The 57,671-nt window shown below is 38.1% G+C and carries 50 protein-coding genes (1 of these 50 running past the window's edge); 8 read left to right on the top strand and 42 right to left on the bottom strand.

The features are described 5' to 3' along the window. The 10 genes from OQZ33_RS20960 to OQZ33_RS20915 form a co-directional block, all read right to left on the bottom strand. Positions 1-2,457, bottom strand: partial view of a glycosyl hydrolase gene (locus OQZ33_RS20960; RefSeq protein ID WP_265801374.1) — the 5' portion only. The gene continues 315 nt to the left of window position 1, outside the view; the window shows 2,457 of its 2,772 coding nt (coding positions 1-2,457); the start codon lies at positions 2,455-2,457; its stop codon lies off the left edge, out of view. A 5-nt stretch (positions 2,458-2,462) separates the two neighbouring features. Then, positions 2,463-2,771 carry an L-rhamnose mutarotase gene (gene rhaM, locus OQZ33_RS20955; RefSeq protein WP_265801372.1) on the bottom strand — a complete coding sequence of 103 codons (309 nt, stop codon included), beginning with the start codon at positions 2,769-2,771 and terminating at the stop codon, positions 2,463-2,465. Between the two features lie 245 nt (positions 2,772-3,016). Further along, positions 3,017-5,464 carry a glycoside hydrolase family 31 protein gene (locus tag OQZ33_RS20950; protein ID WP_265801371.1) on the bottom strand — a complete coding sequence of 816 codons (2,448 nt, stop codon included), beginning with the start codon at positions 5,462-5,464 and terminating at the stop codon, positions 3,017-3,019. 21 nt (positions 5,465-5,485) lie between these two features. Then, entirely contained in the window at positions 5,486-6,613 is a 1,128-nt protein-coding gene (locus OQZ33_RS20945; RefSeq protein ID WP_265801370.1) for a glycoside hydrolase family 88 protein, read from the bottom strand. A gap of 100 nt (positions 6,614-6,713) precedes the next feature. Beyond that, a complete protein-coding gene (locus OQZ33_RS20940; RefSeq protein WP_265801368.1) occupies positions 6,714-9,620 on the bottom strand; it encodes a sugar-binding domain-containing protein in 2,907 nt (968 codons plus the stop codon). Positions 9,621-9,874: 254 nt separating this feature from the next. After that, the gene (locus OQZ33_RS20935; RefSeq protein ID WP_265801367.1) at positions 9,875-10,669 is read right to left on the bottom strand and encodes a rhamnogalacturonan acetylesterase; all 795 of its coding nucleotides are present in this window, start codon (positions 10,667-10,669) and stop codon (positions 9,875-9,877) included. A gap of 55 nt (positions 10,670-10,724) precedes the next feature. After that, positions 10,725-11,492 (bottom strand): rhamnogalacturonan acetylesterase, encoded by a 768-nt coding sequence (locus OQZ33_RS20930; RefSeq protein WP_265801366.1) that lies wholly within the window; start codon positions 11,490-11,492, stop codon positions 10,725-10,727. Between the two features lie 71 nt (positions 11,493-11,563). Further along, on the bottom strand, positions 11,564-13,432 hold the full coding sequence (locus OQZ33_RS20925; protein ID WP_265801365.1) for a rhamnogalacturonan lyase: 1,869 nt from the start codon (positions 13,430-13,432) through the stop codon (positions 11,564-11,566). A 25-nt stretch (positions 13,433-13,457) separates the two neighbouring features. Next, positions 13,458-15,881 carry an MG2 domain-containing protein gene (locus OQZ33_RS20920; protein ID WP_265801364.1) on the bottom strand — a complete coding sequence of 808 codons (2,424 nt, stop codon included), beginning with the start codon at positions 15,879-15,881 and terminating at the stop codon, positions 13,458-13,460. 6 nt (positions 15,882-15,887) lie between these two features. Next, on the bottom strand, positions 15,888-18,305 hold the full coding sequence (locus OQZ33_RS20915; protein ID WP_265801362.1) for a glycoside hydrolase family 95 protein: 2,418 nt from the start codon (positions 18,303-18,305) through the stop codon (positions 15,888-15,890). 351 nt (positions 18,306-18,656) lie between these two features. Between OQZ33_RS20915 and OQZ33_RS20910 the strand changes: the two genes are divergently transcribed. Genes OQZ33_RS20910 through OQZ33_RS20895 form a run of 4 tightly spaced genes read left to right on the top strand, consistent with a single transcriptional unit; the run spans position 18,657 to position 24,116 of the window. After that, complete coding sequence (locus tag OQZ33_RS20910; protein WP_265801361.1) at positions 18,657-20,642, top strand: alpha-L-arabinofuranosidase C-terminal domain-containing protein; 1,986 nt, start codon at positions 18,657-18,659, stop codon at positions 20,640-20,642. An 11-nt stretch (positions 20,643-20,653) separates the two neighbouring features. Continuing rightward, positions 20,654-22,195, top strand: coding sequence for an alpha-N-arabinofuranosidase (locus tag OQZ33_RS20905; RefSeq protein WP_265801360.1), 1,542 nt, complete (start codon positions 20,654-20,656; stop codon positions 22,193-22,195). Between the two features lie 12 nt (positions 22,196-22,207). Next, positions 22,208-23,143, top strand: coding sequence for a glycoside hydrolase family 43 protein (locus OQZ33_RS20900; RefSeq protein WP_265801358.1), 936 nt, complete (start codon positions 22,208-22,210; stop codon positions 23,141-23,143). Between the two features lies 1 nt (position 23,144). Beyond that, positions 23,145-24,116 (top strand): glycoside hydrolase family 43 protein, encoded by a 972-nt coding sequence (locus OQZ33_RS20895; protein WP_265801357.1) that lies wholly within the window; start codon positions 23,145-23,147, stop codon positions 24,114-24,116. A gap of 168 nt (positions 24,117-24,284) precedes the next feature. Here the strand turns inward: OQZ33_RS20895 and OQZ33_RS20890 are convergent, their stop codons facing one another. The 32 genes from OQZ33_RS20890 to OQZ33_RS20735 form a co-directional block, all read right to left on the bottom strand. Further along, complete coding sequence (locus tag OQZ33_RS20890; protein WP_265801356.1) at positions 24,285-26,630, bottom strand: glycoside hydrolase family 127 protein; 2,346 nt, start codon at positions 26,628-26,630, stop codon at positions 24,285-24,287. A gap of 9 nt (positions 26,631-26,639) precedes the next feature. Further along, positions 26,640-27,965, bottom strand: a complete 1,326-nt coding sequence (locus OQZ33_RS20885; RefSeq protein WP_265801355.1) for a rhamnogalacturonan acetylesterase — start codon at positions 27,963-27,965, stop codon at positions 26,640-26,642. Between the two features lie 14 nt (positions 27,966-27,979). After that, positions 27,980-29,347, bottom strand: a complete 1,368-nt coding sequence (locus OQZ33_RS20880) for a glycoside hydrolase family 28 protein (RefSeq protein ID WP_265801354.1) — start codon at positions 29,345-29,347, stop codon at positions 27,980-27,982. 154 nt (positions 29,348-29,501) lie between these two features. Continuing rightward, a complete protein-coding gene (locus OQZ33_RS20875; protein ID WP_265801353.1) occupies positions 29,502-31,934 on the bottom strand; it encodes a DUF4982 domain-containing protein in 2,433 nt (810 codons plus the stop codon). 233 nt (positions 31,935-32,167) lie between these two features. Beyond that, complete coding sequence (locus OQZ33_RS20870) at positions 32,168-33,211, bottom strand: NAD(P)-dependent alcohol dehydrogenase (RefSeq protein WP_265801352.1); 1,044 nt, start codon at positions 33,209-33,211, stop codon at positions 32,168-32,170. Between the two features lie 185 nt (positions 33,212-33,396). After that, positions 33,397-34,044 carry a hypothetical protein gene (locus tag OQZ33_RS20865; RefSeq protein WP_265801351.1) on the bottom strand — a complete coding sequence of 216 codons (648 nt, stop codon included), beginning with the start codon at positions 34,042-34,044 and terminating at the stop codon, positions 33,397-33,399. Continuing rightward, a complete protein-coding gene (locus OQZ33_RS20860; RefSeq protein WP_265801350.1) occupies positions 34,041-34,748 on the bottom strand; it encodes a hypothetical protein in 708 nt (235 codons plus the stop codon). The genes OQZ33_RS20865 and OQZ33_RS20860 overlap by 4 nt, the downstream gene beginning before the upstream one ends. A gap of 27 nt (positions 34,749-34,775) precedes the next feature. Further along, positions 34,776-35,600 (bottom strand): hypothetical protein, encoded by an 825-nt coding sequence (locus OQZ33_RS20855; protein ID WP_265801349.1) that lies wholly within the window; start codon positions 35,598-35,600, stop codon positions 34,776-34,778. A 12-nt stretch (positions 35,601-35,612) separates the two neighbouring features. Next, positions 35,613-36,050: a hypothetical protein gene (locus tag OQZ33_RS20850; protein ID WP_265801348.1), complete on the bottom strand. Its 438-nt coding sequence runs from the start codon at positions 36,048-36,050 to the stop codon at positions 35,613-35,615. Beyond that, positions 36,040-37,014 (bottom strand): hypothetical protein, encoded by a 975-nt coding sequence (locus tag OQZ33_RS20845; protein ID WP_265801347.1) that lies wholly within the window; start codon positions 37,012-37,014, stop codon positions 36,040-36,042. Before OQZ33_RS20845 ends, OQZ33_RS20850 begins: the two co-directional genes overlap by 11 nt. Positions 37,015-37,018: 4 nt before the next feature. Continuing rightward, positions 37,019-37,396, bottom strand: a complete 378-nt coding sequence (locus OQZ33_RS20840; RefSeq protein WP_265801346.1) for a YcxB family protein — start codon at positions 37,394-37,396, stop codon at positions 37,019-37,021. A gap of 382 nt (positions 37,397-37,778) precedes the next feature. Beyond that, positions 37,779-38,420, bottom strand: coding sequence for a hypothetical protein (locus OQZ33_RS20835; RefSeq protein WP_265801345.1), 642 nt, complete (start codon positions 38,418-38,420; stop codon positions 37,779-37,781). Between the two features lie 130 nt (positions 38,421-38,550). Then, positions 38,551-39,489 carry an XAC2610-related protein gene (locus tag OQZ33_RS20830; protein WP_265801344.1) on the bottom strand — a complete coding sequence of 313 codons (939 nt, stop codon included), beginning with the start codon at positions 39,487-39,489 and terminating at the stop codon, positions 38,551-38,553. Between the two features lie 243 nt (positions 39,490-39,732). Beyond that, positions 39,733-40,110 (bottom strand): hypothetical protein, encoded by a 378-nt coding sequence (locus OQZ33_RS20825; protein WP_265801343.1) that lies wholly within the window; start codon positions 40,108-40,110, stop codon positions 39,733-39,735. 31 nt (positions 40,111-40,141) lie between these two features. Next, positions 40,142-40,561 (bottom strand): hypothetical protein, encoded by a 420-nt coding sequence (locus tag OQZ33_RS20820; protein ID WP_265801342.1) that lies wholly within the window; start codon positions 40,559-40,561, stop codon positions 40,142-40,144. A 140-nt stretch (positions 40,562-40,701) separates the two neighbouring features. Next, the gene (locus OQZ33_RS20815) at positions 40,702-41,772 is read right to left on the bottom strand and encodes a DUF6688 domain-containing protein (protein ID WP_265801340.1); all 1,071 of its coding nucleotides are present in this window, start codon (positions 41,770-41,772) and stop codon (positions 40,702-40,704) included. Between the two features lie 101 nt (positions 41,773-41,873). Further along, positions 41,874-42,269: a hypothetical protein gene (locus tag OQZ33_RS20810; protein ID WP_265801339.1), complete on the bottom strand. Its 396-nt coding sequence runs from the start codon at positions 42,267-42,269 to the stop codon at positions 41,874-41,876. Between the two features lie 5 nt (positions 42,270-42,274). Further along, positions 42,275-42,595 (bottom strand): hypothetical protein, encoded by a 321-nt coding sequence (locus OQZ33_RS20805; RefSeq protein WP_265801338.1) that lies wholly within the window; start codon positions 42,593-42,595, stop codon positions 42,275-42,277. Further along, positions 42,592-43,416: a hypothetical protein gene (locus OQZ33_RS20800; protein ID WP_265801336.1), complete on the bottom strand. Its 825-nt coding sequence runs from the start codon at positions 43,414-43,416 to the stop codon at positions 42,592-42,594. Before OQZ33_RS20800 ends, OQZ33_RS20805 begins: the two co-directional genes overlap by 4 nt. Before the next feature lie 4 nt (positions 43,417-43,420). Next, the gene (locus OQZ33_RS20795) at positions 43,421-44,323 is read right to left on the bottom strand and encodes a hypothetical protein (protein ID WP_265801335.1); all 903 of its coding nucleotides are present in this window, start codon (positions 44,321-44,323) and stop codon (positions 43,421-43,423) included. 25 nt (positions 44,324-44,348) lie between these two features. Next, positions 44,349-44,729, bottom strand: a complete 381-nt coding sequence (locus tag OQZ33_RS20790; RefSeq protein ID WP_265801333.1) for a hypothetical protein — start codon at positions 44,727-44,729, stop codon at positions 44,349-44,351. Positions 44,730-44,746: 17 nt separating this feature from the next. Then, positions 44,747-45,481, bottom strand: a complete 735-nt coding sequence (locus tag OQZ33_RS20785; RefSeq protein ID WP_265801332.1) for a DUF6882 domain-containing protein — start codon at positions 45,479-45,481, stop codon at positions 44,747-44,749. A gap of 54 nt (positions 45,482-45,535) precedes the next feature. After that, complete coding sequence (locus tag OQZ33_RS20780; protein WP_265801331.1) at positions 45,536-46,357, bottom strand: toxin-antitoxin system YwqK family antitoxin; 822 nt, start codon at positions 46,355-46,357, stop codon at positions 45,536-45,538. 17 nt (positions 46,358-46,374) lie between these two features. After that, positions 46,375-46,737, bottom strand: coding sequence for a hypothetical protein (locus OQZ33_RS20775; protein ID WP_265801330.1), 363 nt, complete (start codon positions 46,735-46,737; stop codon positions 46,375-46,377). Positions 46,738-46,883: 146 nt separating this feature from the next. Further along, positions 46,884-47,552 (bottom strand): hypothetical protein, encoded by a 669-nt coding sequence (locus OQZ33_RS20770; RefSeq protein ID WP_265801329.1) that lies wholly within the window; start codon positions 47,550-47,552, stop codon positions 46,884-46,886. Then, a complete protein-coding gene (locus OQZ33_RS20765; protein WP_265801328.1) occupies positions 47,552-48,259 on the bottom strand; it encodes an XAC2610-related protein in 708 nt (235 codons plus the stop codon). Before OQZ33_RS20765 ends, OQZ33_RS20770 begins: the two co-directional genes overlap by 1 nt. Before the next feature lie 11 nt (positions 48,260-48,270). Beyond that, complete coding sequence (locus OQZ33_RS20760) at positions 48,271-49,017, bottom strand: DUF2931 family protein (RefSeq protein ID WP_265801327.1); 747 nt, start codon at positions 49,015-49,017, stop codon at positions 48,271-48,273. Between the two features lie 134 nt (positions 49,018-49,151). After that, a complete protein-coding gene (locus tag OQZ33_RS20755; protein ID WP_265801326.1) occupies positions 49,152-49,325 on the bottom strand; it encodes a hypothetical protein in 174 nt (57 codons plus the stop codon). Positions 49,326-49,336: 11 nt separating this feature from the next. Further along, positions 49,337-49,912 carry a peroxiredoxin family protein gene (locus OQZ33_RS20750; protein WP_265801324.1) on the bottom strand — a complete coding sequence of 192 codons (576 nt, stop codon included), beginning with the start codon at positions 49,910-49,912 and terminating at the stop codon, positions 49,337-49,339. A 164-nt stretch (positions 49,913-50,076) separates the two neighbouring features. Continuing rightward, on the bottom strand, positions 50,077-51,834 hold the full coding sequence (locus OQZ33_RS20745) for a hypothetical protein (RefSeq protein WP_265801323.1): 1,758 nt from the start codon (positions 51,832-51,834) through the stop codon (positions 50,077-50,079). A gap of 59 nt (positions 51,835-51,893) precedes the next feature. Beyond that, complete coding sequence (locus tag OQZ33_RS20740) at positions 51,894-52,322, bottom strand: hypothetical protein (RefSeq protein ID WP_265801322.1); 429 nt, start codon at positions 52,320-52,322, stop codon at positions 51,894-51,896. A 4-nt stretch (positions 52,323-52,326) separates the two neighbouring features. Then, complete coding sequence (locus OQZ33_RS20735; protein WP_265801320.1) at positions 52,327-52,632, bottom strand: hypothetical protein; 306 nt, start codon at positions 52,630-52,632, stop codon at positions 52,327-52,329. A 222-nt stretch (positions 52,633-52,854) separates the two neighbouring features. On the opposite strand from OQZ33_RS20735, the gene OQZ33_RS20730 reads away from it, so the two are divergent. The 4 genes from OQZ33_RS20730 to araA all read left to right on the top strand — a co-directional run bounded on the left by OQZ33_RS20730 (position 52,855) and on the right by araA (position 57,567). Then, the gene (locus tag OQZ33_RS20730) at positions 52,855-53,079 is read left to right on the top strand and encodes a CDGSH iron-sulfur domain-containing protein (RefSeq protein WP_167296247.1); all 225 of its coding nucleotides are present in this window, start codon (positions 52,855-52,857) and stop codon (positions 53,077-53,079) included. Positions 53,080-53,291: 212 nt separating this feature from the next. Then, positions 53,292-54,992: a ribulokinase gene (locus OQZ33_RS20725; protein ID WP_265801319.1), complete on the top strand. Its 1,701-nt coding sequence runs from the start codon at positions 53,292-53,294 to the stop codon at positions 54,990-54,992. Then, on the top strand, positions 54,989-55,687 hold the full coding sequence (locus OQZ33_RS20720; RefSeq protein ID WP_265801318.1) for an L-ribulose-5-phosphate 4-epimerase: 699 nt from the start codon (positions 54,989-54,991) through the stop codon (positions 55,685-55,687). Before OQZ33_RS20725 ends, OQZ33_RS20720 begins: the two co-directional genes overlap by 4 nt. A 389-nt stretch (positions 55,688-56,076) precedes the next feature. Beyond that, positions 56,077-57,567, top strand: coding sequence for an L-arabinose isomerase (gene araA / locus OQZ33_RS20715; RefSeq protein WP_265801316.1), 1,491 nt, complete (start codon positions 56,077-56,079; stop codon positions 57,565-57,567). Positions 57,568-57,671: the final 104 nt, after the last annotated feature.

Below are 57,671 nucleotides of genomic sequence, written 5' to 3'. Positions count from 1 at the left end.
CTCTTTAGCCGTTTTTGCTTTCAAATTAAATTTGGTGGTGTAAACTCCAGTCCCTGAAAACGCATCGAGCTTAGGGTCTTTCAATTTTGTCCAGGAAACCAATTGATTTAGTTTTTGATCCGAGGGAAGTTCTGGTCCTCCTGCGGTAAAGTGTAATGACCATGGCTGGGTAATGGCAATTGGCAGCCCGCTTTTATTCAAATACCTCCAGGAAATATTGTCTGATTGATTTTTGGACATATTAAGAAATAGCGCCTCTCCTGATTTAATCTGCACACGAACATTTTTTCCCTTCATTGCAGCTGAGCCAATAAGTCCACTTTGTGGATCCAAAATGATAGCTTTTCCATCCGCGTTTATAGGAATCTGGGTATCGATATCTTTAGCCGTATGGTTTACCAAATAGTAATAAGTATCGTTATTCGCTTTTCTTCTGATGAATTGCAAACCCGAATCGGTTAAAGCTTCTCTATTGATTGCAAGATGCGAAAGCGCTTGGGAAATATCAGCTGACAAAAGCACTTTACCCGCACCTAAAGTATAAGTAAGTGAGCCGTTTTTTGAAGGCTTAAACACCATTTTAGACAAAGATGCCTTCAACTCAGTTCTTCTATTTTCAAGGTTAGCTAAACCCGGGACATCTTTAGGCAATTCCTGAAAAAGAACCGTTGCACCATTTTTCGCCAATTGTACGATATTATCCAAAGTTTCAGGACTCATCAAATTACAAGAAGGGATGATCAAAACCTTAAATGGCGAAGCATTTTCTGCGGTACGAAGCACTCCATTTTCTGCTTTAGTTTTGGCCAATATTCTATCTGAGGCGAAATCGAACGAATAACCGGATTTTGAAAGATTTTTAGCCAATTTATAAAAAGCAGTTGGATGTAGCCATTCATCAACATCATGAACCTTTAAAGCCATATCTAGTCCCTTCGCTTTGTTCCAAACATCGTAAACAGGCCAGTAAATCAGCAGTTCATTATCAGATGTACCCGATTGTAAAATAGATTGACAACGAGCTAAGTAATTATTTAATCCTTGGGCATGTGGCCATAAACTGTTATTTGGATTCATTTCAACAGAGGCGTAAAACAGCCAACCCGGCCAAGGCACATTTTCAGGAGAATTTGTGGTACCGTGATAAAAAATATGATTCACTCCAGATAAGAACAGTTGTTCGGCTTCAGGCTTACATTGCGAATAGGAGGTTTTAAAATGTTCGGTAAGCCAGGTGAAAGTTTCAGACGATACTAGTTTTTTCCCACCGGTGTGCGCTGCTGAAGATGCAAATTTACTCATCATCGGATCAGGGTCTACATTTCTAATATCAGCAGAATCTCTTCTCAAACCAGGAATATCGAAGGCACTAGAGCCAAAAGTTTCGGTTTCCGGTATATCAACAGCGCCATACAGATCAAGTAAATTGCCAGGTGAACCATGAGATTGGTTCTTGGTTAATGATTTTAACGCATGCGCCCAGTTGGTCCAATTTTTTGTGAAATTTTCTAGCAGCAATTCATCCATCGTTTCACGATAGTCGGACTTTAAACGAGCAATATTTTCATTTGTTGAATCTTTGCTTACCAAATCTTTTAGGTGCATGGCTAAATCATAACCCCTGTTCTTTTTAAATTGGGTAAAAAAAGTTGGCGTCCAGGTGGCGCCATACACTTCATAACTATCGTTAAAAAACGACCTTACGCCCTGTGGCTTATTGCGAAATGAATCTGTAAAGTGTTTTAAGTAAACATCTACTGAGGGTTTATCGAGGTGATCTAGTGTAAACCCCTCACCGCCAGGAGCAGCACGTTTTACCATTTGGCGGGTTTTACCAGCGAAAGCTGCGTAAATTTGCCAAACGCCCGATTTTGGCGACCAGCTTAAAGTACCATCTTGATTAACAGCAGCAAATAAATCTGCTGTTTCACCATTTGGCCCGTAAGCAGTAACCGCCTGCAACTTTGCGAAATCCTGTTTAGTTTCCTTAACTTTTATTACCTCATTCAGCTTTTCGCCAGCAGTTAGTTTATATTCTTGAACAATTAATTTTGATGCGGCATTTTCTGGCTTTACCTGCGGGCCACCAAAAGGCCAACCTGTTCCAGTATTCATATCTACGCCCATTCCAAGGGAATTAGCTTCCTTAACGGTATATTTTAAAGCGTTTATCCATTGGGGCGAAAGGAACGACAAATATTGCTTTTCATAACCCATGGCACCATAAATCGGCGTAATCTCTACTCCACCCAAACCTGCAGCGGCATATTTTTGCAAAACGATTTTCAGGTTCTTTTCATCTACAGCATTTCCCATCCACCACCATCTGGTCCAGGGTTTCATTTGACTCTCTATTTTAGGCCAGGTTACTGCCTTTTTAGATGCAGACTGAGCATTAGCTATATGGTAAAATAAAATGCTGGTAAAAAGCAGCGAGACGAATCGTTTAGTTTGCATGGTTTTTAATCTAAATGGAATACCTGTTCTAATGGAATTGATACGGGAGATTGGTCGGCATTAGTTTCCATGATATCGGCCATGTATGCCCACCATTTCTGAACGATTGCTGTACTGCCCAAATCTTGTGATGAATTTCCATTTTGCTGTTGTACGGCAAATAAGGTATCGGTTTCTTCATCTAAAAAAATGGAATAATCACTGATGCCATTTTCTCTAAGCAATACAGCCAACTCTGGCCAAATTGCATCGTGACGAGCTTTATATTCAGCCTTAAAACCAGGCTTAAGTTTCATTTTAAATGCAATTTTCATCTTTTTCTATTACTATGTTTTAGGATGACAAAACCCCTCGCTATCATGCTGAGGGTTAATTTATTTCAAAAAACAATATGAGCGGCGTTTTAGGACGGTCGTCATTGCGAGGGAGTATTTCACGACCGCGGCAATCTTCTCTTTTACGAATGAGATTGCTTCAATCGATGAAAAATCAATTTCGCAATGACGAAAATAAAAACATCAATGGTAGATACGAAGCATCCTTACCTTTCATCCCCACGTTAATTTACTTTCAAACTAATATCCCTGTCATTATTGCCAGCCGATTTTATCCAAATCACATTTACTTTAGCATCATAGTACCAACCAGCAGCTTTATCCAACGAATCGACAGATTTCAGGTTTTCCACCATATTCCCATTTTCGGAAATTGATTTTGGAGTTGTTCTACCATTCCAACGAATCTTTGCTAAATAGCGGTGATTACTGGGCTTAAATGCCCCAGAAGGTTTTGCAATGTTTAATGTCAATTGGCTATCTTTTAACGACGAGGTAATTTTAGTAATCGAGAAGTTTCCTGTTTTATACTTTGAAGTGAGGTTATCATCTTCGTAAAGATCATATTTTGAATCTGCGTAAGGAAAAACATCCAATGTGATTACATCAACAGGTTTTTCTCCAGCGTAAGTCATTTCTGGTTGCATGGGAATAATGCTTCCAGCCTTTACAAAAAGTGGGATTGTATCTAATGGAGCCACTACATGATGGTAACTTTTGCCGGCAAACTTTTCTCCGCTGTAATAATTAAACCAGGTGCCTTCTGGTAAGTAAATAGACCGCGTAATCGCACCTTTAGTAGTTACCGGGGCAACCATAAAGTTGTCGCCAAACATATATTGATCGCCAATTTCGTAAACATTTTCATCATCCTGATGGTTCAAAACCAAAGCCCGCATCATTGGCAAGCCTGTTGCATATTGTTGATGCATGCTGCTGTATAAATATGGAAACAAACGGTAGCGTAGCAGATCATATTTTTTAAAATTCTGCAAAGCCTGCTCACCATAATTCCAAGGCTCTTTATAGCCGGGATGGTCCATCCCAAAAACAAGTGCAATAGGACTAAATATCCCAAACTGAACCCAACGGATGTATAGTTCAGGATCGGCCTGATGTTCGAAACCGCCCATACAATGTGCCCATGAACCCACACCTGAAAGGCCAACATTTAAACCTGCCTTTATTACGGGTGCAAAATACTGCCATTCACTAGGCCAATCGCCGGCAAAAATATAAGGATAACGTTGGATACCTGAATAACCCTCACGAGTTTGATTCAATCCACGAAAACCATTTAGCTTTTCAAATTCCAGAAAAGGTGCTTTGGCATAGGCCACGGGAAATAAATTATGTAATCGTTCTGCTTCTTTACCTGTTGGCCCAACTTTTTCACTCTCATTTGCCAGTGCACCAAAAGCACTTCCTTCATCGGTTTTAAGAAATTTCGCACCTAATTTCGCTACCCGCATCACCCCGTTATCCCACCACCATTGGGTTGACTTTTCATCGAAAAAGTTAACGAATTCTCCTGGTTTTCCATTTTCTGGATAGGTAAAGCCTTTCTCCTGTGCTTGATCTAATAGATTTAATTTCTTCGCATTATCAAACCGCGGACGAAGATGTAATCCTACCATTTTGTAGTTCATGGCATAAATACTGTCAAACATTCCCTTTGGATTTTTGAAGGTTTCCCGCCATTCGAAAGAGGTTGCACCTTTCCCTCCCTTTTCGCCAAACAACCTCCAGGTAGAATCTAGCCAAAGCAAATCAACCGGAATGCCCAGCTCTCTATATTTTCTCGCCAATTCAACAACGTATTGGTCTGAAGTTTTATCCTCATGTCCCCAGGTTCCTCCGCTATATGTTCCTGCATGTAAACCAAGGGCAAATTGTGGTAACATAGGCGATTTACCAGTAATGGAAGTATAAGAATTTAATATTTCAGGAAATGTTGGTCCGTAAATAAAATAGTAATCCAGTTCTCCATCAGCAGCCTTAAAACTGTACTGATCTTTGTTTGATGCGCCCATATCCCACTCTGTGGCAAAAGAATTGTGGAAGAAAATGCCATAACCTTTTGTGCTCATGAAAAACGGCACCGGACAGTAATTTGCCTCCAAAATATTATAGGCGCCAATGGCATGGGGCAAACCTTTACCACGACCAACATTTAAAGTAACTTTTTTAAACCGACGGTCCATAAAATCCATCCTTTCACCAAAGCCGAAAAAATGCTCATCGGCCTGAAGCTTTTTAGTTACGCCAACTTTTGTAGCAGCTTTAGCAATTGCCCCATTATTTTCAGCGCTCAAAAGTTTTCCTTTTAAATCAAAAACATCGATTTTAAATGGAGTTTTATAAATTTTAATTAAAACTTTGGCTGTCGAGATTGTAAACTGATCTTTCTTTTCCTCCACTTTAGCAGTAACATTCGGCCAGCTATATTTAATGACCATCAAATTTTCATTTACCTCGTATTTTCCGTTCCAGCTTGATCTGATTCGGAACATTTCCGGGGTACAAAAATCAAGCTTAACCTCGCCGTTTGTAGTTAGAAATGAAATTGTGTTGCCGTCTTTTTTAAAACCTGATTTATAGTTTCCAATGGTTTGAGAGGAAGCTGTAAACGAGAACAAAAGAAGAGCAAAAGCCAGATATTTTTTCAACATAGTATTTGTGATGGAGTATTGCTATTTCTTCAATTTATAAATCTCGGTACCGGCCAATAAAAAGCAGCCCAATCCATAATCCTCAAAATCTGGCTTGCTGGTATAGGTTACCGGTTGTCCATCTTTCGGCTCTTTACCTGTACCCTGCGTATACCCAAGGAAGCCATTTTTTTGAACAGCGTATTTTGCCATACCATTCCATGCTTTATTGATAATTGGCAAATAAGTTTTCTTATCTAAGATACCTTTGTTAACGCCCCAGGCCATTCCGTAAACAAATAAGGCGGTTCCTGAAGTTTCTTTACCTCCAAAGTGATTCGGATCATGTAAACTTACATTCCAAAATCCGTCTGTGCGTTGTAATGGAACCAAAGCTTTGATCATTTCATGGTAGGTTTTCAAATATTCATCATAACCAGCGGCATTTTTTGGCATAATATCCAATACCCTAACCAGTGCTGCAACTACCCATCCATTTCCTCGCGACCAATAACAATCTTCGCCATTTGGCTCTTTATAAGGCGGAACGAAATCCTTATCTCGCCACCAAAGGCCATCCTTTGCATTGTATAAACCGCCACCCTGCACATTTTTGCTGTGTAAATACATTTTATACATGTAATCATAATAGCTGTTATCGTTGTATAAGTTACCCAACTTCGCAAAAACAGGCATTCCCATTTGCAAAGCATCAATCCAGGTCCAATCGTCTACCTTACCAGATTTAACCATCATATCAATTGAGGCTTTAATATCTTTGATACGCTCTGGTTTTTTATCGATATTATAAAGATCAATGTAGGTCTGGCCACAAGCATGATTGTCTGCATCTCGTGTTTTCACACCATCTCTTAATCCCCAATGGTTCTTTTCGCCCCATTGAACGGCGTAGTCATAATATTTCTGTTCACGATTAACTTCATACAAAGCCATTAATCCTTCATAATAAACTGCCCGGGTCCAAAGGTTACTTGGCCTTTCTTTATTGGTGATGATGGACTTGCCAGCATCGGGCCATTTGTTCATGAAATAGGTATTGGTTAATTGCATGGCGCTTAAAACCGCTTTTTTATTTGGAATTTTCTGCGCAAAAAGTAGCTGCGCTGACAAGCCAATGATGAGGGAGAAAAGGAATGTGAATTTCTTCATTATTATTAATTTATGGTTATCATAAGGTTTAAAGCAGAAACAATCTTTTGCAACGCTTGTGCTTTCAGATCGCCTCGCTCGCCTCTACGACAATTGTTTTCTAATTTGAATTTGGTTTAGGCTTTAACTCATCGGGACTATCTTTTGTAAAAGTATCGAACTGAATTTTAGATGGACTTTCGAAAATATCTTTTACGGTATTATAGGCGACCTCATACTTCGGTTTAAAGTTGTCAGACATCATGTATCGTTGCAAGCTAAAATAAAGTTGTTGTGCCGCTGGCGAATCTTTTAAATCGGGACTTAGATTAGCACTGGAGATAATCAATTTGCCTTTACCCACTTTTGCCTCTAAAACTAAAGCCAGTTTACGATTTAAAAACCAGGTATCGATGGGTTGAACGATCGGCTTAAATCCTTTAGGAAAATCTTCCAAATTCATTACCTGCGCTTTATTTACAATTTCCCACCATTGCATATTGCTGTGGCTTTCAGTTGGGAAGTTTTCGAAGGCCGGATTTGCCGGATCGCAAAGAATCCCTAATGTATGCGGCGGACGCATTTTAAACCAAGATGTATTCCAGAAAACAGGCAAAAATGTTTGAACTACCTCCTTGCCCTTAATTACTTTGCCTGCTGCGTTTAAGAACACATTTCCGCCTTCATCCAATACTTTTTTTGCCTGATCATCCAATTTGCCAGTATAATAAAAACTGGTTTTAAATTTTGGAAGTTCTGCCGGATAAACCCAAAAACTCCAATCGTTGGCAAATTCGGTACCTTCAATGCTTACCTCTACATTTAACCTGGTGGCTTTTTGAATAGTATTCAAATCGAATTTGATATCTCCAATTACAGTTCCATTTGCAACAGGTAATGTTTGTGGGCTAAAAGCGCCCTGAGCCAATGTTGCTCCCGAAGCTTCTTTTATTGTCCATAAAACTTTCGCATCTTTTAACGGCGCTTTGCCAAAGTGCGCAACTTGAACAGCTGCAGTTAGAGTTTCGTTGTTGGTGTAAACAAATTTGGGAACGTTAAGCAATGGAACGGTGCTGTTCGAAAAACGCCTAAATTCTTTAGCGGTGATGTATCCTTTTTCATCCCAAAAGGCATCCAAAACACCAACCAAAGCTGTTCCCTGGCCAGGATAATCATTTAAAGAAAGTAATTGATAACCATTGTAATTTGGTGTTCTTAAAGCTTTCTCGATTTCATTTTTATAACAAAGAGCTTGTAATTTTCCCGAAGCCATTAAAAAATCTTTTGCCTGATCGGCCATATCATGATCGGCTAAATCTTCTTGAAACATCTCGAAGTTTTTCGGCTTGTAAACACCGGTATATTTTTTCATCTCCTCAAAATTTGGAAATGCACAATATTGCCCCATTTCGTGGGCTACAAAAGGAACAGTGAATTGTTCAATTTGCTTGGCATAGGTAGAGATGCTCTCCGGTTTTTTACCCCAATCTAATCCGCGGGCACCAGCACGAACCATGTACTCATTATTTGGAATTACCGGCCAACTGCCCCCTACTGATGCTCCTGTGTATAATCTTCTCGAATCTTTTGCTTTCCAATAATTATTAAATTTTGTTAGATATTCTACCTGTCTGCCTCGAGGTTCATTGCCATAGGCCATCATACAAAACGAAGCGTAGTTGCCGTAGTTTTTCGCCATCCGATTCGTTTCATCGTAAATGAATTGGTCAATTGGTTTCCCTTCTCCTATTGATGTACCATGGTTGGCCCAACTTGGCCCTTCAGGTTGTAAATAAAATCCAGCTAAATCTGCAGCAATAAAAGCCGCTTCAGGCGGGCACCAGGAGTGAAAACGCATGTGGTTTAATCCATGTGCTTTTGATATTTTGAAAATTCGCTCCCACGCAGCAACATCCATAGATGGATAACCAGTTAATGGAAATTCACAATTGTTAGCTGTTCCGCGTAAAAATACCGGGCGGCCATTAATTTCAAAACTTCTGCCGACAGCCTTAAACTCACGCATGCCAAACTGAACATTTTTAGTGTCTTTTTTACCATCATTGGCAATTAGAGAAGCTGTTAATCGATATAAGGCGGGATCAAATTCATCCCAAGTGGCAATATTATCGCCCATTGGCAATTCGATTTCTAAAGTACCAACTCCATTTTTAATCTGGTAAGGAGCCGTTACCGGCTTTACACTGATAATATTTTTGGTATTAAAACTTTTTGCAGATAAGGTAATCTTCCCGTTGGAAGAGATGTTGGACCCTGCCTTTAGTTCAATTTTTACTTTTGCTGATTTTTTCTTTAAGTCTGGATAAATCTGAACATCTTCAAAATATACAGGAGAACCTGCCCGCAAAAACATCGTGCCCACTACACCATTCCAGTTTCCCTGTGTATGGTCGGTTAAACTGTGAGAATCCTGACCGACATTGATGGCTTTAATCCGATTGTCAATCAACAGTGTAATGGTGTGTTTTCCTGGTTTTAAATTTGCTGGCAACTCAAAATTTTGTGCCACCACAAAGGTGTATTGCGTGCCAATTTCCATATCATCAATCCAAACATGTGTTTCTGAGTGGGGATATTCCAGAGATAAAACCACCCGCTGCCCTTTCCAGTTTGCCGGAATTTCAACATCTTTCTGATACCATGCGGCACCTGTATAATGTTTTGCAGGGGTTAACCAGAAAGGAATTTTAAGGTTTCCAGGTTTACGATATTTTTCCAAACGGGGGTGATAAAAATAAGAACTATCGTAAATACTCCCCGTCCATTTTGTTTTAAGCGTAATGTCGTCGCCTTTTAAATTTTCTGCCATAGAACCTGGTAAGTTGATGGTTTCAGGCAATTTGGTATTGTACCATTTCGCCTTGACACCTTCGTCACCAGCATCAATCTTAAACCTCCACTTCCCTGCAACAGAAATGGTTTGACTGAAGCTACTCCTAGAAAAAACTGCTATAAAACATATAGCCAGTGCTACACATTTTGCAAACGACAATATTTTTATCTGCATAATTTTATCTGAAATGAATGCTAAAGCATTCTATATATTTGGTTAAGGGCACTATAATAGCACTAAATATAAATATGGGCAACCTGTAGTGTCCTGTTAAACCAGTTTTTTATTCATAGTGATCTTGAACAATATCCATTGTAAGATTGACATTGTTCGAGAACTTATTAATGAGTTTTACCTGGAATGAGATCTCTCCGCTGTGAAAAACAGCCTTAGAAATGACGATCAATTAGAAATAAAAACCATCCCCTCTACTTCAAGTAAGCTTGTAGCTTATTTTTTTTCAATAATTTCAAGCCCTCCACAACTAGTGCAGCATTCACTTTTGCTCCATCTTCATTGGTGTGTGTATGGTCCTTTTCAGTGAAATAGCTTTTAATTTGATCTGCTGATGAAACCGAATACTTATCTTTAATCAATTGGTTTAAGGGAATAAAATCTACGTTTTCAGCCTTTGCAACTTCTTGCGCCCATCCAGCATAACTATCATTAACTAAAATTACTTTACCATCTTTTACCGGATTTCTGGGAATCGACGAGCAAATAATTGGCGTTGCGCCTTTAGCCTTGATATCTTTTATAAACTTCCGCATATACCAGCCATAGGTATAAACAGTTTCCTGTTTCTTTTTGATGGGGTTGAAAGTATCTTTGCTTTCCATGCCAATACCTTTTATAGTACCACGGGCACGAGCAGTATCATCAAGCGGACTGCTGTCATTGTGTCCAAACTGCATCATCACAAAATCACCTTTTTTAACCTTTGCTAATACCGCATCCCATAAACCATTGGTTTGAAATGTTCTGCTACTTGTTCCGCCCAAAGCATCGTTTTCAATGTTAATTTTTTCGGTATCGAAAAAATTTTCGATGAAGCTTCCCCATCCCCATAAGGCACCATCTCCTTTACCCTTTCCGTTTTTTACGGTAGAATCTCCAATGAGGAATAGTGTAGGTTTCTGTTTTTGCTTCAATATCATGCAAGAAGAAAAGACGATAAAAGCACCCATTAAAATAAGGGTTAGATATGTTTTTTTTGATTTCATAAGAATATTAATTTATAACTACCGAGATGGTATAGATTTTTAGACTGATTAATTTTTACAATAAATAATTTTTCAGTTTACATCCATTCAATTTCTTTATTCCTTCTACTACCGATTGTGCATTTAGTTTAGCGCCTTCCAAATTGGTATGTGTATGATCTCCGGGAAAAAATGATTTAACTTTTTCAGGTCCCATCGCGTCGTACTTATCGCCGGTAATTTTGTTGAGATCGACAAAAAAAGCTTGCTCTTGCTGTGCTACTTCTGCGGCCCATTTTCCAAAGCTTTGATCAGCCCGGAGCACTTTTCCATCTTTAAATTGATTTCTGGGAATCATAGAAACCACAATTGGCGTGGCGCCTTTGGCCTTCGTTTCGCGAACGAATTTGCGGATATACCAACCAAAAGTATGCACAGTTTCCACTTTTCCATCAGGCCAGGTTAGCACTTTTGTTTCTTCGCCAGTCCCTTTCAAAACACCTCTTCTGCCTGCTTTTGTGGTGTCGGGTTCGCTACCATCATTATGCCCAAACTGCATCGTTACAAAATCCCCCGGCTTTAATGTTTCCAAAACTTTGGCCCATCTTCCTTCTGAAAGAAAAGTTCTGGTACTTCTGCCCGCCATGGCATTATTCTCCACATGAATTTTGGTGGTATCAAAAAGTGCGGCAATCGGTGTTCCCCAACCCCAGGTTTCTTTGTTTGAGTTACGCACTGTTGAATCGCCAATGGTATGAAGTGCTGGCTTTTCGGGTTTAACAAATGCTGAAGCAATGATGAGTATCGCTGCAAATACAAATAATTTTATTGATGTTGATTTCATGAGTTTATATTTTTTCAAAATTTTGAAATATTAGACTGAATCGAGCCTTTTATTTTGAACGTTGATTCCAATCATTTTAGGTTTTTAAGTGCAGGCTTAACAAATATAATATTTGGTTTGGGTGCCTTTTTCATCCCATGTCCGAAATAAAAACCAGTATGCGGCGGCTGGTTGTAGCCAACATTTTGCCAGGCAATGCTAAGGCGGTATTGGGGATCATGCATTAAGGTGTAATTTCTATGCTCCGTTGGAATAGTGGTGGTGTAAATTCGGAGACTTTGATTGTCATACGATCGAAGAATGAGCTCTTCACGCCAATCGCCAAAAAGATCTGCACTTAATGTTGGCGTAGACTTCGTCCAGTTGTTCGCAATAGCACCATCAGCGGTCAAAAGTCTTCCACCATTGTATTTATCGATATGATTGCCATCTAAAAGTTCCCGCGAGAGATCTCCATCCCAGTAAATCAAAAAATTGGTAGATCGCGGCTGTGCTCCAATTCTATTGCCTTTAATATCAAATAAACCATTTGAACCCGACCACCACATTTGTGCACCCACTCGGGTATTATCTATGTTATCTGCAACGCCTCTACCCACATCTTCATCTTCAGATCCATACCATAATATTTCGCCAGTTTTTGCATCATAAACTGCCACTCCCGGTCCTTTTGTTCCTTCTTCAATCTCGTGGACACCAAAGACCTCGAGTCCGGGTCTTTCCGGATCGAGATCGGAAACATGCAAAGCATCACCATGACGCAAACCAGTTGTGTATAAACCTTTTCCATTATCGTCCACACACATTGATCCGAAAATGATCTCATCTTTTCCATCACCATCCACATCGGCTACGCTTAAATTATGGTTTCCCATTCCTGAAAAGGGATTTCTTCCATCCTTTGAGTCAAAAACCCATCGGGAGGTAAGTTTGCCGTCTTGCCAATCCCAGGCTGCTAAAACAGTTCTACCATAATATCCTCTGGCCATCACAACACTCGGGTGGATGCCATCAAGGTAGGCGATACATGCTGTAAAACGATCAACACGATTTCCGGAATCATCATTTTTGCCGTTACCACCTTTTCCACCCCAAGCGCTAATATCGCCTCTAGAAGGAATGTAATCTGTAGTCGCCAAAGCTTCACCCGTTTTGCCGCTAAAAATGGTAAAAAATTCCGGTCCCTCTAAAATCCGTCCATTGCGATTACGATAATCTTTTGTTGACTCCCCTATTACCTTTCCTTTACCATCAATAGTACCATCAGCAGTTTTACAGGCGAATTCGGAAATTCCATCCCCATCTAAATCGTAAACCATAAACTGCGTATAATGAGCACCTTCTCTGATGTTTTTGCCTAAGTTAATTTCCCACAAAAATGTGCCATCAACTTTGTAAGCCTGAAAAATTGGTGGATCAGTTATTCCATTTGATGAATTATCACGACTTCGACCCGTTTGGTGCAAAACAATATCATATTCTCCGTCTCCATCAAGATCACCTACCGACGCATCATTAGGCGTGTATCCGGCTGGAGTCTTCAATGGAATAGTCAGGTATTGATTTGCAGCACTTTTAGCCTTCAATAAAAATGGTTTACTCGCTTCTTGCTCCTGATTTTTAACTATTGCTTTCACAAAATAGCTATTATCCAAATCAGGATTTATGCCAACATCAACAAAATTTGTTCCTTTAGATAGCGGAGTTTGGTTAAGCTTTTTAGCTGTTGTATTGGCTGTTTTGCGATAAAGATTAAAAGTGATGTCATCAGGTTCAGTTCCTAAAATCCTCCAGCTGATAAATACAGAATCAGCACCCTGGCGAACGGCAACCACACCTCTCCCCAGGTTTTCCATTTGGCGTTGGGCAGAAACATACAATGATGAAACGGTCAGCAGCAGCAGCAATCCGAATTTCAAAACGGTTGGTTTACCTTTCATGAAGTTCTTTCCGTTTGGTTTAATTTTACTGAACAACATATGTACTTTTAGCGGCAACTGCCGAGCCTTTTTCTGTTATTCCATCAGCCTTTACTACAATTGTTCCTTTATTATCGCCATTGTAGAAAACTACATTTGCCTCACCTTGGGCATTGGTTTCTACTCGTGGCGCCCAAAAAACGGTAGTTCGCAGATCTTTATTTTTATTTGCAGGATTGCTATAATTGGGAGAATAAAAGGTTCTTGCGTTGTAATATCCAGTTAAGTCGAGGTTAAGTAAATGAAGATTTGTTGCGCCAAGCGCATCATCTTTTAAGTTAAGACTTATCACATAGACATCGGTACCTGAATTGTTAATGAGGTGCTGCACCTTTACCTGACTAATTTTATCCATACTCAAACTATAATAATCCCGCCTTTCTCCTACCAGCTCTTCCCGATTATTAACTCTTATTATTGGCGAGATCTTTTTGCCATTTGAAATAAACGAAATCCCTTCAGATCCTACTGAATCTATATCTTCGCGAGGGTAAGCGCCACTAACCTTAGTGAGCAGAAAATGTTCGAGGCCGTTAAAAGAATAATCGGCAGCAGTGATATTGAAAATCTGTTCTGGATAGCCAAATGTCATCATGGTTTCATTAAAGAGTACTACTTTCTTTTTGCTTTGCTCTGCCTTAATTTCAATATCATTTAAGGTTATCGAATCGCCGAATTTATAAGTTCTATTATAATCCATGCGTTTACTGATTTCTGCATCAATATTTGTCGCAAAATCTTGCAATCCTCTTTTAAAGGTGATGGATATAGGTTTAGCTGACGAATCAATTTGAAGCCAGCCGCCCTTTTTCCCTTTTGCATCCTGCGAAGAAATTTTAATCGGTTGATCACCATACCACTTTAGTCCATCAATAAAATAATTTCCATTTTGATCTGTTGTGGTGGTAAATAACTTGTCGCCAGTAAAGCCCGAGCCAAACAAAGTGATGTTCATATTTGCTAGCGGTTTGTTACCGACTTTTTCTCGTACAAAGCCTTTTACTGATAGGGCTGGTTCCGGTAAATAACTCACAGCAATGGCTGTATCGGCAAATTTTCGCCATAAATATTCTCGCCAGCCTTGTGTTAGCAAAAGCAAATCCAATTGTTTTAAACCTGAAGGATTTTTAACATCAAAATATTGATCCGGATTTTTAATCTCGCCTTTAATTTCTGATTGAAGCAAGAGGTAGGCGCAAATATTAGTTCCATCATCTGGAATCAAGCCATCAACAGCAGCCAATGAGAAATGGGTTTTTACCGGCATGCCGAAAACATCAGTAGCTTTTACCTTAAGTACCACTTTTTCGCGAGCTTGATAAGCCCGTTTGTTGGGTTTAAGGGTATAGGATATTTTTTTTTCGTCAGAAATAAAAATCAAACGTTCACAGTGCGGTTTCCCTAAATCATCGACTAAAGTAACTACCGCAATACCAGCTGGAAAACCTTTGCTTGGAATAGAAACTGAAATACTTTGCTTAACCATTTTAACTGCACCTGTGTAGATCTTATCTCCTGCATGTTTAACGACAACAGATAAGGTTTTTCCAGAAACTTCATTAAACATCATCTCATTAGCTGTAATTGATGCTTTTATGTAGAGCGAATCAGCGCTTACATGTAACGACAAACCTTTTTTAAGCACTTCTGGAAGTGTCGTCGAAAATTTCTCGTTCCCGAAAAAACCAACAGCTCGATAGGTTTCATTTATTTTTGGCGTAAAAGTAAATAGTCCCATTCCTGCAGCCGTGCTTTGAAAACTCGTTATTGTATCGCCTTTGTTAGAAACGATGCTACCTGATGCTTTAAGACCGTTGCCTAAATCATCATTCGTTTTAAAAGCCACCAAACTGTTTACACCCTCAACAAGTGCCCCACCCTCAGGAAAAAATGTGATTGTCTTCTTATTTTCACTTTCGCCACTGCCAATTGGTTTTTTGTTTGCGCTACGCGTAGCATAAGTGGCATTTTCTTTCAGGTTGTTTGTGATATATATACTTTTCCGAAATACGAATTCATTGCCAAAATTCCGCATCCAGTTCGTGTAAGCACGTATGTTATACCAGCCCGTAGCCATCGAATCTGGTAATTTGAAATCGCCATTCCCTAACCCTTTGCTTAATAAAATCGTTTTTTTATCTAATATTCCCGAATGGGGAGAAACAAGTTCTACATATAAATTAGCACTACTCGATGTAAGACTTGTGCTTTTTCCGTTCACCAAATAGGCACTATACCAAACATCCTCACCAGCACTGAAATAGTTCCTGTCCGTTTGCAGGTAAACCTTTTCAAAGAATAATTTCATGGTTTTCGCATCTGGAAGTGCCTTGACAGATTTTTCCTGTGCCATACCCAACCAGGAATAGCAACTCACCACAATAAAAACAATGATATGTTTGATCTTCATAAGAGCTTAATTAGAATCAGTTGTGAAATTATATACTTTCCCTGTAACCGTTTTCAATGTATTATAGTACAATTTGCCCCGCCTTGTTTGCCTTGCGTTTTCAGCTTGGAGGCTAACATCGGTTAAAAGGTTTAATTGATTACCTTTTTTAGATAAAATAGTTGCTTTGATTAACTTTCCTTTATCCCAGTATAAATCGACAACAAAGCCGCCGCGGGCTACTAAACCTTTTACATAACCCTGTTTCCAGGCAGATGGTAAAGTAGGCAATAGTTGTATCTGTGCTAGATGACTCTGCAAGAGCAGCTCAGCAACACCTGCAGTTGCACCAAAATTACCATCAATTTGAAAAGGCGGGTGTGTATCAAAAAGATTATTTAAGGTAGAATGTTTAAGTAGTTCCTGATACATTTTATAAGCATGGTTTCCATCAAGTAATCTTGCCCAAAAGTTAATTTTCCATGCTTTGCTCCAGCCCGTTCCTTCGTCTCCTCTTACCATTAAAGTTTTAATAGCTGCATTAGAATAAATGGTATCAATTAAAGGAGAAATTTCTCTTCCTGGATGTAAACCAAACAGATGAGAAACATGACGATGTTGTGGTTCTTCATCTTCAAAATCACCATACCATTCTTGCAAGTTGCCTTTTTTACCAATTTGCAAGGGTCTCAGCCGATCACGTTTTGATTTTAGAAGATTAGCAAATTCCTGATCAGTACCTAAAACTTTAGCAGCATCAATCATATTATTAAACAGATCTCGAATAATCGACAAATCCATTGTTGAGCCGATGGTTACAACCTCTTTGGTCCCATCAGGCAATAAATAGCTGTTTTCTGGAGAGGTGGAAGGAGCTGTAACTAAATAACCGTCTTTTTCTACAAGCCAATCGAGGCAGAAAAGTGCGGCACCTTTCATCAAGGGATATGCCGTCTCTCTTAGGTATGTCTTATCGCCTGTAAAAAGATAATGTTCGTACAAATGCTGCGAAATCCATGGGCTTCCCAATGACCAGTTTGCCCACTTCGGATCGCCTGTTCCTTCGCCAACTGGATTTGTTTGTGCCCAAATATCAGAATTGTGATGCAGGGCCCATCCTCTTGCGCCATAGTAATTTTTAGCTGTTTTTTCACCATTTATAGCCATGTGTTTAATTTGCGTAATCAACGGCTCTGTTAACTCGGATAAATTAGTCACCTCCGCCGGCCAATAATTCATCTGTAAATTTATATTGGTGGTGAAATTGCTTCGCCATGATGGCCGGATAGAGGCATTCCATATCCCCTGCAAATTGGCTGCTATACCACCCGGACGCGAACAAGAAATTAACAAATATCTTCCAAACTGAAAATATAGTTCTTCCAAACCGAAATCCGTATTCCCGCTTTTATAGAGGTTCAAACGCTCATCTGTCGGTATATTTGATAAAGAGTCGCCGGTATTATTTATGGAAAGTACAAGGCGGGTAAAATATTTCTGATAATCGTTAATGTGCGATGTTTTAAGCGAATTATATTGTTTTTTCTCTGCTTTACTCAAATAGTCTAATGCCTTTGCATTTTCATTAATCCCATCCTGATCGGGATATTTATCAAAGCCATTGTAGCTGGTTGCTGCAGATACAAGCAATAGAATTTCGGAGGCATTTGTAATATTCAACAAACTATCTGCGCTTAGCTTTCCGTCTGTTTTAATTACTTTAACCCGGGTTTGATAACGCATTCCATTTCGGTGAAGACTATCTGAATATATTAATGGTTTTTGATTTCTTCGCTCATCAGATGTAATACGTGCCTTACCCTTTAAAATAATTTCATTCCCTTCTATTTTAACTGCATGATCAAGTTCGGCGCCTAAACCCAAACTGATATTTAACGCCTGCTTTTTACTGGAAGTTAAGCGGATAACAATTACCTGATCAGGAAAAGAAGCAAATATTTCGCGTTTGAAATCAGTGCCATTAACCTGAAAAAAAGTTGTTGCAACGGCCGAGGAAATATCAAGGCTTCTCTTGTAATTGCTGACAGATCCGTTTAGCTTTTGCTTTAAAAACAGATTTGCCAAAGGCTGATACATATTGGTATTGGGCCCTTGCATTTTTTTCATCAGCTTTACGGCCTGCCCGTTTTGTCCTTCAAAAAGCAATTTCCGCACTTGTGGTAGGTATTGAATAGCCTCTGGGTTCGGGTTGGCATCAACAGGACCTCCCGTCCAAAGGGTTTCTTCGTTAAGCTGAATCAGTTCTGATTCCACTCTGCCAAATACCATGGCGCCTAATCGCCCGTTGCCAATCGGCAAAGCTTCATCCCAATTTTTTGCCGCATTTTTATACCATAATGTTTTGCTTAAGTTTTGCTGCTGCCCATACGAAACCGCACAGAAACAGATCATCATTAACAAAAGATTGATGTAAGGGAACCTCATATAAGTGATATTGGTTAGAAAAGCGCTTCTTAATTAAATTTAAAACGCCCTTTAAGTCGACAATTTAGAGACTAAATTATAAACTGGCATCCTGTGGTATCCTGCAATTTGATGTTAACATGCTACAGTAATGGTTTGAACCCGTTAAAGCTGTATGAAATTAAAATTGCGATATAAATGTTACTTAATCGTTGGGATACATCTTTTCAATGATAGCAATAAGAACAAACCATGCAAAACCAAGCATGGCAATATTGTAGAATATTATTCAAAAAAAAAATAATCGTACAATTAACGTTTATTATTTTAAAAACTTTACATTTACAATTAGTACTGACCAAATATTATACAATGAAAATTATTGCACCTGTAAAGAGCGTTTTAATTACATGCTTAACAGCATTTTTTGCTATTCCGTTAAATGCACAACAGTCAAAAATCGTCAAAGTTAAGTTAGATCAACCCATCGCGAAAGTTCAGCCCAATATGTGGGGTGTATTTTTCGAGGATATTAATTTTGGTGCCGATGGCGGAATTTACGCGGAACTAATTAAAAACAGATCTTTCGAATTTGCTAAACCTCTAATGGGCTGGTCGATTTACAGGAACAAGCAGAGAGAAGGTGAAGTGTTGGTTGTCAATCGCAAAGAAGCCAATGAAGCGAATCCTCGCTATCTTCAGATTAAAAAATTAACTGATGATTTTGAACTCATTAATGAGGGTTTTAAGGGCATAGGCGTTAAAAAAGGAATGCGATATGATTTCTCAGCGATGTACCGTCAGTTGCAACCTGGCGTGAAAATGGTGTTGATTTTGAAGGATGAAAATAGAAAAATTATTGGTCAAGGTAGTTTCATTCCTGAAGCAACCGGTAGCGACTGGAAAAAGCAATCGGTAAGTTTTTTAGCAACCGAAACCAACCCGAAAGCAAAATTCGGGATTATCTTTCAAGGGAAAGGAAATATCGATTTGGATATGATTTCGCTATTTCCTGGCGATACCTGGAAAAATCGTAAACAAGGGCTTAGGGCTGATATGGTTCAGTTGCTGGCAGATATGAAGCCAGGGTTTATCCGTTTTCCGGGTGGATGCATAGTGGAAGGTACTGATTTAGCGAACCGCTATCAGTGGAAAAATACAATTGGCCCTATTGAAGAGCGGAAACTACTTATTAACCGTTGGAACACCGAATTTGCCCATCGCCCTGCGCCAGATTACTATCAAACTTTTGGATTGGGATTTTTTGAGTATTTCCAGCTGGCTGAAGACATCGGATCGGATGCACTGCCGATTTTAAATTGCGGAATGGCCTGCCAGTTTAATACTGGCGAAGTAGTGGCTTTAGATGAACTACAACCTTATGTTCAGGATGCACTTGATTTAATTGAGTTTGCAAATGGCGATGTGAGTACAATCTGGGGAAAAAAGCGAGCTGAGCTTGGTCATCCAAAACCATTTAACCTTAAAATGATGGGAGTTGGCAATGAAAACTGGGGACCCCAATATTTAGAGCGCCTGGCTATTTTCACAAAGGCTATCAAGACAAAATATCCCGATTTTAAATTGATTAATAGCTCCGGAACTGATCCGGATGGCGATCGTTTTAATTTACTCAATACCTCACTGCGTGAAAATAAAGCCGATTTTATAGATGAGCATTACTATCGCCCGGCAGATTGGTTTTTGAAAAATGCAGGCCGTTACGATAATTACCCAAGAAACGACACCAAAATTTTTGTTGGGGAATATGCCGTTCATGCCGATAAAAATGTAATTGGCAGCAATCGGAATAACTGGGAAAGCGCACTGGCCTCGGCTTCATTAATGACAGGATTAGAACGCAATGCTGATGTAGTTCAAATGGCATCGTACGCACCGCTTTTTGCTCATATTGATGGCTGGCAATGGGCACCAGATATGATTTGGGTCGATAATTTAAATTCGTATGGTACGCCAGACTATTACGTTCAGAAACTATTTTCTACCAACAAAGGCACCGATGTGGTTTCCATCACACTCGACGATAAAACCATCATCGGACAAGATGGTCTTTTTGCATCATCCGTAATCGACAAAACAAAAAAAGAACTGATCATTAAGATTGCAAATAATACCAAAGAAAGCCAAAACGTAATATTCGATCTGGAAGGAAAAACAAAATTGAAAACCAAAGGAACGATTGATGAATTGGCAAGTGAGAACTTAAATCAATTAAATTCTTTCGAAAACCCGGTTGCTGTGAGCCCAAAAACATCTGCTATCAGTATAAAAGACAAAAAGCTGAGTACCTCTCTAAAGCCAAATTCATTCAACGTAATTAAAATCCCATTTAACTAATACGCAAAACCATGAAGAAACTAATGCTCTCCTTCGTAATGCTTTGCATTACCTATTTTGCAAATGCACAAAACGAAACATTATTAACCGTTAAGCCTGCTGGCAATCAAATCGTTAGCAAACATATCTATGGTCATTTTTCCGAACATTTAGGGAGATGTATTTACGATGGATTTTGGGTAGATGAAAATTCCCCTATCCCAAATAAAGGTAGAATAAGATTGGATGTGGTAGCGGCTTTAAAAAAAATCAATGTACCTAATCTACGTTGGCCAGGTGGTTGTTTTGCCGATGAATACCATTGGAGAGATGGTATTGGACCACGAAATGAGCGTCCGAAAATGGTTAACACCAACTGGGGCGGTGTAACTGAAGACAATAGTTTTGGCACACATGAATTTCTGGAGCTCTGCCAAATGCTAAACTGCGAGCCATACATTGCAGGAAATGTGGGTAGTGGAACGGTTGAGGAAATGGCCAAATGGGTAGAATATCTTAATTTCGATGGTGCTAGCCCGATGACGGCAATTAGAAAACAAAACGGAATGGATAAACCCTGGAAAGTTTCATTTTGGGGTGTAGGAAATGAAAGCTGGGGTTGTGGCGGTAACATGACCGCTGATTACTACAGCGATTTATACCGTCGATATGCTACTTATGCCCGTGATTATCCTGGTGCTCCGTTGAAAAGAATTGCCAGTGGTGCTAATGCAGAAGATTACCGTTGGACGGAAACCTGCATGAAAAACATTGGTCCAAATAGAATGTGGGGCTTAACACTCCATTATTATACCATCCCAACAGGGAACTGGGGCGTAAAAGGATCGGCAACAAAATTCGATGAGGCACAATACTTCAATACGATGAAGAATTGTATTCGCATGGAAGAGATTGTGACTAAACATTCGGAAATTATGGACAAGTATGACCCCAAGAAAAAAGTTGCTTTGATTGTTGATGAGTGGGGAATTTGGACTGATGTAGAACCGGGAACCAATCCGGGCTTTCTTTACCAACAGAATAGCTTACGTGATGCGCTAATTGCAGGCATAACCTTAAATATTTTCAATAACCATTCTGACCGGGTGCGAATGGCAAATTTAGCGCAAACCGTAAATGTTTTGCAGGCCATGATTTTGACAGAAAAAGATAAAATGCTGCTTACTCCTACCTATCATGTTTTCGACTTATTTAAAGTACACATGGATGCTAAGTACCTTCCTATAAATTTTACTAGTCCGGATTATGTAATGGGTGATCAAAAAATTCCAGCATTAAATGTTTCTGCTTCGCAGGATTCAACCGGAGCCATTCACGTTTCGCTGGTAAATCTCGATCCGAAAAATAAAATCTCTATCAATACAGATTTAGGTGATTTGGAATGGAAAACAGTAACAGGCCAAATTCTTACTTCGGCGAAACTAACGGATATCAACACTTTTTCTAATCCAAATAAAATACACAACGCAAAATTTAATGGCGCAAAAAAATCAGGAAAAGCATTGAAAGTAGATATCCCCGCCCAATCTGTGGTTGTGCTTGAGCTGAAATAAACCGGCATCAATATGAAGAAGATATATATCCTTTTGGCAGCAGTGATTTTTTGCGCCTCCAACCTCCTTGCACAATCAAATAACGAGGTATATCTCTTTGCCTATTTTAAAAACAATGGTAAAGATGGTCTACACTTAGCCTACAGTAAAAATGCTTACCAATGGACTGCCCTAAAAAATGATTCTTCTTTTTTAAAACCAACAGTAAGTAAAGATCAATTGATGAGAGACCCATGCATTATTCGTGGCGCAGATGGTTTATTTCACATGGTTTGGACAGTAAGCTGGAAAGATAAAGGAATTGGATATGCAAGCTCAAAAGATTTAATTCATTGGAGCGAACAACAATTTTTACCTGTTATGGCTAAACAAGAAGGAACTAGAAATACCTGGGCACCCGAAATTACGTATGACAAAACTACTAAAACCTATATCATTTATTGGGCAAGTACCCTAACAGGGAAATTTAATGAAACAGCTTCGAGCTTAGAAGATGGTTATAATCACAGAATTTATTTTGTAAGCACTAAAGATTTCAAAACCTATTCGGAAACAAAACTTCTTTATGAGCCAGGTTTTAACGTAATCGATGCAACCATTGTGAAGGATAAGGGAAAATTTATCATGTTTTTGAAAGATGAAACCCGCGAACCTGCTCAAAAAAACATCAAAATTGCAACTGCCGACAATTTGACTGGTCCTTACTCAGAAGCAAGCCAAGCCATAACCGGAAAATACTGGGCTGAAGGGCCAACGGCAATCAAAGTAGGCAACGAATGGCTTGTTTATTTTGATAAGTATCGCGATCATCAATATGGCGCCATCTTATCGTCAAATTTAAAAAACTGGACTGATGTTTCGGACAAAATTTTACTACCGAAAGGTTTGAGGCACGGAACCATCCTCACTATAAAACAAAAAGAACTCGAAAAATTATTAAAGCAATAATATGATGTTAACACGATTAGGCCTATCAATAGTAATGCTTTCAGCGATACAATTTGGCATAAAGGCCCAGGAGAAAATTATCGTAGCGAAAGGCAATCCGATAATAACGGATAAATATACGGCAGACCCTGCGGCTTATGTTTACGGCGATTCGGTTTACTTATACACCGGACATGATGTCGCCCCGAAGGGAAAAGAGAATTACGAAATGCATGATTGGTTAGTGTATTCTTCAGCAGATATGATTAATTGGAAGGAACATCCTTCACCGCTAAACGTTAAAAACTTTGCATGGGCAAAAAACGATGCCTGGGCCTCACAAGTAATTGAACGCGATGGGAAGTTTTATTGGTATGTGGCTATTTCTCACGGAACTATACATGGAAAATCTATCGGAGTAGCGGTTTCTGACAGTCCTCGGGGACCTTTTAAAGATGCAATTGGTAAAGCGCTGATCACAAATGATATGACTACTGATGTCAAAATAAGCTGGGATGACATTGATCCATCAGTAATCATTGATGATGATGGACAGGCGTATTTATTTTGGGGCAACCAAAGGTGCTACTATGCCAAGCTTAAAAAGAATATGATCGAATTGGATGGCCCGATAAAGAAAATTGACATCCCCGAATTTACCGAGGCACCGTGGATACATAAACGCAAAAACTGGTACTACCTTTCTTATGCTTCAGGTTTCCCTGAGAAGATTGTTTACGCCATGAGCAAAAATGTAAATGGACCATGGGAATATAAAGGCATTTTGAACGAAATAGCTGGAAATTCGAATACCAATCATCAAGCGATAATCGATTTCAAAGGAAAATCATATTTCATTTACCACAACGGCGCCATTAATACTGACGGTGGAAGTTTCAGAAGATCTGTTTGCATCGATTATTTGAACTATAATAGCGACGGAACGATAAAAAGGATAGTAATGACCAGCGAAGGAGTAAAAAAAGCAAACTAGTCGCCTCGGTTAATGGTGATGATGATTATTTCGCTTTCGCTGAAGGTACTTGAACTATTTTTGCTAAAACTGCTTCTTTTTCTTCCGATCATGCGAAAGAGAAAGAAGCAGATAAATAAACTTCCTTAACTAGTTATTGGTTGCTAAGATTTGCTAACATTCGAAATGTTATCGCATCAATCTTACTTCGTAAATATTAGCAATCCTGGCGCCTTTACTTGCTTCAAATCTTACGGTGATTTCCTTGGTCAATAAAGATTCTGGAATTAAAATATCTTTTGAGAAAAAAGCATTTCCATTACTTCCATCCATTGAGATTTGCGTTACAAGTTTGCCATTAGTAAACACATCGAAAGTTCTATTTTTTTCAGCGCCATACAATAACAGCCTCACTTTACGAGCTTGTAAATCCTTGTTTTTCAGCACATAACTGAACCAGCCAGATCCGTTTCTAAAATGCTGATCATTGAAGGTTCCATTATCCGTTTTCTCTCCTTTAAAATCATGATCAGACTCGGGTTGCTGTTCACCAGTATTTACAATGTCAATCGTTTGCAGCTCTAATGCCTGTTTCTCTTTTTCTGCAAGCTGAATGGCCTTCGCACGTTCGGGCAAACCTTCTATCGTAGCGTAAGGGAAATAAATGACGTATCTTTTTTCCTCTAAATTGTAAAAAGGAACCAGCTTTAAATCTTTGTATTTCGGTTGATAAATCAATGTTGAAGCACTAAATTCCAATGTATTGTTCGGGAAAGGTTTTACCTGATTGGCAAGGGTGCTCCTAGTTCCAGTTACTAAAGGCGCTTCGTTTATCGGCAAAAGCTTGCCTGATGCAATATGTCCCATTCTGCTTCCATCGGCAGTGATATTCGGCTGATCGAGGGTATCTAATGCTGCTGCCAGTACCACCGGGCCATGCACAAAGGAAACCCAGTCCGATCCATCAGGCATAAATTCGGTTGTGGTATGCATTGGTAAGATTACTTTTATCCGATCGCCTGTTGACCATAGTCTGTTAACGCTTACATAACCGGTTTTTAAATCTTTCACTTCAACAGGTTTTCCGTTAACAAAAACCTGCATTTTATTTTTTTCAACCCAGGAAGGATAACGCAAGTTCACAGCGAATTGCTGTTTTTTTGTCAACGAAATTTCAAGAGTGGTAAAATTAGTGTTTGGAAAAGACGTTCTTTGAATAGCCTTTATCCCGCGTTCCTTCCATTCAACTTGCGATGGAATAAACAGGTTCACAAACAAGTTTTTTTCATCATGAGCATAAATCAACTCACCGTATTTACCGTGATTTTCCAATCCTGATCCCACACAACACCAAAAACTTTCCTGAGGATTTGAATAAGTTCGATAATGCCCCGGACGCATGGGGGTAAAATAAACAAATCCGCCTTTGCTACGTTGTGAAGTAAGAATATGGTTATAAAGCGTTCGTTCGTAATAATCTAAATAAGTGTTCGATGGATTGGCAAGAAATAGCTGCTTGGTGAGCTTCAGCATATTGTAAGAATTACATGTTTCCGGTCCTTCCCTCGATTCAAGCATCGAAGAAAAATCGTTTGAAGGATGAAAGTGCTCCCTTACACTATTACCCCCAATGGAAGTAGTTCGGTGGTTTACAACTGTCTTCCAAAAAAAATCTGCAGCTTTTGCCATTGCGGTATCGGCTGCTACCAGTGCAATTTGCTCAAACCCAATCACCTTTGGAATTTGAGTATTGGCATGTAAACCATTTAAAGAATCTTTCTCGTCTTCAAGTGGATTTAAAATAGAGTTATCTGAAAACTGTCTGGCCAATTTAAGATATTTTTTATCTTTAGTAATTGAATATACGTTGGCAAAAACCTCATTCAAGCCTCCATGTTCACTTTTTAATAGAGTTTGAATTTGCTGATCGGTTAAACCCGATACCAAATCAATGCACCAATCGGTAAGCTTAATGAGCATTCTTTTCGCCTCGATGTTTCCAGCAATAGCATAAGCATCGTAAAGGCCCGCGTAAATTTTATGAATGTTGTACAATGGAACCCATCTATCATTTAGCGAGAAACTTGATGATTTTATGTTGCCTGCTTTAATCTGCTCCCAAATTTTCTTTCCGTCAGGCACCCCCGAAAGATAGCCGTTACCATTTTTGGTTTGACATTTCTCCAGCTCATCGATCATATAATCCAGCCGCTGCTTTACTTTTAAATCGCCTGTTGCGGCATACATTAATGAGAGTGCCGAAACGTAATGGCCACCAATGTGCCCATCCAAGCCCGTATTTTCCCAGTTCCCATACGAACTTGATTTTGGTGTTAAGCCAGCCTCTGTAAGGTATGGTGCCAAAAGTTTATCAGCATCAAGCGAAAGCATATATGTTCGGTCGGTTTGCTGAGCGGCTAAAAAAGGACTTTCTAACAAACGAACATCGCTCAACTTAAATGCGGTCAGTTTTTGTTGCGCAACACAAAATACGGTAAAAGTAGAAAAACAAATAAGGGATAGAATGAATTTCATGATCGTGTCTTAATTGCCATCAGGTTTAATTAGGCTACTGTTTGGGCTTTCAGGCCATTTCCAAACCATTGGATCATCAGGTTTTGATGGATCGAAATCAGTAAAATCATTCACAATATATTTTGCAATACCAAGTTGTTGGGTTTTAATTCCCAAAACCACGCACTTTGCAATTTCATAAGCACCGTAAGGATTAAAATGGGTATTATCAGCTAATGGTTTATCTTGGTCAGGATAGCTATTTGCGGGATAATGAACAAAGGCCTTTTTAGATTTTTCCTCGCCCAATGCATCGTATAATTTAGCTGTCATCATATTAAGATCGATCAAAGCAATGTTTTCTTCTTTAGCCACCTTTCTTGCGGCATCTGGAAAATCGCCGAGGGTATTCTGTGTTTTTCCATCTGCTCCGAAAGATCTTCTGCTAGTTGAAGTAACAATTACAGGGATTCCCCCAATTTTCTTGAATTCAGAAACAAAGATTTTCATCCGCTCCGTATAGGATTTATAAGCCCCATCATTGGCGCCTTTTTCCTTTTGATCATTGTGACCAAATTCTATAAACAGGTAATCGCCTGGCTTTGCAATACTCAGAATTTTATTTAACCTTCTGCTACCCTGAAAAGAGCTCAACGTGAGACCAGATTCTGCATGATTGGCAATGGCGACGCCAGGTTTAAAAAACCGCGGAATCATTTGTCCCCAGGATGCCCATGGCTCATTTTCCTGATTTACAACCGTAGAATTGCCAGCCAGAAAAACAGTAATCTGATCTTCAACTTTTGTAAGCTCCAAGCCTGCCAATGCGGTTTGATGGTCAAATTCTAACGTTAATTTATCGTCCCAATCTAGTTTGGTAAGCTCTCGGGGTTTCAACCCTACAATTCTACCATCTTTAATGTTTTTGCTTTTAACATTTACAATGAACGATTTGACCACATATTGGCCTGCTTTAGTTTTAACATCCTCCAGCATCAACCTTCGAGATTCTGCTTTAACCGTAGTTAACGCTGCTTCTTTCGCGTCGCCCAATATTAAAGTTACCTTATAATTGCCCTCTGGCACCTGTACCGAAAAATAGAATGGCTTATCGCTTCGAACCAAATCGGCATTGAGCAGGTTTTTGCCTCCACGGTCGATTCCTTGTACCTCACTATCAAAATCGAAACCATATTTTTTGTTATCCACAAAGCTGGTTTTTGGTAAAATTTTGATGTAGTTTTTTGCTGCCTTGCCTGGCCCAAAGTCAAACTTATAATCAATTGTACTTTGCGCTTTTAATTGGTGGCAGAAAAACACAACGCCGCTAATTAATATTAGTTTTTTAAAATTCATTTGCTTTTTGCTGGTTATTTTTTGCTAGTAAATGCTACCACGTTTTGATGAATATCTTCAGATTCAGTTACCTTTTCTGCCGATACGTTTTTAAGGGAAACATTTTTAACAGGTAAGGTTTTTTCTCCCAATATCCTCGATATAAACTTAACCTCTCTGGCTTTCACATTATCCAAAACAATGTTACTGATTGGCGTAAGCCTCACTTCAACTGTTGGCACAAGGTCTTTCCATTGATATAACACGTTTGTTTCAATTCCGAGGATGCCTAAATCTATTTTGCCGGCATTTATGTTTTTGGCGTAGATATTCCGCACATAGCCGCCCATCCTTTCGTTTGTTTTGATAAATATTAAGTGATTAAGTTTGGCTCCATCGTTCACTTCGCAGTTTTCAACAAGCACATTCTCAATTCCGCCAGAAAGTTCACTGCCAATGGCAACCAACTGATGTCCATTTTTAACCAAGCAATTTCTAATGACGATATTTTTTGAAGGGGTTTTTAGCCGCCAACCTTCTGGGTTCCGACCAGATTTAATAGCAATAGCATCATCACCCTGGTCAAAAACGCAATCTTCGATTAAAACGTTTTCGCTCATCTCTGGGTCTACACCATCGTTATTGTGACCATGGGCATAAACCTTTAGCTTTCTAATGACAACGTTTTTTGATAAGTATGGATGGATTGTCCAAAATGGACTATTGGTAATGGTAATTCCTTCCAACAATACATTTTCACAGCGATTAAATTGTATAAACTGAGGTCGAAGATGAGCGGTATCGTTAACCATTTGCCGGTCCTCTATCGGACTGTATGCCGCAGCTAAATTGTACAAACGCTTTATACTTTCCATGTGTGCCTTTGGGCGTGCAAACCAGGTTTTCCAAATTTCCATTTTGGCCTTAACCTCACCCTCGCCTGTAATGGCTATGTTTTTGCATTGGTAAGCATAAATTAAAGGAGCATAGTTGTAACATTCCATGCCTTCCCAACTGCTGTGTACTGCAGGCAGATAATCGTTTGGATCTTCGGAAAACAAAAGCACAGCACCTCGATTTAAATGCAGATTAACATTGCTTTTTAGTTGAATTTTGCCAGTTAGCCATTGGCCTTCTGGAACCACTACAATACCCCCATTTTCTCGATTAGCCTGATCAATTGCGGCGGCTATCGCTTTAGAATTTTTAATTTTATCGCCAAGCACAGCCCCAAAATCGACAATAGAAAACCGCTTAACACCTGTAAAATCCGGGTACTTTACGGCTGGCATATTAAAAGGTGTTTGTACTTTGATTGCCTTTATCTTAATGGTTTCCGTTTTGCGACTAAAAGAAAGCGCAAAAATTGATAGAAAGCTCAGAAATAAAATTCTTTTACTCATAAATTGAATGGTCGAACCGCAATCGGCACTAGGAAAAACATATTTGGTTAGGCAACTGAAAACTCAATTGCAACCAAATATGCAGAAACAATTTTTATTGACCATCCTGTAGCCACCCGCTAAACTTAATCGAGAAAATACTTCAAGCTCAAGCTTATTTGGTTTTAGAAATAATTTCTGTCTGCGCTGACTTTAAACCACCACCATTTACGTTTAATTTTATTTTGCCTGGAATAACGGTTGACTCTACCAGAACCACCACTTTTCCGCTGAACAATTTCATTGTAGGTTTCTCGAAACTTTCTAAAGATGTGGCATCGCCATTACACACTGCCTTAAATTTCCCATTACCGTTCACTTCAAAATTGAGTTGTTGGGTGGCTGTAGGACATGGATTTCCGTTTTTATCGACCACTGAAACGGTAACGAAAGACAGATCTTTTCCATCGGCGCTAATTATACTTCGGTCTGGAGTAAGTACAATTTTATAAGGTTTAGCCGCAGTTACTATTTTTTCTTCCGCAGCTGGATTGCCCTGTTCATCAAATGCAACAACTTTAAGCGTTCCCGGTTGATATTTGACATCCATCCACATCAATCTGTATCTATTTTGGGGTGATGTTTTGTCTTTCTTACGAACACCGAGGCTTTTGCCATTCAAGAAAAGTTCAGCGCTATCATAGTTGGTGTAAACAAAAACAGGTGTTGTCTCTCCAGTTCTATTTTCCCAATTCCAATGCGGAAGTAAATGCAGTGTTGGTTTAGTTTTGTTCCATCTGCTTCGGTATAAATAGTATCGGTCTTTTGGTAGACCCGCTAGATCGGAAATCCCGAAATAAGAACTCCTTGAAGGCCAGCTGTTGTCGTAAGGGGTAGGTTCGCCCAGATAATCGAACCCAGTCCATACAAACTCCCCTATCACCCAGGGTTTATCATCCTGCATTACAAAATCATCATCTGGAAGATTAGACCAGCTGCAGTATTCCATATCGTAGGATGAAGATTGAAAATCATCATACTGCTTATCTTTGGCCTTAACCACGGGAAATTTATAAACCCCTCGCGAACTTACTGTAGAAGCTGTTTCAGAACCTAAAATAAAACCTTGCGGAAAAGCTTTATTGGCCTCCTCGTAAAGATGCACCCGATAATTTAGCCCTGGGATGTCTAAAAGTGCACCAAAGCCCGATTGCATGGTGGCCTTAACCTGATCCATACCAACCGTTACCGGACGAGTGGGATCTTCACGATGGAAAATTTCCTGTAACCATTTTGCCCTTTTAACACCTTCTGCCCCAAATTGATCTGGCACCTCATTTCCCGAACTCCACATCACAATACTTGGGTGGTTTTTGTTTGCCTGTACAAGATTTACGATATCTTTCTCAGCATCAGTATTGAAATACAAATGATAACCATTTTCTACCTTTGCTTTTGCCCATTCATCAAAACTTTCTGCCAGGAACATAAATCCCATTTCATCGCAAAGCTCCAATTGTTCGGGTGATGGCATATTATGCGAACTCCTGATTGCGTCGCAACCCATATCTTTCAAGATGGTTAGTTGTCTGCGTAAGGCTGCAACATTAATCGCGGCTCCGAGCGGACCTAAATCATGATGTAAACAAACCCCTTTAAATTTTCGCACTTGTCCGTTTAAACTGAAACCCTCATTGGCCTTAAAACTAATGGTTCTGATGCCGAAACGAGTTTTAACGATATCTTTTACCTGGTCACCATCATATACCGTAGAAACAAGCGTGTACAGATATGGGTTTTCAGGGCTCCATAACCTTGGTTCGGAAACGCGAATATTCTGATCTGCCTCCTGTCCAAAAAAAGATTTTGCAGTATCTGCAGCAACCTGTTTACCCGAACTATCCAAAACCTGACTAACCAGACGCGAGTTTGAGCCAGTTAGTTTGGTTTTTACGTTCACCTTGGCGAATCCCTTTTCTACCACCGGTGTAGTGATGGTAATGCCCCATTGATCGATGCTTTTCTCTTCTTTGATAATAAGGTGAACATTGCGATACAACCCTGCACCAGGATACCAACGGGAAGATTTTGGCTTGTTATTAAGGTGAATGGCCAGCACATTATCTTTTGATTTCAGTTCATTGGTAATGTCTATATAAAAATAATTGTAACCATAATTCCATTGCCCCACTTGCTTTCCGTTAAGGTAAACCCTGGGTTCGCTCATTGCACCATCGATTTGCAGCAACACTTTTTGCGTTGAAGTAACGGCTGGAAGAATAAGTTTTTTTCTGTACCACCCTTCGCCAATATAGGGTAATGCACCCGTTCTACCTGTTTTTTCAGTCGGCTTTGTCTCACCGTTCTGCGTGATGGCAGTAACTTGTTTGTCTATTTCCTTATCGAAAGGACCAGAAATGGCCCAATCATGAGGAACGCGAACGCTTTGCCATTTGCTGTCGTCAAAACCTGGTGCAGCTGCATCGGCAAAAGTGCCTTTAGAAAATTTCCAACCATCGTTAAGTGTAATTTGGTTTCTCTGCGCTAAACCTTGAAAATAAACGGATAAAAGAAGCGATAGGATTAAGATTACTTTGGATTTGAACATTGGCTTATTGCCTTTTACCGGCGTGGTTATGGTTAGGATATATAGGTTTGTGAAGAAACGAAAGATTTAACAGAAAGTCAATTAAAATAAGTAAAAATAATGATCAGTTAAAGTGAATCAAACTTTCTGAAAAATAATCAAATAGAATTAGTGCTGACCAAAGTACAGATCTTAGCCATAAAAAAGCCCAGCAAATTGACATTTACTGGGCTATGTGCTTAAATTACTATTTTTTATAGCGTTGCCATATCAATTACAAATCTATAACGAACGTCGCCTTTTTCCATTCGTTCATAAGCAGTCTGAATGTCTTTCATATCGATCATTTCGATATCAGAAACAATGTTGTTTTCCGCACAGAAATCTAACATCTCCTGAGTTTCGGCAATGCCGCCAATCCCAGAACCTGCCAAACTTTTTCTACCACCTAATAAACTAAACGCAGCAATTTCTGCCGGTTTTGGTGGAACACCTACGCAAATATGAACACCGTTAGTTCTAAGTAGCGATAAATACATATTGAAGTCGTGTTCCGCTGAAACGGTATCCAAAATGAAATCGAAAGTTCCAGTAGCCGCTTTAACCTGTTCAGCATCTGTAGTCACTACAAAATGATGAGCACCGAGTTTTTTTGCATCCTCCTCTTTCTTAGGTGAAGTACTTAATACCGTAACGTCAGCACCAAAGGCCACGCCGAATTTAACCGCCATATGGCCCAGTCCACCCAAACCTAATACAGCCAATTTATGGCCTTTGCCCACTTTCCAATGGCGCAGTGGAGAATATGTAGTGATCCCCGCACACAACAGTGGGGCAACAGCGGCAAGATCCAATTTATCAGATACATGCAATACAAATTCTTCTCTTACCACGATTGAATCAGAGTAACCGCCATAAGTTGGAGTTTTCCCGTCTCTTTCCAAGCCATTGTAAGTTTGGGTATTTCCTTCCAGACAATATTGTTCCAGATTTTGCTTACAATTTTCGCAAACCTGACAAGAGTCAACCATACAGCCTGTTCCAGCTAAATCACCTACTTTAAACTTCTTTACGTGGTCTCCAACTTTTATTACTCTACCTACTATCTCGTGACCTGGAACCATAGGAAAAATTCCAGGAAACCAATCATTTTTAATTTGGTGTAAATCTGAATGGCAAACGCCACAGAATAAAATTTCGAATTGAACATCGTGTGGTCCAACTTCTCGGCGTTCGAAATTCCAGGGTGCTAAATCTGTACCTGGGTTTTGTGCCGCGTATCCTTTTGTTGCAATCATTTTCTAAATTTTAGGTAATTATACTTCAACAAAAGTAATGGCAAATTGTTAGTCGCCTATTGCATTATTCAAAGTATTACTTACAAAATTCACACAATAAGTGGATTGATCTCAAATCCCTCCAATAAATAACCATAGCCAGTACAGCCCAGGTATTGACACATCATTCTCTGCCTGCAAGTCAATTATCCTGCAATTAGCTGTTTCTTAACTTGAAGATGGTGACCATCCCATAAAAAAATCCATGTCCATTGGTATTCTTCACAAACCTCTTCCTCATCTGGATGTTGCTGTCTGTAAGCATCATCAGAATTTGTACCATAAGAAATGATGACTTCTTTATTTATCACCTTAATGGAATAAATATAATAGCAGCCATCATCTTTGATATGATGGGTATTACTGATGTTATCTTTATCCTCCAGTTCTTTCAAATTCAAATGCTTGAAAAGATTTGAGAACTTAGTTAAATCCCAATAGTCGTACAATCTTGAAAAGTGGTTGATTAACATTTCTTTGGTTAATTGATTATTATTGGCTGACCGTTGTTGATCAAAATCTGGGTTTACCTCAGAAATAATTAAAGCAGTATCTCTTACGGGGAACGGAAAATAGTTCCCTAATTCTTCTGGATTTTTATTTTCTAGCGCAGATTGTAGCTTCGTCAACTCTTCAATCAATTTATGTTGATTGAGCATCTTTCCTTCAGCTTTTTTAGAAGGTAAAACCTTTGCGGTATCTCCAACTGTAACTGTCTTGCTCTCTGTTTTTTTACTTTCAGTACATGCAATAAAAGAACAGCTAAATACTATTGCTATAATTAAATTCTTCATTCTATTTTGCTTCTAAAATACAGAAATGATTTTGTTCTGCCGTTTGCTTTGTCAATTTTAAAAGCTTTAACAATAAAGGTTTGATCATCGATCCATTTTATTTTTTCTACTGCCCAATTTTTAGTTTCGAAGCTCGAGTATTCTCTCAAAAATTTTTGTGGCTGTTTTCTATCTCCCACTTTTAACAGGCCAATAAAGCAACTATTGGGGTCGTAAATCCAGTTATAAAAGTAAAGTAAATACTTGCCGTTAGGGGAAGCAATGGGCGTTTCTACTGGGCCATCACCTATTGAAATTATTTGGTATTGGTAAGCTGTTACACTATCAATTAGTACCATGGTGCCAAATCCTAAATTTTCTACAGTGGAATTATCGCTAAGTGCATACATTTTCAGGTTTGAATAGTATCCTAAATACTCATAGCCGCTAAAACCTCCTGCTAACCCATAATCTTTGTACTTTTTTAACTGGAAAAGTTTTTCTTTAATTGGAATAAGATGATGTGTTTTTGATGGTTTAAGTAATGGTTTTGAAAATTTTTTAGCTGGTTTAATTTGATCGAATTCGGCCTGATTGCTTTGCTCGAATTTTATGTTTGGAAGCTGATCATAAGTGGCTGTAAACCCAACTGAAACAACCTTTTTCTGCTGCCCTGAAGTGGATATCGCATAGCATAAAAACAAAATTAAAGTGAATCCTTTCATAGGGTTAATTGAGCTTTTAACTCTTAATTAATATCCGGTAACCAATAAATTTTTAGATGCTTTTAAACTGCACTTCTGAAATTTGGTATAAGCAATAGCACCTTTGGTGCGGATTTGATCGGCAGTTCCACCAGCAATATAACTGCTCAAAGCATCATGCAAAGTATAAGCTTCGGGTGCCATTAATCCGGTTGTCCACAATAGTGGGTTTGCTTTTGCCTGGCTTAAATGGGGTTCAAAATATTTTTTGCTGATGCAGGCCAAAATAATGGCATCTCGTTGTTTGCCATCAGCGTTGCTAAAATTTTCATTCAGCTGAAAATCCATTAAACCATCATGGCCAATGTAAGCCACCATTTTTGCATTACCGTTTATCCCAATGGTTGTTTTGTCTATGTTGATGGTGTCTTTCAACTGCCCCGCGGCACTGTAAAGAAAATCTGTAGTTGTTTTTTTGATGAATTGTCCGTCATACGCATCTGCAACCAGGTAGCAATTTTTGTTGACGTGTTTAAAAACCAAACGCTCCATCCTAATTTTATCCAACTTTTGCGTTTTCAGCAACTTCCACTCTTTACTGTTTTTGAAATAGTTCCTGATTCCATTTGCACATCCCCAATACAAATTATTATCTGGATCTTGTCCATTGCCAATGGCTTTTGGTACAGGAACAATGCGTTGATATTTGTTATCGCAAAGCGCTACAAAAACATGAATAGTTTTGGTAGCTGTGTCGAACTTAGATACATTGATATTGCTTTTTTTCTTAGCTTCAATAGGTTTTGGCTCACTATGGCAACTTGAAGCCAAAAGACCAAAAACCATGCACAGTATTAAATATTTCTTCACCATTTTATTGCTTATTTATTTTTGTACAACTTCTTTATTACCTATCTCCAGCATTGCGCTAATGGCCGCAAAAACTATTGCCAATGGCAAAAGAGCCGATAAAGCGAAATTAAAAAAGTAACTAACATAATCATGGAAATTGTATTGTTGAAAAGCCTCGATCAGGGGATCGTCTCCAGTATTTACAGCAATCCAAATCACCAGCGAGATCACTAAAAATGGAACCGAAAACCTAAAAATAAAATGTTGCGCCAATAAACCTGCATGATCGAAAAATTTAATGATATAACAATAAACCACTACACCAACTAATATAGCTGGGCTAATGCTTAAAAAAAACAGGCCACCATAACCGCTATTTAACTCAGGATTTATGAATACATAAATCAGAAAACCAATGGTAGTTGTTAATGCAATTAAAAAGGCTTTAATAAATGACAGCTTAATTTTCATTGCTATTTTTGGGTTTAATTATATAATAAACATCATCTTCATAGAGGAGTGCGTATGGCAGATTTTTAGGTTTATAGTAGCCAAAATTGTATGTGGGATACTTCCCTTGATCGTTTTTAGGCTTTTCATTCTGGAATAACTTCGCCTTAATTTTAATTGTATCTGTTTTATAAAATAAATTGATGTAAGCGAACCCATACCAGTTGTTTTCTTTTACCCGGTTTATTTTTTGATAATCAGCAACATAGACGATTGAGTTGGATTTGTCAAAGGCTTTACTATCGGGAACCAGATTTGGTAGCTGAGCGTCAGGAAGGTCATCAAGATTTACATACAATTTCTTACCATAAAGTGCAACCCATTTTCCGTTAATTAAAAATATGGCCTTATCTATTTCACGATTTCTATTTGGATCATCGTACTTCCATAAGCGATCGAATTTGAAATAGAACACGTCTGTCGCTTTTTGATTTAGTCTGGAAAATTCCTCTTCAACTTTATCTTCCGTCCAGTCAACACTGGCATTAAGCTCAATGTATTTTTTAGTGGTCGTACCGCCATCTAATATCCAGCTTGAATATCCTGTGTTTTGCAAAATATAATCGCCACGGAGAATAGTACTATAATCGTTGAACGTAATGCTATCGGCCACATTTCCTGAGCTATCTAATTTATAAAATGATTGTTTCCTCTTATCTTCATCATGCTTAATAAAAATGATATTTTTTCTTGAAGCGAAATAATAAGGCTTCGAAAGATTATCTCTGTAGGAATTTTTGAAAAGACGAGTCACACTGTATCTTTCCGTCTTTACCCCTTCTGGCAGCAATTTATATTGGCTGTCTTTCAACTTGAAGTCAGGTTGATGGATGAAATTGCGAAAAAAATATCCATAGGCAATACTTAAGGTAAATCCGGCAATTGCCAGAAAGATTACTAAGATATTTTTCCTATAAATAGCCATCACATTAGTTATTTATCCAAATTTCTGTTCCATTAAACTTCTTTGTTTTAATGTGTTTTTGTTCCATTAAAAACGACCTAAATTCTTTCAACTCAGCAATACTTAAAAACGATGACTTGGGCAAAATTGAATGCTTTCTGCCGATGAATAGCAAGATAAACTCATCGTTTTCGGTTTTTTTGGTAAATGCTCCCCAATCAACAAAGCCATCTTTTTCGCTTCTGATTTTTTCTTCAAAAATCTGTTGTTTGTAAGCCAGTCCTTCCTCTAATAAATTAACGGTAAAATTACCTCTGTAAAACGGGCTTTGTTTAAAAGTATAGATTGGCAGGTAATAATAATTTAGTGCAACAGCGAGCAGCACAGACAACCAAATTAACATGTCGCTAGTATTATGTTTTTTAAAGCTTTTATAAGCAGGATATTTGATGTAGATGGCTCAGATATAAACAAGTATGAAATGGCCTACCCCAAAAATAAAACAGCTTAGAAATAGTAAAAGAACTTCGCCCGTGGCGTTGGGAAAACGTTAAAGCGGTAAGCTCGTTTAAGCCGGTCTTGATTGTAAGCGTAATTTAAAGTGATTTGCATTTTTTGGGGAGGTTAATTTTTGTTTCTGGCTTGGCTCTCTCGTCATATCGAACGCAGCGCAGCGAGGAGATATCTGTTCCCTATTTTCACTGCTTTAACACCATTTTGTGCTCATAGCATGGAGATTCCTCCTCGTGAAAACTCGTTCGGAATGACGCGTTAAACGGTTGTATCTACTTCACTTCCTGCCGTTTCATGGATAACTTGGCCAAATACAGGGCAAACTGCTGTTTCTGTTCTGACGATTCTAGCTTTTGAATTAAACCTGCTGATCTACTACTCCAATCCATATAGGCTTGTTCCTTTGCTTCAATTTCGGCTTTGTTTTTATTTTTAAAGGTAGTTGAATACTCTTGTAAAAGTGTTTCGAAAGCAGCGAAATGCTGATCAACTTCTGGATTACCGAAATCCGGTTTTTCCATGGCATTGATTTTATCAATTCCCTTTTGTCGGTTTTCTTCCGAAGTTTTCACTAAATCTTCTGTACTCGTTTTTTTCTTTCCCGTAAAAATTAAAATCGAGAAAAACAGTGCAAGCGAGGCCAACGAAACTAACGCGTATAAGCCAGTTTTCCCTCCATGGCCCATCCATTTTCTAAGGCCGAAAAGCAATAGTGCAAGCCCAAGCAAAACCATTGTTACCGCCAGACCAGTATTTCCTAAATAAATAAATACAGGATATAAAATACGGGGAACGTTGTAGTTTGATTGAGGTTGGAAATACAATGTACCCTGACTAAATATTCCGGCGCCAATAAATCCGATCGCAGCAGACTTTATTCGCTCAGCAGTTTGAATTGCCTTGTTATTTTCCATATTTGAGAGTTTTTTTATTGAAGATAACCTCCTTTTCTATTCTCTCTATAGATAATAATTATTCGCTCTAGCATTGTATAAATGTGTTGCTCTTGATTTATTATTCGCAAAAATAAATGCCTTAAACCCCTTACTTTTTCTTTTCGGTTTTAACCAATACAGATTTTCCGTTTTCGATCTTGTAATAGGTTAAATGCGTGTAGCTGTCATTTTCGTAAACCCGTTCTTCTTTCACCAGAAACAGTTTTCCATTTTGCCAGCGGTAATATTGAGTTCCTTCGTTTCCGCTTCCATCTGCATCTATGGTTTGGGCTTGTTTTTTAACGGCATCAAAAAATATTACACCTAAATCATTCAACTGTTTGCTTTGGGTAAATCCACGTTTTTCGGGTTGATAGATAAAATACAAGAAAGAGTAATCGCCTTTGGCTACGCCTGGGTAATAGATGGGAATTTTAATATCGAGGTAACCATCAAAATTCAGATCCTCGAGCAAAACTTCGGCTTCTTTCATAAAAACGTCATGAAAATTTGTAAAAATCCAGCGCTGGCTTTTGTTTACGAAGACCTTAAGCAAAACCAAATTGAAATAATATTGCGCATCGGCGGGAAGATTATCTATCTTCGCTCGATTTCTGGCGTACTGAAAAACGTAATTGGAAGGATTAAATGCCTTTAAATTTTCTCTACCTGTCAGTTTTACGGTTAGATATGCTGCGTTTTTACCAGGTTTTTGCCAACTACCGCTCAAATAAATCTGGTCTATATAATTAAGTCTGAATTTCCCTGTGATTTCATATTTCCGCTTTGCGATGTTGTAGGTGCTTTCTTGCAGGTTTAGTTCGCCATCTATTAATTTGCCCTCAAGAATTATTTTCTCGGTATTGCCATTCTTTTTGTAGTAATATTCACCAGCTATACTATCGTTCTTTTGGTTCATTTCCAATTTCATTTCTATCGGATATTTATCGATTAATCCAGTGAAATTTATAATTGAAGTAACTTTGGCATCTTGGGCTTTTAATTCAAAAGACAGTGCTGTTAATAGTATGATAAGTATTTTTTTCATTGTTTGTTTTTCAGTGTATGTTGTTTAATCTTCGCTGCTTCCTCCTCAATGTCATCAAGTTAAAAAGCTTCGTCATTGCGAGGGTCAATTTTTCATCGTCCGAAGCAATCTCCTTTTCGGAAGTAGAACGCTAAACAGGAATGAGATTGCTTCGTTCCTCACAATGACGACCGCTTTAAAAACCTTAGCTTAATTAAGCGGGACACATGACCAATACCTTTCTAGTAGAGAATTCAACCGTTTTTAATAATCGAACCATTCTAAAATATACGCTTCATTTCTCCCCTCTGCTAATTGATACATATCAATCGGTTTGCCGTAAAACAACTGCATCGCTTTGGCATCAAATTTTGCAACACAATCATCTATAGTTAACCTGCAATAAATTTTTACCGGCACCAGAAACTGTCCCTCGTTGTTGGCATTATAACCTCCATAAACTCTCTCGTTTTTATCAGCTGTTGTAAAATAATGTTCGCAACGATTATATTCGATAGTCCTACTTCTAATACTGTTCTCGAATTTCTCTTTACCATTAGCACGATAACATTCAGCGGGATCATAATCTGCTAACTTTGACGGCAAGGCCGTTAATTCGGCAAGAGTTAAAGGGATATGCATAAAATACAGGAAGTATTTATTCGTCCCGTGTTCAATAAAGAACGTTTTCTTTCATACATCTCCCTTCATTAGATTTTTCAAGTTCTTTTCGCTTGGCTACATAATTCGCTTCATTCTCAATAATTTCTTTATGGTATTTAAGCTTTTTAAAAATTTTCGGGTCGAGGTTTTTCGGGTCGATATTTAATACATATTGCGCATTGGTGTAGACATTTCTGCCTTCCTTGTAATAACTAATGTAGGCGTTCCAACTTGGAATACTGCTCATCCAACTCACATCTAAAACTAATGGCACTAAGTCGGAAGATTTAATGGCGTATTGCTGATTACCAATTTTTGCAATTAAAAAATCTGTTTCTACATTAAAATCGGGAATAAAATCGCCAACTGGTTTACGCTGTTTAATTAAACCTAAAAGTTCTACAGAAACTGTGCTCGTTTTCTCTTCCATTTTTGTAGGTTTTACTTCTTGCCCGATGCAGCTAAACGAGACAAACAACAGGAAAAGAGAAGTTACTTTAAATCGCATATTGTCTGTTTATTTTCTATTTTCGTCTATCTGCTTTGATCTTTAGTTTTTCAGCTTTATTCTTAAATTTCATATTGTTTGTTTATTTTTTCTTCGGGTTTTGCACTACACAAGTACAGCACCATCAAAAAGAAATATTCTAAAGGTTTCATTAAGATATAAACTGCGTTTGAAGCCTTAGCTGTTGTAATTTTTCGCGATAGCGGATAACCATATTTATCGTAAAAATCTCTAATCACTTTGTGTAAACGAGGTGCATTTTCTTGTATCAGCTCCTCAAAAGCATTGGCGATTAACAACTGTCTGTTCACAATAATTTCATGTCCATGTCTTTTGCCAAGGCGTAAAGGTTTTACAATTGAAGGCGTTCCACACACGGCAACAGTGCATAAATAATGTCCATTATGATCTAAAAATGGCGGATGTGTTTTTTGTGAAAATGCCCATGTGGTGGTTTCGGTAAACACTTTGGTTATGGAGTTGGCATCTTGACCAAAAAGCATTAAGATAGCCACTATGATTGCGAAAACAGGAATGAGCATGGCAAAAATCAATAAGGGTTGCCTTCCTGTTTTAGCTAATTTTTGATTTAAGTAATTTAAAAATTTATTTCGATAAGTTTTGGTATTGGCTGTACCTGCTTCGGCAATAACTATTTTAGTTAATACCACGACGGCAGTAACAATATAGGAGAAAGGCAAGAGTGCAAATAAAAATGTTTCGCCACTTTGCTCTGTATTGGTACTGGCTTGCATAATTACAGCAATGCTAATTGGGATGCCGATGATTACAAAAACCACAAATAGCGAAAATAGTAAAGGCGGCAATGACCTGCCTTTATACCAAAGTTTAATTAAGCCAAAAACTGCGAGTACAAAAAACACTAAAAGCGTTGGCAAATGTCTGGACGCAAAAGGGGTATAACCACCATCTACAGGGTCTATTGCATCGTAATAGTCATCTCCATTAATTAGCCATCCTAAACCAAATAAACCGGCAGACAGGATAAAAAGACTTATAAAAATAAACTCCCCAACTACAATTGCAGGTTTTGCATTTTGCCTTAATGTTTTGTAAAAAAAGTAGCCCACAACTGGGCAAATAATAAAAAACAAGATGATGATTACCGTCATTTTAATTCCCTCTTGGTGCTTCTAGTTCTTTTTTATATGGATCGATACCATCAATATAAAAACCAATTTTATAAATATGTCGTGTAAAATCATTTTCCCATCTAAAGAAAAATTAATGCTTTTCTGTTGTAATTTTTCGAATAAGCTTTCGAATAATTTAAATTGGCAATCTGTAGCAATTCATTATCTGTCTTCCGCAACCTAAACCTGTAAGATCCATATCTACCATAACCACTAATTTGATGGGCCATATCAATTGCTTTCTTATTAAATGCATCCGTGGTTTCTATTGGATCATGGTTATGCGTTACCGGAAACCCATCGACCAATATAATACCATAATTTTTTACTTCCCTGTCATTCAATTTACTGTCATTAACCTGCATTTCAACGATATAATCAACACCTTTATATTTAACAGTGGAAAGGCTAACCAAACCATTTTTGGAACGAAAATTTTTACCATCATCTGAGTTCAATTCCAATGTTGGACACATGGAGATCACCTGTTTAATAGGTTTAAAAAGTTCAATTTTGATGTTCTTATTGAGATAGAGAACTTATCTCCAAATGTTTCGATCCTATCTTTTTGCAGTTTAAAAAGTGATAAGGCCCAATTGTAGCTGACCTCATTAAAAGGTTTGGGTTTGATACTATCCGTATAAATAATTCTTACCGGATCGTATTCATAGGGGTTATCGATGCTATAAACCAAACGAGCGAGTTCATCAGCTTTTTTATATAAACTGTTTGTTTTAGTTTGGGCCGTAACTATTTTTGCTAAGCCAAATAAAACGCATAAGAGTAAGCCGATTTTTTTCATTTCACCTTCGTTAATTTCATTTGATATAAATCTACATCAGAGATATTGTATTTTCCGGTAAGCTCTTTGATTTTGCCTGCATCGAATATTATTTTCGTATTGTGCAAAACCTGATAGCTCCCTTTTGTATTTGTGATATCTGCTGGTCTGTTTGGCCCATCGAAAGTGCTATTATATTCGCAAATCATACTTATTTTAAATGGTGATTTTTTTGCATCAAACCTCACCTCTATCATTCTCCTAATCATTCCCTCTGGAAGATTTTTAGCACCAGTATAGGCGTTGTCTACAAGCCCTTGATACTCGCTGTAAAATGGACTGCACCTATCTGTTTTACACCATTCTCTGAAACCATCTTTAAGCAAATAAATGGTATCAGCCTGTTTGGTAAAGGCTAATTTCCAATCGCTATTTTTTAGCAAAGCAGAGATGTCAAAAGCTTGGTTTAGTTTTTTTAAAAAGATGGTGTCTATCGTCGTTTTTGCACCTTTCCTTCGTCCGCCACCCCATTTATGGAAAATGGAAATAGCATCTTTTTCAAAGCCTTCTTTTTCTACTGGCTCAAAAACCATTAAGGGAGGAGCTTCCATAGTAAATATCTCAGTCAACAAAAATGCCTTGTAACGCTCTTCAGCTAATTTAAACCTTCCGTTTTTATCTGTTAAAGCTTCACCAACCTTGCAATTGGCAATGGGGTTTTTATCGTAATCTACAATTACGCCAGTAATTTCTGGTCGCCTAAGCCGCGAAATGCAAGATTGAAAACTAAGCAAAATGCAACCCAACCATATCAAACATAAATGTGCTTTAAACTTTTGCATATTTTTACTTTTTATCAGTCAATTCTAATTCATCTAAAGTTGCTTTGGTTTCTTTAAGTGCTTTAATCTCTTCGTTTAGCTGCTTAATTTCGATATCAAAATAAGCCACATCCACTTTTGGTCTTTCAATGGTTCCGCCTTTTTTAGTGGTTATTTTAGTGGCGTAAGCTTTAATTACCAAATCGTATGGAGAAAAATCGGTGATAGGATATTTTGCAGTTTTCCATAAGTTAGAATGCTGAACCGCCTCATTAAATAGCGGTTGATGATAATCATAACTTTCATTAGGTTTTAGCGCAAAATCATCATTCCATATACCTCCGCTGCCCTGTGCTGCTAGTTTTTCACCAGTTTTTTTAGAGTACACTTCGATGTTGATCATATACTCTCCAATTATATCTTCTTTAGAAGTATTTGTGAAAGATAAATCCAAAAAAGGTGATTTGGGATCATCAGAGAAAAACTGGTCTTCGCTAATCGAGATTTTTGCTAATTTAAAAGCATCTATCTTCTGAGTTATTTTAGCCGCCTTCAGTTTATCTTTTTCTAAACTATCTATTTCGGCTGTTTTGTTCGCAATTTTTTCATCCCTATCAGCTTTTAAAAAGTCTTCAGCATAGCTGATGATTGCGCTGTAACTTTTGCCATCAATCATTTCCATAGAAATTTTGTCGAATGATTTACCTTCATATTTCTCCGGAGAATTCCATTTCTCTTTCATGGCTTTTACAACGATTATCCGCAAAGCTTTCTCCAGGTTTTCTTTTTCTTCTTTGTCTAGTTTTTCTTCCATTTTAGCTTTTGAGGTTTTAAAGGCTTGCTCATCTTTGCCAGAAATAGTTGGGCCGCACGCAGCAAAAAGCATTATGATTAGGGAAAGCATTAAAGCTGAATAGGGATTTTTCATTTTGATTGTCTTTTAGAATATAAGCCTAGGCTTGTTGAATACTTTTTGCATTATTAAATATTGCGTTGGTTAGTTCAGTTGTATCTTCTGCAGAAAAATGACTGTGTCCAATTCCTACCAGTTGGGCATTAATCCCTTCTGTTGACTGTAAAAATGTATCGTTGGCAAAGTCAATTAATCCGCTCACATATTTTTCTCCAGCACCTAGTTCTATTAATTTATGTTGCACAAAGGCGTTTATTTCGGTTGGATCTAAAAAGCATAATAAATTTCCGACGCCGAAACTATAGCCATAGTAACTTAAAGCAAAAACATTAAGCAAGGTTTGGTTATTGATATCCCACCTATCATCGGTTGTTACCTGATTAAATAATTGTTCGCTTTTTTGTTTAAAAATTTCTATCATCTTTTTGTCTCTGAAAGTTATCCGTTCAACTTTGTTAATCTCGATAGCTCATCGAACTCGGCTGTAATCGTCTGTCCGTTTTTTGTGGCAACTAATTTGGTTCCATTCTCAGATATTTGATAGTCTTTTGCTATTAAATAATTTGTTAGCGCTAAGTTATGATTCATCTCAAATTGCGAAATCAATTGCGGAAAAACTGTGGCAATTCTGTGGTGATTTTGTTGACGAATTTTATCTACTTTTTCACTTTGTATGGTAACCACCATTGCACCTTCACCATAATCGGCGATGTAATAACCACTGGTATTAAACATGCCAGAAGCTACCGATCCAATTAAGTGTAAATCGGCATTTGTAGCGTCAAATTGGTTAATGATTAATAAGTCTATTTCGTTTTCAGTACCATATTTTCTTAGTTGTTGTGCTTGTTGCATAATGCTTTCAGGCAATTCTGATTTTGTATTTGCCCAAGCCCAAAGCCAAGTTTGAGATGAATGTGAGAATGTTCCTAAAACCTGGATAGGAAACACCAGATCTGCTCCAAAGCTAATTTCTCCCTTCGTCATGTCAACATTCCAATTATTGCTGCCAATTACATCTCCTAAATCAATTTGCTTATCGAACGCAATACCGCCAAACTGCTCAATAAGTTCGTGTTCGGTTTTGCAGATAGGCAAACTTGGTGTCTGCAAGGTTTCTTTTGGCTGTTCAGCGTTATCGTTTTGTCCAAATATATTATCAAAAAATCCCATAAGAAATTGTTTAATTTTTGCTGTTTTCTACTAGCAAATAGTATCTATTATAAACTATTTTTGCGCTTGCTTGTAAATTGCTTCTGATACTTTTTCTCCATTGAGATAGTAATGCGTAAATAGGACTGATCCATCCGGTTTATACATGTGTGAAACTCCATGACGTTTACCGTTCAAAAATTCGGCATCCATATTTTTTTTGCCCAAAGCATAATTGGTGGATAAACCGTTTTGCATATCATCTTTATAATTGGTTTCGGTCATGATTTGTCCATCGTTATAAACACGATAAACACCATTCCGCTTATCATCTTTGTAATTGATTTCTATAGTTAATTTCCCATCTAAACCATAAGTTTTAGATGTCCCATTCTTTAAATCGTTTTCATAATAAGCTTCGGTTATCACTTGGTCGCCAGAAAAGGTTTGAGATAAACCATGTTTTTTATCGGCTTTATACACAGATTTATTTGATAATTTACCACCGCTGTACATTTCGCTGTCACCGTTTTTTTTGCCATCCTTATACTCTTGGCGTAACCAAACTTTGCCTTCGTTATCGTAATTTTCTTTTAACCCGTTACGAACACCGTTTTTGTAGTAAAGTTTGCATTCCATTCTTCCACCTTGCGAATACCAAAACGCCTCGCCAGTAATTACTCCTTTTTTGATATTGTAAAGCGCAAAACCGCCTTCATCAAATGGAATTTTGTACTTGCCTTGCAAGAGTTTGTTATTTAAACTGAGTACCAGTTCGCTGCTATCTGCATTGTAATCCTTTTGCAAGTGTTTCCACTTAATTTCCTCTGGCAGTTGGGCGTAAATTGGTTTAACCAAACAGAGCAGCAGGAACAATGGAGTAATTTTCAAAATCATTTTTGGAGCCATTTTCATTAATCTAGATTGTTTCTTTTTTCATCCCACTTTTTAGTAAGGTCCTCTATAAACCCGTAATAGGTTTTGCGCTCATCACGTTTAAGTTTATCTTCTAATTTAAGTGCCTTTATCGTCCAATCAGAAAACTGGATGCTTAACTCCGGAGAATATGATTTGTCATCATTTTTTACCGCAGTTGAGAGTACATTCCAAAGATTTTTGAAATCATTTAGATGATTATTTACTTCGTCATTACTATATTTGGGGATTTCGATACCAGATTTAGAGAAGTAATCAACTCCATCGCTTTTGGGCGAATTTGAACAGGCAGAAACAAGGGATAGGACTATAAATAGGAAGAAAAAATTTAGCGTTCTCATGCTTATATCATTTTATAAACACCAAACTATAAATTTTCACTTTATCGAAATCACTCAATTATTATTTGCAAGGAATTGTTTATTATTCGCTTATGCTTTATATATTTTATAAAACCTAGATTGTTTGGTTAATAGATTTCGAACGATTAACCTGCCACTGTAAAGCCTTTAAAAATGATTCGTTTATTGTCGATCACTTCAAAAATATAAATATTGTTGTGTTCCCCCTCACTTACATTCTCTCCGTTTTCATCAACACTGGTGTTGCCAAAACTCATATTTAAATACAGGGCGTTTTGTTCTTCTACGTAAAAATCAGCTAACATTTGATAGGTATAATCTCCTTTGGTAAATACTGGTGATTCTGAATGCTGCTCAGTCAAAAGCTTACCTGTTTTTATTTTTGTGAGAGTCTTCACAAAGTCGGGATCAAAAATCACATTCAGGTAACGGTCGAAATCCTCTTCGTAAAAAGAATCAGCTTTGCTTCCATATTTTAATTTTCGCTTTTCCCACTCAGCATCGCTCAATTGAATTAAATACCACAAACTAAAATTTTCTGTAGCGACTACAGGAAATTTAAAATAGGTTTTAAGCTTGGCCCTATCCTTTGTTAAAACAGCAGTTCTAAAATTTTTAAAATCATCAACCCAGGTTTCCACGGGAATGTATTTTGAAGTATTGGCTACCTTCACTTGAGTGGTATCGTCAACTTTTTCCTGAACCACACTTTGGGTATTCGCATCTTTCTTTTTGTCGCCAGAATTACATGCAAATAATAGCGTCGTTGCAACAACCATCAATATTTTCTTCATTATCGATTTTTATCTAAAATTTCTTTGATCTTACCATCCAACACTTCCTCATCTCCATCGAAATCATCCTCAAAACTTGCACCAATTTGGTAAGCTTTGTTGGTTTTAGAAATTTTATAAACGCTATAGTTATTTGTTCCAGAATAACCATATCCCAGAATTACATTATATTTCTTGTTATATTGTGGATTAACAATATCCTCAAAATTTAGCACGCGATTAACCTTATGATTTTTGCTATCTACCAGGTATAAAAAATAATATGAATTTGAACCTCTGGCACCCGTCTCTGAAAAAACAACAATATCATTTATGTCGTCACCATTGAAATCCTTGTATTCTATAAAATCTTTTTGGGTTTTGATAAATACATTTTCTCCCCAGATTATTTTATCAGTTTGCCCCCTATCTATGCCAAAATAAATTCGGGCTGTTTTTCCTTTTTCCAGGTATTCTTCCCCACAATTTTGAACTGCAAAAACGTAACTGGTATCTGCAAACGGATGGTAATATTCCCAGATACAATTTGGATCGCATTGATAAAAGACCTTGCTATCACTCGTATTTCCCACAATTGGATTTTCGATTTTGATTTGCTTCTTCTGTTGCTTCGGAAACGTCTTCAATTCTTTACCTGAGTGTTTCTTTTCATCTGATCGACAAGCAGCTATGCTAATCAAAAACATAAGGATAATAAAATTTCTCATTGCTTTTAGGGCTAATCTATAAATCCGTTTTTCTTTTGGTAATCCCAAAGTTCTTTGTTGTTCTCTATATATCGAGAAGGCGAATCAATATAGTTTGCATCTTTGTCATAACCATTTTTAAGCAGCGTTTTCACACTATCTGATAGTTTACTGAAAGCTTCTTTAAAATACGCTTCTTTCGATATTTTTCCATCTAAGTAAAAATCATCAGCTTTTGGGATTTTTGGCTTTAATTTTACACGCAAAATTTCCTGCTCTAAGTCTACTCCCCTTAACCATATAATTACATTGCCTTTATTTGCCACCCCAACCATAAAAGACAAACCTTTCCGCCTACCGGCATAATCAGATAACACTAAAAACTGCTTATTCTCCCGAGCTGAATCGAATATTTTTTCTATTTTACGTTTTGGCAGTTGCAGGCTATCCTTATAAAAAAGTCTATCCCTGAAAGAAAAATAACTTATTTTAATACTACTTGGCAATCTTTGTGTTCTCGCATGTGTGCTGGCCGAGTAATCAATTTGCCAATTAGTTGAAAATCTAGATAAGTATTCAGAATCTATGTGCTCAAAATCATCATTTGGCATGACAAAGTACAACTCAGAAATTGCTATCGGAAATGTCTCTGGTGCAGTAACAGTTGCCGAATAATCATATCGTTCCCAGCTTTTATAGGTTAAAACACGATAAATGATACCTGCAAGCAGGAAGATACCAAAGCCAATATATAATTTATTAATGCTATTTATCTTCATGCGATTAATGGTTAAAGCCCTTACTTAGTTGCCATGAATACCACAATAATCCAAAAAATACAATAGCGATGATTAGCGCAATGCCAAATTGCCATTTACCAATTCTGTAACCTTTTCCGTGATAGCTAAATGCATTAGCCACCTAACAAAAACAAGATACCAATCCCCAAAACACCAAAGCCTAGCTCTTTTCCTTCTTCGCCTCCGCTGAAAGCAAAAGCCACTAACAAGGAAAAATTTGCAAAAATTAATGCAATACTAAGGTTACTATTTTTCGTTTTATTTAATTCGAGTTCATTCTGTTCCATAAAAATGGAAATTAAAGTTTCTTTGATTGAACCAAACTATCAAGCAAAACATCAAAGGTTTCTGTCTTCCCGCCACACCCGTTGTAAACTACTTTTCCTTTCGGATCAATCAGAATTTTTGCCGGTGTGCAATAAACATTCTCTTTAATTGCCTCATCTTTTCCTGGTCCCTGTGTATTGTCAATTTGTTTGAAACTGAATTTAGCGTCCGCAATACTTTTCGTCATAGTTGCAGCATCATCAGAAAACCCATTCACAATTCCAACCATTGGAAACTGATTGCCATATTTTTGGTGCAGTGCGTTTAGTTCAGCTACCAGATCATAACTTTCTGATTTTTTGAGGTAGCTATTTTGATAAACAAATACAATCCAGTACTTACCATCATGCTCTGCAGAATTGAATGTGCTTCCATCAACCGTTTTTGCCGAAAATTTTTTCGGACTACTGCCGAGCAGCAAATCGACATCAGCTCTGTTTGCCGCAATAATTTCCTTCATTTTATCGGCTTGCGTTTTTTCCTGTGATTCTCCATTGCAACCAAGCAAGACAAGAAGCATAAGATTTGCGAAGATAAATTTCTTCATAAATGGTAGTTTAGTTTACAATCGTAATTTTTTATTGTGCGTTCGTCCCAGGACATCCTACAACTCTTCTTTTAATTTTGGTGTCCGCTAATGTTTTTGGCGCCAAACTTTCAACTGCGTTTTTTTCTAGTCGGTGATCATCACTTAATCATGCTCCTTTTGAATTATTTTCCCTTTTTCGGTGCTGGCGGCAATGGTGGCGCAGCCTCCATTACTTCCATTTTTTTCTCTTCGGGCATCCCATACAAATCAATCTTATACTGCAATTTACCTTTACTATTGTATCTGTAAAACCAAATGCTTGTACTTATTCCTCGGCTGTCAATCATATCGTATTTTATTTTTCGGTCTTGCTTATCGTAACTAGTGGTGTAGGTGTAATCATGTTTACCATCGCGAAAAACCTCCTCAGCTAAAACCTGTTTTTTACCATTGTATTTAAACATACTTTTAGAAATCAACTTTCCATCATACCACTTGGTTGTTTCTTTTACATTGCCAAAATTATCGTAGGTAAATCGTTCTTCATATTTTGTTTCTCCAATTGTACTGATGGTACTTACCAATTGTTTTTTAGCGTTATATACTTTTTTTACCGCAGGAGCTGCTTCATTTAGATCCAAATCAAATGGTTCATCAACACCATGATATCTCGTGATCCTTTTTACCTTATTATTGTTATCATAATAGTAAGTGTCTTCCCATCCTAGTATGGGCTGGTCAGAACCTTCATAATTGAAACCGGTTTCTTTAAACAGTTTGCCGGTGTTGGCGTATTGATATTTAGTAACACGCCCTAAATACAGCTGGCCTGTAACCAACTTCTTAAAATCGTTGATTTCTGTATCACTTAATTGCTGAGTTAAAATGGCTTCTTTTGGCACTGGCGGTTCGCCAATAGTGAGTTGATTTCCGTATTTATCAACGAATAATTTTTGTTTGGTTTTTAAGTTAACAAAACCGATAAAACCCTCAGCCAAATACAGCTCAACAAATTTCTTAAAACCATCAGGAATGGTGATTGTTTTTTTTGTATTGATGAAATAATAGCTTCTCTTGGGGATCAAATCGATAAGGTAGCGATTGCCACTATTTCGATGAGATGAAATTTCGGCAACTTCCTGGCCAAGACCATTAATAAGAAATAATTTTCGAGCCTCTGGATTTGTACTTCCAGTATCTTTCACAGCTCCTAAATAAAATTCATAAGGATGTGCCTTATAAAAAGACTCTAAATCGTAATCATAGTTTTTTGATATTTTATCGCCCTTTTTGTTCACCAGATACGCAAAGTTATCGTTTACAATAATTTTTGCATTGGGCTCGATATAGTCTACGCTAACTGGTAGAATATAAAAACCATCTAAGCCTAATTGGCTGTAAATATTTTTGGCCGCTTTACTCGAAGTGCCATTACGACTGGCATCATAGTCGTTTAACACATTGTTTGTGTTGTCGTAAATTATCGGTGATAAAAGTGCAGTCTTCGTGTTAAAAACCCCAAACTTATTTCCCACTTGCACAATCACTAAACTATCGGGCATGGGAACTAAAAAGTTGCCTATCAAATCATATTTAAAGTCGAGAGTAACTTTTCCCTTGTCATCGATTAAACCGAATAACTCGTTTCCCAAACTACTACGCTTTCCTATGGCAAGGTATTTACCGTAGGAGGCTATTGAATAGCTATTATTTTTTTCTGCAGCTAAGATTACTGCTCCTGTTTTTCGAGATGCAATGCCATAACCAGAGCCACTTTCGGCTTTGTATTTGATGAAATTGCTATCCAATTTACCAACATATGCAAATTGTGCAAGTTTACTGAGGAGTACTTTGTTATCTTCCAGAATGTTAACCTGTGCATGAATACTCTGTATACCAAGTATTAAGAGAATGAAAAATTTAATGAGGCGTTTAAACATCTTTTATTGATTAGTAAAATTGAGAAATGATGCATACAGGAAGATCTAACCGGTGTGTTTTAACAATCATAATTCTCATAGTGCGTTCGTTCAAAACCATCTTCCAGTTCTTCCTTCAACTTAGGCGATAATGCTTGTCTCTTCAGTACAACTTTTAATTGTGTTTTACCGTCAGGACTAATCCAAATCCCTTCCAAACCACCAGGAGTTTTTTTCAAGATTAAAATACCCGTAAACCGATATTCTGTCATCGCGAAACGACCTTTCTCATCACTTTGAATCAGTAATTCGATCCAGTTTTTGCCATTTCCATATTGATAAATGCCAGAATACAACAGGCTTGCCCCACAAGCATTTTCCTCCTCTTTCAAATACAATCTAACCGATCGGTTATTAACTCTACCGGTATAAAAGGTTGTTTTCACTTCCTGTGCGAAGCCAATAGTGAAAAATAAAAAACAACAGGTACAGGACATTAGAAATTTCATGTTCTTAAGATGTAATAAATGTGTGTTCGATATACATAATCAAGAAAAACAGTACTCCAAGTAAAGCTGATGCATAAATATTTTGCAGTCCAAAACTAATTCTCCGTTTGGCAAAAAAATACAAAGCTTGAATTAACAAAAAAGCTTCTAAAACAAAAAAAGCAACAAAAGGTATAAACTTTTGCAACTTGAGTGACATGCCGCTATTCCCACTTTCCCCTTTGTCAAATAAAGAGAGGAAGAAGAAAGCCAGAAGTATTGCGCCAGCCAGCACCATAAAAATAAATCGCTTACCAAACACTTCTTTCATATATCGAATTAAAGGTATTTAAAGAGAATTTGTTTAATAATACGATTAACTAAGGCAAAAATTTCCTTTAATGAATATCCGCCAGCAGGTTTTAATTATTCGCCATCCTTCAATTGGTATTTGTAAAACAGCAATGCCTACGCGGAACAATTCTAAACTGTAAACTAATATGGTAAATCAATTCTGTTTAAGTTAATTTTGCAGCATACTAACAAAACATTTATGTCAAAAACAAAACTAACGATCAACAATAACGGATCAGTGAAAATTGAAGGTGATTTTGAAATTGTAGATAGAAACGGCAATGCTTATGGTTTACAAGGCAGAGAAGTTCTTTCAATTTGCCGTTGCGGATTATCAAAGAACAAACCTTTTTGCGATGGCGCACATAATGGTCATTTTGAACATGAAGCTATAGCATTCGATCTTCCTCCAAAAAAGGTATAATTTTGAAACACAATACTAAAAAGCCTTGCAGCATAGCAGGGCTTTCGCATGTAAAAGCAATATTAAAATTAATTTAACAGATTTTACTTGTTTAAAACCAAAAGTCACTTAAACGCCTGCAAATAAGCTTGCTGCTTAATTGTGGATTAAAAAAATGTTTAAAATTTTTTAGTTTAGATAAATAAACGTTAATTTGACGATTATTTATTGTTATGAGCACAGCAAACTATGTAATTGGCGTTGATTACGGGACGGATTCTGTTCGGTCCGTTTTAGTAGATACTGCTAACGGAAAAGAAATTTCTGCATCCGTTTTTCTATACCCACGGTGGCAAAAGGGTTTATATTGTAAGCCATCCATCAATCAATTCAGGCAACATCCCTTAGATTATGTTGAGGGTTTAACCCACACCATTAAAGATTGTTTGGCAAAAGCCGGTGGAGTGGATATTGCCCATCTGGTTAAGGGTATTTCCATTGATACTACCGGATCAAGTCCTGTTGCTGTTGATGCATCAGGTACTCCCCTTGCATTAAAGCCAGGTTTTGAGGAAAATCCAAATGCTATGTTTGTACTTTGGAAAGACCATACAGCAGTTAAAGAGGCTGCTGAAATTAATGAACACGCCACAAAATTTCCTGTAAACTATTTAAAATACGTTGGTGGAATCTATTCTTCAGAATGGTTTTGGTCTAAACTACTTCGCATTTTAAGAATTGATTCGTCCATCGAAAAAAACGCAGAATCGTGGGTGGAACATTGCGACTGGATTCCTTTTTTACTGACAGGAGGAACTGATGTGGCAACGATGAAACGTAGTCGCTGCGCTGCCGGACATAAAGCTTTATGGGCAGAAGAATTTGACGGATTACCGCCGGAAAGTTTCTTCAGCAGTTTAGACCCACTTTTGGCTGGATTTAGAGAAAAGCTTTTTGTTGATACCTACACTTCTGATGTTTCAGCTGGAACCTTAAGCGAGGAATGGGCTGAAAAATTAGGCTTGGGCACTGACGTAGTCATCGGTGTTGGCGCTTTCGATGCCCACATGGGTGCTGTTGGCGGACAGATTGAACCCTATTATTTAAGCAAAGTGATGGGAACCAGCACTTGTGATATTTTGGTTGCCCCAAATCAAGATTTACATGGTAAACTGATTAATGGTATTTGTGGTCAGGTGAATGGCTCCGTAATTCTAGGTATGGCGGGCTTGGAAGCTGGTCAATCCGCTTTTGGCGATGTTTACGCATGGTTCAAAAACTTAATCAGCTGGCCTTTAAATCATCTGTTAACTGAATCTGAACTTATTGATGAAGCAACAGCAGTTGCTTTGAAAGAAGAATTGGAAGGCAAAATAATTGCTAATTTGAGTAAACAAGCTGAGGTACTTGAAGACGACAACTACGCTGAGTTAGCAATAGATTGGTTGAATGGCAGAAGAACTCCAGATGCCAATCAGGAGCTTAAAGGCGCCATTACGGGTTTAGGCCTGGGTACCGATGCGCCTCGTTTCTTCCGTGCCTTAGCTGCTGCAACATGCTTCGGAGCTAAAGCAATAGTAGATCGTTTTAAAGAACAAGGCGTTCCGGTTAAAGGGATTATCGGCATTGGTGGTGTAGCTAAAAAATCATCATACATTATGCAAATGATGGCCGATGTTTTGGAAATGCCAATCAGAATCCATCGTTTCGAACATACTTGTGCTTTGGGTGCAGCGATGTTTGCAGCTGTTGCCGCTGGCATTTATCCAACCATTGAGGATGCCATGGCTGCTATGGGAACTGGTTTTGAAAAAGAGTACAAGCCAAATGTAAAGAAACAAAAAATGTACCGCATGCATTACCAGCAGTATCTTGGTTTAGGCCGATACCTGGAGCGTTATAATAAAAAAGATGTTAAGCCGTATTTATCATGAGCAACTATCAGGATATAAAGGAACAGGCTTATTTAGCCAACATGCAGTTGCCTAAACTGGGTTTGGTATTGTTCACTTTCGGAAATGTAAGTGCCGCTGATCGTGCTAAAGGTGTATTTGCCATTAAACCGAGCGGTGTGCCTTACGAAGATTTATCAGCCGATAAAATGGTGATTGTTGATTTCGATGGCAATACCGTTGAAGGAAGTTTGCGTCCATCATCTGACACCAAAACCCATGCGGTGTTGTATAAACATTGGGAAGATGTAGGTGGAATTGTTCACACGCATTCTACTTATGGAACAGCCTGGGCACAAGCGCAAAAGGCAATTCCAATTTATGGAACTACCCATGCCGACCATTTAACGGTTGATATTCCTTGTGCACCACCAATGGACGATGCGATGATAAAAGGCAACTACGAATATGAAACCGGCTTTCAGATTATGAATCATTTCGAAAGTTTGGGTTTGAGTTATAAGGAAGTGGAGATGATTTTAGTGGGTAACCACGCTCCTTTTACCTGGGGAAAAACGGCCGAGAAAGCAGTTTATAACAGCGCTGTTTTAGAAGCCGTTGCGCAAATGGCATTGTTAACCCAACAAATCAATCCACAAGCGCCGAAGTTAAAAGATTCGTTAATTGAAAAACATTATGAGCGAAAGCACGGTGCAGGCGCTTATTACGGACAATAATTGAGTTTGGAGTGACAGTTCGGAATGTTGAGCGTTCGTAGTTTCATGGCAATCTCATTCTGAAAATGATTTGAAAAGCAAATGCAGTAGTGTTTCGGGTTACAATAGTCCCGTCATTTGCTTTAGCCCAGCAGAAAAAGCTGGGGCTGCCGCTACTGTCGGGTTTAGGATTAAAAGGTTTTACCTAAGTAAAATAAACCTGATTGGAGTGAGCATCCCGATAGTTCATCGGGATAAAACGAAAAGCAGGACTAGCGGAACCGATGGAAACAGAAGCCTGCTTTTCAAAAATGATAAATCTATTCATCTGCACCTAGAAATCATAAATCATTTGTTCTATGAGGACACAGATCGAGGAGAATTGAATAAAATTAAAATAACATATAGTAATGATTGATTTAAAAAAATTACAGGTTTGGTTTATCACAGGTACGCAGCATTTGTACGGTGAAGAAACCTTAAAACAAGTTGCAGCGCATGCACAAGAAGTTGCTGATTCATTAAACCAGAACGGCAATATTTCAGTTTCGGTTGTTTACAAGCCTATTGTAAAAAGCACTGAAGAGATTTTTGAAACATTGCAACAAGCCAATATCGATAAAAATTGTATCGGTGTAATCACCTGGATGCACACCTTTTCTCCTGCTAAAATGTGGATTAGAGGTTTAAATGTTCTGCAGAAACCGTTGTTGCATTTGCATACGCAATTTAACCGCGACATTCCATGGAGCACCATTGATATGGATTTCATGAACCTGAATCAGAGTGCACACGGCGACCGTGAGTTTGGTTTCATGGTAACCAGAATGCGCAAGGATCGTAAAGTTGTTGTTGGCCATTGGCAAGATGAAGAAGTTGCAAAACAAATTGATACATGGTGCCGTGCCGCTGCTGGTTGGAACGATTGGCAGGGTGCAAAATTTGCCCGCTTCGGAGATAACATGCGTTTTGTTGCCGTAACCGATGGCGATAAAGTGGAAGCTGAAATGAAGTTTGGATTTTCTGTAAACACCTATGGTATAGGTGATTTAGTATCGGTAATTAATGCGATACCTGAAGATGCTATTCAGAATTTGTTAAAGGAATACGAAGAAACTTATGAAATGGCTGCCGACTTAAAAGCTGGCGGTGCCAGACATCAGTCTGTTTATGATGCAGCTAAAATTGAACTGGGTTTACGTAAATTTTTAGAGGATGGCGGTTTCAAGGGCTTCTCAGATACTTTTGAAGATTTGCATGGCATGATCCAGCTTCCGGGTATTGCGGCACAACGTTTAATGGCCGATGGTTATGGATTTGCTGGCGAAGGAGACTGGAAAACAGCAGCCTTGGTACGTGCTTGTAAAGTAATGGGCGCTGGTTTAGCTGGCGGAAATGCTTTTATGGAAGATTACACCTACCATTTTGATCCTTCAAATTCAATGGTTTTGGGATCGCACATGCTTGAAGTTGATGCAAGTTTGGCATCTGGCAAGGCAAGTTTAGAAGTCCATCCATTGGGAATTGGCGGCAAAGCTGATCCCGCTCGTTTGGTATTTAATGTTGCTGGAGGCGATGCTTTAAATGCATCTTTAATTGATATGGGAAATCGTTTCCGCCTGTTAGTTAACGAAGTAACCGCTGTTGAAGTAGAAAATGACTTACCTAATTTACCAGTAGCCCGTGTACTTTGGAAACCACTTCCAGATATGAAAACAGGCTGTGCTGCCTGGATTTATGCTGGTGGTGCACACCATACGGCTTACAGTCAGAATTTAACAACCGAGCACTTATTGGATTTTGCCAACATTGCGGGATTAGAATATGTGAACATTGGTGCAGATACCAAAATTAACCAGTTCAGAAATGAATTACACTGGAATGAGGTTTTCTATAAATAATATTATTTAAACGCTCAAACCTTAAAGCCGATAGTTTTTGCTATCGGCTTTTTTGATTGTATCTGGTTCGTGGAGACAGCAATGCTATTAACTTAACGTTATAG

It is taken from the genome of Pedobacter sp. MC2016-05 (assembly GCF_026239735.1).
Lineage (GTDB): Bacteria > Bacteroidota > Bacteroidia > Sphingobacteriales > Sphingobacteriaceae > Pedobacter.
The sequence above is the reverse complement of the archived record's forward strand: the minus strand, read 5'-3'. Positions and strand labels throughout refer to the sequence as shown.

Bases quoted from the DNA above. Each gene is read 5' to 3' on its own strand.
- OQZ33_RS20875 (WP_265801353.1), bottom strand. From the start codon at position 31,934: ATGTTCAAATCCAAAGTAATCTTAATCCTATCGCTTCTTTTATCCGTT.
- OQZ33_RS20920 (WP_265801364.1), bottom strand. From the start codon at position 15,881: ATGAAGATCAAACATATCATTGTTTTTATTGTGGTGAGTTGCTATTCC.
- OQZ33_RS20760 (WP_265801327.1), bottom strand. From the start codon at position 49,017: ATGAAGATAAATAGCATTAATAAATTATATATTGGCTTTGGTATCTTC.
- OQZ33_RS20750 (WP_265801324.1), bottom strand. From the start codon at position 49,912: ATGAAGAAATTTATCTTCGCAAATCTTATGCTTCTTGTCTTGCTTGGT.
- OQZ33_RS20735 (WP_265801320.1), bottom strand. From the start codon at position 52,632: ATGAAAGAAGTGTTTGGTAAGCGATTTATTTTTATGGTGCTGGCTGGC.
- OQZ33_RS20905 (WP_265801360.1), top strand. From the start codon at position 20,654: ATGAAGAAACTAATGCTCTCCTTCGTAATGCTTTGCATTACCTATTTT.
- OQZ33_RS20880 (WP_265801354.1), bottom strand. From the start codon at position 29,347: ATGAGTAAAAGAATTTTATTTCTGAGCTTTCTATCAATTTTTGCGCTT.
- OQZ33_RS20815 (WP_265801340.1), bottom strand. From the start codon at position 41,772: ATGACGGTAATCATCATCTTGTTTTTTATTATTTGCCCAGTTGTGGGC.
- OQZ33_RS20780 (WP_265801331.1), bottom strand. From the start codon at position 46,357: ATGATTTTGAAAATTACTCCATTGTTCCTGCTGCTCTGTTTGGTTAAA.
- OQZ33_RS20900 (WP_265801358.1), top strand. From the start codon at position 22,208: ATGAAGAAGATATATATCCTTTTGGCAGCAGTGATTTTTTGCGCCTCC.
- OQZ33_RS20930 (WP_265801366.1), bottom strand. From the start codon at position 11,492: ATGAAATCAACATCAATAAAATTATTTGTATTTGCAGCGATACTCATC.
- araA (WP_265801316.1), top strand. From the start codon at position 56,077: ATGATTGATTTAAAAAAATTACAGGTTTGGTTTATCACAGGTACGCAG.
- OQZ33_RS20775 (WP_265801330.1), bottom strand. From the start codon at position 46,737: ATGAGAACGCTAAATTTTTTCTTCCTATTTATAGTCCTATCCCTTGTT.
- OQZ33_RS20810 (WP_265801339.1), bottom strand. From the start codon at position 42,269: ATGTGTCCAACATTGGAATTGAACTCAGATGATGGTAAAAATTTTCGT.
- OQZ33_RS20855 (WP_265801349.1), bottom strand. From the start codon at position 35,600: ATGGTGAAGAAATATTTAATACTGTGCATGGTTTTTGGTCTTTTGGCT.
- OQZ33_RS20795 (WP_265801335.1), bottom strand. From the start codon at position 44,323: ATGAAAAATCCCTATTCAGCTTTAATGCTTTCCCTAATCATAATGCTT.
- OQZ33_RS20825 (WP_265801343.1), bottom strand. From the start codon at position 40,110: ATGCATATCCCTTTAACTCTTGCCGAATTAACGGCCTTGCCGTCAAAG.
- OQZ33_RS20890 (WP_265801356.1), bottom strand. From the start codon at position 26,630: ATGAAATTCATTCTATCCCTTATTTGTTTTTCTACTTTTACCGTATTT.
- OQZ33_RS20885 (WP_265801355.1), bottom strand. From the start codon at position 27,965: ATGAATTTTAAAAAACTAATATTAATTAGCGGCGTTGTGTTTTTCTGC.
- OQZ33_RS20925 (WP_265801365.1), bottom strand. From the start codon at position 13,432: ATGAAAGGTAAACCAACCGTTTTGAAATTCGGATTGCTGCTGCTGCTG.
- OQZ33_RS20845 (WP_265801347.1), bottom strand. From the start codon at position 37,014: ATGGCTATTTATAGGAAAAATATCTTAGTAATCTTTCTGGCAATTGCC.
- OQZ33_RS20790 (WP_265801333.1), bottom strand. From the start codon at position 44,729: ATGATAGAAATTTTTAAACAAAAAAGCGAACAATTATTTAATCAGGTA.
- OQZ33_RS20860 (WP_265801350.1), bottom strand. From the start codon at position 34,748: ATGAAAGGATTCACTTTAATTTTGTTTTTATGCTATGCGATATCCACT.
- OQZ33_RS20720 (WP_265801318.1), top strand. From the start codon at position 54,989: ATGAGCAACTATCAGGATATAAAGGAACAGGCTTATTTAGCCAACATG.
- OQZ33_RS20820 (WP_265801342.1), bottom strand. From the start codon at position 40,561: ATGGAAGAGAAAACGAGCACAGTTTCTGTAGAACTTTTAGGTTTAATT.
- OQZ33_RS20785 (WP_265801332.1), bottom strand. From the start codon at position 45,481: ATGGGATTTTTTGATAATATATTTGGACAAAACGATAACGCTGAACAG.
- OQZ33_RS20935 (WP_265801367.1), bottom strand. From the start codon at position 10,669: ATGAAATCAAAAAAAACATATCTAACCCTTATTTTAATGGGTGCTTTT.
- OQZ33_RS20835 (WP_265801345.1), bottom strand. From the start codon at position 38,420: ATGGAAAATAACAAGGCAATTCAAACTGCTGAGCGAATAAAGTCTGCT.
- OQZ33_RS20805 (WP_265801338.1), bottom strand. From the start codon at position 42,595: ATGAAAAAAATCGGCTTACTCTTATGCGTTTTATTTGGCTTAGCAAAA.
- OQZ33_RS20830 (WP_265801344.1), bottom strand. From the start codon at position 39,489: ATGAAAAAAATACTTATCATACTATTAACAGCACTGTCTTTTGAATTA.
- OQZ33_RS20895 (WP_265801357.1), top strand. From the start codon at position 23,145: ATGATGTTAACACGATTAGGCCTATCAATAGTAATGCTTTCAGCGATA.
- OQZ33_RS20850 (WP_265801348.1), bottom strand. From the start codon at position 36,050: ATGAAAATTAAGCTGTCATTTATTAAAGCCTTTTTAATTGCATTAACA.
- OQZ33_RS20865 (WP_265801351.1), bottom strand. From the start codon at position 34,044: ATGAAGAATTTAATTATAGCAATAGTATTTAGCTGTTCTTTTATTGCA.
- OQZ33_RS20940 (WP_265801368.1), bottom strand. From the start codon at position 9,620: ATGCAGATAAAAATATTGTCGTTTGCAAAATGTGTAGCACTGGCTATA.
- OQZ33_RS20840 (WP_265801346.1), bottom strand. From the start codon at position 37,396: ATGTTAATTTGGTTGTCTGTGCTGCTCGCTGTTGCACTAAATTATTAT.
- OQZ33_RS20745 (WP_265801323.1), bottom strand. From the start codon at position 51,834: ATGTTTAAACGCCTCATTAAATTTTTCATTCTCTTAATACTTGGTATA.
- OQZ33_RS20770 (WP_265801329.1), bottom strand. From the start codon at position 47,552: ATGAAGAAAATATTGATGGTTGTTGCAACGACGCTATTATTTGCATGT.
- OQZ33_RS20910 (WP_265801361.1), top strand. From the start codon at position 18,657: ATGAAAATTATTGCACCTGTAAAGAGCGTTTTAATTACATGCTTAACA.
- OQZ33_RS20765 (WP_265801328.1), bottom strand. From the start codon at position 48,259: ATGAGAAATTTTATTATCCTTATGTTTTTGATTAGCATAGCTGCTTGT.
- OQZ33_RS20870 (WP_265801352.1), bottom strand. From the start codon at position 33,211: ATGATTGCAACAAAAGGATACGCGGCACAAAACCCAGGTACAGATTTA.
- OQZ33_RS20740 (WP_265801322.1), bottom strand. From the start codon at position 52,322: ATGAAATTTCTAATGTCCTGTACCTGTTGTTTTTTATTTTTCACTATT.
- OQZ33_RS20945 (WP_265801370.1), bottom strand. From the start codon at position 6,613: ATGAAGAAATTCACATTCCTTTTCTCCCTCATCATTGGCTTGTCAGCG.
- OQZ33_RS20950 (WP_265801371.1), bottom strand. From the start codon at position 5,464: ATGTTGAAAAAATATCTGGCTTTTGCTCTTCTTTTGTTCTCGTTTACA.
- OQZ33_RS20915 (WP_265801362.1), bottom strand. From the start codon at position 18,305: ATGAGGTTCCCTTACATCAATCTTTTGTTAATGATGATCTGTTTCTGT.
- OQZ33_RS20730 (WP_167296247.1), top strand. From the start codon at position 52,855: ATGTCAAAAACAAAACTAACGATCAACAATAACGGATCAGTGAAAATT.
- OQZ33_RS20725 (WP_265801319.1), top strand. From the start codon at position 53,292: ATGAGCACAGCAAACTATGTAATTGGCGTTGATTACGGGACGGATTCT.
- OQZ33_RS20800 (WP_265801336.1), bottom strand. From the start codon at position 43,416: ATGCAAAAGTTTAAAGCACATTTATGTTTGATATGGTTGGGTTGCATT.
- OQZ33_RS20755 (WP_265801326.1), bottom strand. From the start codon at position 49,325: ATGGAACAGAATGAACTCGAATTAAATAAAACGAAAAATAGTAACCTT.
- rhaM (WP_265801372.1), bottom strand. From the start codon at position 2,771: ATGAAAATTGCATTTAAAATGAAACTTAAGCCTGGTTTTAAGGCTGAA.